This window comes from Mesorhizobium sp. LSHC412B00 (assembly GCF_000503035.1).
Taxonomy (GTDB): Bacteria; Pseudomonadota; Alphaproteobacteria; order Rhizobiales; family Rhizobiaceae; genus Mesorhizobium.
Genome location: NZ_AYWB01000007.1, coordinates 118954 through 174177, shown reverse-complemented (window position 1 = coordinate 174177; position 55224 = coordinate 118954). Strand labels below are relative to the sequence as shown.

At 63.5% G+C, this 55224-nt stretch carries 59 protein-coding genes and 1 pseudogene (2 of these 60 cut by a window edge); 30 read left to right on the top strand and 30 right to left on the bottom strand.

The window, feature by feature from the left end; translation table 11 throughout:
- On the bottom strand, positions 1 to 85 hold the start of the coding sequence (locus X757_RS01000000164855; RefSeq protein WP_245275069.1) for a class I SAM-dependent methyltransferase. 650 nt of this gene lie to the left of the window's left edge; 85 of the gene's 735 nt are visible here — the first part of the coding sequence; it begins with the start codon at positions 83 to 85; the stop codon falls past the left edge of the window.
- A gap of 115 nt (positions 86 to 200) precedes the next feature.
- On the opposite strand from X757_RS01000000164855, the gene X757_RS149400 reads away from it, so the two are divergent.
- From X757_RS149400 to X757_RS149425, 6 genes are all read left to right on the top strand, one after another.
- Entirely contained in the window at positions 201 to 1106 is a 906-nt protein-coding gene (locus X757_RS149400; protein ID WP_031192912.1) for a methylated-DNA--[protein]-cysteine S-methyltransferase, read from the top strand.
- A gap of 141 nt (positions 1107 to 1247) precedes the next feature.
- Complete coding sequence (locus tag X757_RS149405) at positions 1248 to 2156, top strand: ribokinase (RefSeq protein WP_023726465.1); 909 nt, start codon at positions 1248 to 1250, stop codon at positions 2154 to 2156.
- The gene (locus X757_RS149410) at positions 2153 to 3613 is read left to right on the top strand and encodes an amidase (protein ID WP_031251330.1); all 1461 of its coding nucleotides are present in this window, start codon (positions 2153 to 2155) and stop codon (positions 3611 to 3613) included. The genes X757_RS149405 and X757_RS149410 overlap by 4 nt, the downstream gene beginning before the upstream one ends.
- Before the next feature lie 96 nt (positions 3614 to 3709).
- Positions 3710 to 4324 (top strand): LysE family translocator, encoded by a 615-nt coding sequence (locus X757_RS149415; protein ID WP_023683073.1) that lies wholly within the window; start codon positions 3710 to 3712, stop codon positions 4322 to 4324.
- Between the two features lie 142 nt (positions 4325 to 4466).
- On the top strand, positions 4467 to 4739 hold the full coding sequence (locus tag X757_RS149420; protein ID WP_245260100.1) for a hypothetical protein: 273 nt from the start codon (positions 4467 to 4469) through the stop codon (positions 4737 to 4739).
- Positions 4736 to 5113: a hypothetical protein gene (locus X757_RS149425; protein WP_031251329.1), complete on the top strand. Its 378-nt coding sequence runs from the start codon at positions 4736 to 4738 to the stop codon at positions 5111 to 5113. The genes X757_RS149420 and X757_RS149425 overlap by 4 nt, the downstream gene beginning before the upstream one ends.
- A gap of 59 nt (positions 5114 to 5172) precedes the next feature.
- On the opposite strand, the gene X757_RS149430 is transcribed toward X757_RS149425, so the two are convergent.
- Positions 5173 to 6114, bottom strand: a complete 942-nt coding sequence (locus tag X757_RS149430; protein ID WP_023726462.1) for a nucleoside hydrolase — start codon at positions 6112 to 6114, stop codon at positions 5173 to 5175.
- A gap of 144 nt (positions 6115 to 6258) precedes the next feature.
- Between X757_RS149430 and X757_RS149435 the strand changes: the two genes are divergently transcribed.
- Both X757_RS149435 and X757_RS149440 read left to right on the top strand, forming a co-directional pair.
- Positions 6259 to 6684: an Hsp20 family protein gene (locus tag X757_RS149435; RefSeq protein WP_023669741.1), complete on the top strand. Its 426-nt coding sequence runs from the start codon at positions 6259 to 6261 to the stop codon at positions 6682 to 6684.
- A 65-nt stretch (positions 6685 to 6749) separates the two neighbouring features.
- Entirely contained in the window at positions 6750 to 7007 is a 258-nt protein-coding gene (locus tag X757_RS149440; protein ID WP_023683072.1) for a DUF1150 family protein, read from the top strand.
- Between the two features lie 71 nt (positions 7008 to 7078).
- Here X757_RS149440 and ptsN read toward each other — a convergent pair whose 3' ends face one another.
- The 6 genes from ptsN to lptC all read right to left on the bottom strand — a co-directional run bounded on the left by ptsN (position 7079) and on the right by lptC (position 12473).
- The gene (gene ptsN, locus X757_RS149445; protein WP_023669743.1) at positions 7079 to 7543 is read right to left on the bottom strand and encodes a PTS IIA-like nitrogen regulatory protein PtsN; all 465 of its coding nucleotides are present in this window, start codon (positions 7541 to 7543) and stop codon (positions 7079 to 7081) included.
- A 108-nt stretch (positions 7544 to 7651) separates the two neighbouring features.
- Positions 7652 to 8236, bottom strand: coding sequence for a ribosome hibernation-promoting factor, HPF/YfiA family (gene hpf / locus X757_RS149450; RefSeq protein ID WP_023683071.1), 585 nt, complete (start codon positions 8234 to 8236; stop codon positions 7652 to 7654).
- Positions 8237 to 8632: 396 nt separating this feature from the next.
- Complete coding sequence (gene rpoN, locus X757_RS149455; RefSeq protein WP_023726461.1) at positions 8633 to 10159, bottom strand: RNA polymerase factor sigma-54; 1527 nt, start codon at positions 10157 to 10159, stop codon at positions 8633 to 8635.
- Between the two features lie 214 nt (positions 10160 to 10373).
- Complete coding sequence (gene lptB / locus X757_RS149460) at positions 10374 to 11192, bottom strand: LPS export ABC transporter ATP-binding protein (RefSeq protein WP_023669746.1); 819 nt, start codon at positions 11190 to 11192, stop codon at positions 10374 to 10376.
- Positions 11189 to 11773, bottom strand: coding sequence for an LptA/OstA family protein (locus X757_RS149465; RefSeq protein WP_023683069.1), 585 nt, complete (start codon positions 11771 to 11773; stop codon positions 11189 to 11191). Before X757_RS149465 ends, lptB begins: the two co-directional genes overlap by 4 nt.
- The gene (lptC, locus tag X757_RS149470) at positions 11760 to 12473 is read right to left on the bottom strand and encodes an LPS export ABC transporter periplasmic protein LptC (RefSeq protein ID WP_023669748.1); all 714 of its coding nucleotides are present in this window, start codon (positions 12471 to 12473) and stop codon (positions 11760 to 11762) included. Before lptC ends, X757_RS149465 begins: the two co-directional genes overlap by 14 nt.
- A 295-nt stretch (positions 12474 to 12768) precedes the next feature.
- On the opposite strand from lptC, the gene sppA reads away from it, so the two are divergent.
- From sppA to X757_RS149490, 4 genes are all read left to right on the top strand, one after another.
- Complete coding sequence (sppA, locus tag X757_RS149475) at positions 12769 to 13725, top strand: signal peptide peptidase SppA (RefSeq protein WP_023686570.1); 957 nt, start codon at positions 12769 to 12771, stop codon at positions 13723 to 13725.
- Between the two features lie 80 nt (positions 13726 to 13805).
- Complete coding sequence (locus tag X757_RS149480; RefSeq protein ID WP_023700102.1) at positions 13806 to 14090, top strand: integration host factor subunit beta; 285 nt, start codon at positions 13806 to 13808, stop codon at positions 14088 to 14090.
- A 53-nt stretch (positions 14091 to 14143) separates the two neighbouring features.
- Positions 14144 to 14488, top strand: a complete 345-nt coding sequence (locus tag X757_RS149485; RefSeq protein WP_023698203.1) for a lipopolysaccharide assembly protein LapA domain-containing protein — start codon at positions 14144 to 14146, stop codon at positions 14486 to 14488.
- A 31-nt stretch (positions 14489 to 14519) separates the two neighbouring features.
- Positions 14520 to 15485, top strand: a complete 966-nt coding sequence (locus tag X757_RS149490) for an ornithine cyclodeaminase family protein (RefSeq protein WP_023683067.1) — start codon at positions 14520 to 14522, stop codon at positions 15483 to 15485.
- Here the strand turns inward: X757_RS149490 and X757_RS149495 are convergent.
- The 4 genes and pseudogenes from X757_RS149495 to X757_RS01000000164850 all read right to left on the bottom strand — a co-directional run bounded on the left by X757_RS149495 (position 15475) and on the right by X757_RS01000000164850 (position 17646).
- Entirely contained in the window at positions 15475 to 15897 is a 423-nt protein-coding gene (locus X757_RS149495) for a VOC family protein (RefSeq protein WP_023683066.1), read from the bottom strand. The two genes, X757_RS149490 and X757_RS149495, sit on opposite strands and share 11 nt — an antisense overlap.
- Positions 15898 to 16030: 133 nt before the next feature.
- On the bottom strand, positions 16031 to 16450 hold the full coding sequence (locus X757_RS149500) for an EVE domain-containing protein (protein WP_023683065.1): 420 nt from the start codon (positions 16448 to 16450) through the stop codon (positions 16031 to 16033).
- A complete protein-coding gene (locus tag X757_RS149505) occupies positions 16447 to 16857 on the bottom strand; it encodes a VOC family protein (RefSeq protein WP_023683064.1) in 411 nt (136 codons plus the stop codon). Before X757_RS149505 ends, X757_RS149500 begins: the two co-directional genes overlap by 4 nt.
- Positions 16858 to 16948: 91 nt before the next feature.
- Positions 16949 to 17646: pseudogene (locus tag X757_RS01000000164850) on the bottom strand (helix-turn-helix transcriptional regulator).
- A 127-nt stretch (positions 17647 to 17773) separates the two neighbouring features.
- Here X757_RS01000000164850 and X757_RS149510 point away from each other — a divergent pair.
- The 6 genes from X757_RS149510 (at position 17774) to X757_RS149535 (ending at position 24809) form a co-directional block, all read left to right on the top strand.
- Complete coding sequence (locus tag X757_RS149510) at positions 17774 to 18856, top strand: class I SAM-dependent rRNA methyltransferase (RefSeq protein WP_023726460.1); 1083 nt, start codon at positions 17774 to 17776, stop codon at positions 18854 to 18856.
- A 34-nt stretch (positions 18857 to 18890) separates the two neighbouring features.
- On the top strand, positions 18891 to 19748 hold the full coding sequence (locus X757_RS149515) for an RNA methyltransferase (RefSeq protein WP_023698197.1): 858 nt from the start codon (positions 18891 to 18893) through the stop codon (positions 19746 to 19748).
- Complete coding sequence (gene lspA, locus X757_RS149520; RefSeq protein ID WP_023683060.1) at positions 19745 to 20233, top strand: signal peptidase II; 489 nt, start codon at positions 19745 to 19747, stop codon at positions 20231 to 20233. Before X757_RS149515 ends, lspA begins: the two co-directional genes overlap by 4 nt.
- Before the next feature lie 105 nt (positions 20234 to 20338).
- Positions 20339 to 21328: an MDR family oxidoreductase gene (locus tag X757_RS149525; RefSeq protein WP_023704210.1), complete on the top strand. Its 990-nt coding sequence runs from the start codon at positions 20339 to 20341 to the stop codon at positions 21326 to 21328.
- Positions 21329 to 21470: 142 nt separating this feature from the next.
- Positions 21471 to 23759, top strand: a complete 2289-nt coding sequence (locus X757_RS149530; protein WP_023726459.1) for a response regulator — start codon at positions 21471 to 21473, stop codon at positions 23757 to 23759.
- A gap of 174 nt (positions 23760 to 23933) precedes the next feature.
- Entirely contained in the window at positions 23934 to 24809 is an 876-nt protein-coding gene (locus X757_RS149535; RefSeq protein ID WP_023683057.1) for a GNAT family N-acetyltransferase, read from the top strand.
- An 86-nt stretch (positions 24810 to 24895) separates the two neighbouring features.
- Here the strand turns inward: X757_RS149535 and X757_RS149540 are convergent, their stop codons facing one another.
- Positions 24896 to 25528 carry a trimeric intracellular cation channel family protein gene (locus tag X757_RS149540; protein ID WP_023683056.1) on the bottom strand — a complete coding sequence of 211 codons (633 nt, stop codon included), beginning with the start codon at positions 25526 to 25528 and terminating at the stop codon, positions 24896 to 24898.
- A 117-nt stretch (positions 25529 to 25645) separates the two neighbouring features.
- Positions 25646 to 26275 carry a nucleotide exchange factor GrpE gene (gene grpE, locus X757_RS149545; protein WP_023691975.1) on the bottom strand — a complete coding sequence of 210 codons (630 nt, stop codon included), beginning with the start codon at positions 26273 to 26275 and terminating at the stop codon, positions 25646 to 25648.
- A 259-nt stretch (positions 26276 to 26534) separates the two neighbouring features.
- On the opposite strand from grpE, the gene X757_RS149550 reads away from it, so the two are divergent.
- Positions 26535 to 26735, top strand: a complete 201-nt coding sequence (locus X757_RS149550; RefSeq protein WP_023726458.1) for a hypothetical protein — start codon at positions 26535 to 26537, stop codon at positions 26733 to 26735.
- A gap of 84 nt (positions 26736 to 26819) precedes the next feature.
- Complete coding sequence (locus X757_RS149555) at positions 26820 to 27842, top strand: fatty acid desaturase (RefSeq protein ID WP_023691976.1); 1023 nt, start codon at positions 26820 to 26822, stop codon at positions 27840 to 27842.
- A 152-nt stretch (positions 27843 to 27994) separates the two neighbouring features.
- Here X757_RS149555 and X757_RS1000000169410 read toward each other — a convergent pair whose 3' ends face one another.
- The 6 genes from X757_RS1000000169410 to cysG all read right to left on the bottom strand — a co-directional run bounded on the left by X757_RS1000000169410 (position 27995) and on the right by cysG (position 33001).
- Complete coding sequence (locus X757_RS1000000169410; protein ID WP_023726457.1) at positions 27995 to 28117, bottom strand: hypothetical protein; 123 nt, start codon at positions 28115 to 28117, stop codon at positions 27995 to 27997.
- A gap of 42 nt (positions 28118 to 28159) precedes the next feature.
- The gene (locus tag X757_RS149560) at positions 28160 to 28693 is read right to left on the bottom strand and encodes a DUF934 domain-containing protein (protein WP_023726456.1); all 534 of its coding nucleotides are present in this window, start codon (positions 28691 to 28693) and stop codon (positions 28160 to 28162) included.
- Between the two features lie 121 nt (positions 28694 to 28814).
- Positions 28815 to 29579, bottom strand: coding sequence for a phosphoadenylyl-sulfate reductase (locus tag X757_RS149565; protein ID WP_023700114.1), 765 nt, complete (start codon positions 29577 to 29579; stop codon positions 28815 to 28817).
- The gene (locus tag X757_RS149570; protein ID WP_023726455.1) at positions 29554 to 31224 is read right to left on the bottom strand and encodes a nitrite/sulfite reductase; all 1671 of its coding nucleotides are present in this window, start codon (positions 31222 to 31224) and stop codon (positions 29554 to 29556) included. Before X757_RS149570 ends, X757_RS149565 begins: the two co-directional genes overlap by 26 nt.
- Before the next feature lie 35 nt (positions 31225 to 31259).
- Entirely contained in the window at positions 31260 to 31553 is a 294-nt protein-coding gene (locus X757_RS149575; RefSeq protein WP_023691980.1) for a DUF2849 domain-containing protein, read from the bottom strand.
- A complete protein-coding gene (gene cysG / locus X757_RS149580) occupies positions 31550 to 33001 on the bottom strand; it encodes a siroheme synthase CysG (protein ID WP_023726454.1) in 1452 nt (483 codons plus the stop codon). Before cysG ends, X757_RS149575 begins: the two co-directional genes overlap by 4 nt.
- Here cysG and X757_RS1000000167970 point away from each other — a divergent pair.
- From X757_RS1000000167970 to ybaL, 3 genes are all read left to right on the top strand, one after another.
- Positions 33000 to 33254, top strand: a complete 255-nt coding sequence (locus tag X757_RS1000000167970; protein WP_156933432.1) for a hypothetical protein — start codon at positions 33000 to 33002, stop codon at positions 33252 to 33254. The genes cysG and X757_RS1000000167970 overlap by 2 nt on opposite strands.
- A gap of 165 nt (positions 33255 to 33419) precedes the next feature.
- Complete coding sequence (locus tag X757_RS149585; RefSeq protein WP_023726453.1) at positions 33420 to 33869, top strand: host attachment protein; 450 nt, start codon at positions 33420 to 33422, stop codon at positions 33867 to 33869.
- A gap of 187 nt (positions 33870 to 34056) precedes the next feature.
- Positions 34057 to 35847, top strand: coding sequence for a YbaL family putative K(+) efflux transporter (gene ybaL / locus X757_RS149590; protein ID WP_023726452.1), 1791 nt, complete (start codon positions 34057 to 34059; stop codon positions 35845 to 35847).
- 20 nt (positions 35848 to 35867) lie between these two features.
- On the opposite strand, the gene X757_RS149595 is transcribed toward ybaL, so the two are convergent.
- Complete coding sequence (locus tag X757_RS149595) at positions 35868 to 36677, bottom strand: helix-turn-helix domain-containing protein (protein ID WP_023726451.1); 810 nt, start codon at positions 36675 to 36677, stop codon at positions 35868 to 35870.
- A 111-nt stretch (positions 36678 to 36788) separates the two neighbouring features.
- On the opposite strand from X757_RS149595, the gene X757_RS149600 reads away from it, so the two are divergent.
- Positions 36789 to 37709, top strand: coding sequence for a zinc-binding dehydrogenase (locus X757_RS149600; RefSeq protein WP_023726450.1), 921 nt, complete (start codon positions 36789 to 36791; stop codon positions 37707 to 37709).
- A 15-nt stretch (positions 37710 to 37724) separates the two neighbouring features.
- Here the strand turns inward: X757_RS149600 and X757_RS149605 are convergent, their stop codons facing one another.
- The 8 genes from X757_RS149605 to X757_RS149640 all read right to left on the bottom strand — a co-directional run bounded on the left by X757_RS149605 (position 37725) and on the right by X757_RS149640 (position 44722).
- Entirely contained in the window at positions 37725 to 38477 is a 753-nt protein-coding gene (locus X757_RS149605) for an SDR family NAD(P)-dependent oxidoreductase (protein ID WP_023686590.1), read from the bottom strand.
- A gap of 130 nt (positions 38478 to 38607) precedes the next feature.
- Entirely contained in the window at positions 38608 to 40884 is a 2277-nt protein-coding gene (locus X757_RS149610) for a transglycosylase domain-containing protein (RefSeq protein ID WP_023726449.1), read from the bottom strand.
- A gap of 183 nt (positions 40885 to 41067) precedes the next feature.
- Entirely contained in the window at positions 41068 to 41478 is a 411-nt protein-coding gene (locus X757_RS149615; protein ID WP_023669779.1) for a type II toxin-antitoxin system HicB family antitoxin, read from the bottom strand.
- Between the two features lie 341 nt (positions 41479 to 41819).
- A complete protein-coding gene (locus tag X757_RS1000000166595) occupies positions 41820 to 41966 on the bottom strand; it encodes a hypothetical protein (protein WP_023683048.1) in 147 nt (48 codons plus the stop codon).
- Positions 41967 to 41991: 25 nt separating this feature from the next.
- Positions 41992 to 42246, bottom strand: a complete 255-nt coding sequence (locus tag X757_RS149625) for a GlsB/YeaQ/YmgE family stress response membrane protein (protein WP_023683047.1) — start codon at positions 42244 to 42246, stop codon at positions 41992 to 41994.
- A 105-nt stretch (positions 42247 to 42351) separates the two neighbouring features.
- The gene (locus X757_RS149630; RefSeq protein WP_023683046.1) at positions 42352 to 42558 is read right to left on the bottom strand and encodes a hypothetical protein; all 207 of its coding nucleotides are present in this window, start codon (positions 42556 to 42558) and stop codon (positions 42352 to 42354) included.
- An 80-nt stretch (positions 42559 to 42638) separates the two neighbouring features.
- Positions 42639 to 43259 carry a ribonuclease D gene (locus X757_RS149635; RefSeq protein ID WP_023698188.1) on the bottom strand — a complete coding sequence of 207 codons (621 nt, stop codon included), beginning with the start codon at positions 43257 to 43259 and terminating at the stop codon, positions 42639 to 42641.
- Between the two features lie 77 nt (positions 43260 to 43336).
- Positions 43337 to 44722: a M20/M25/M40 family metallo-hydrolase gene (locus tag X757_RS149640; protein WP_023686593.1), complete on the bottom strand. Its 1386-nt coding sequence runs from the start codon at positions 44720 to 44722 to the stop codon at positions 43337 to 43339.
- Between the two features lie 444 nt (positions 44723 to 45166).
- Here X757_RS149640 and polA point away from each other — a divergent pair, with 444 nt between their 5' ends.
- Both polA and X757_RS149650 read left to right on the top strand, forming a co-directional pair.
- A complete protein-coding gene (polA, locus tag X757_RS149645) occupies positions 45167 to 48094 on the top strand; it encodes a DNA polymerase I (RefSeq protein WP_023726448.1) in 2928 nt (975 codons plus the stop codon).
- 7 nt (positions 48095 to 48101) lie between these two features.
- Entirely contained in the window at positions 48102 to 48590 is a 489-nt protein-coding gene (locus X757_RS149650) for a macro domain-containing protein (RefSeq protein ID WP_023691986.1), read from the top strand.
- A gap of 8 nt (positions 48591 to 48598) precedes the next feature.
- On the opposite strand, the gene X757_RS149655 is transcribed toward X757_RS149650, so the two are convergent.
- Positions 48599 to 49003, bottom strand: coding sequence for a Fur family transcriptional regulator (locus X757_RS149655; protein WP_023686595.1), 405 nt, complete (start codon positions 49001 to 49003; stop codon positions 48599 to 48601).
- A gap of 295 nt (positions 49004 to 49298) precedes the next feature.
- On the opposite strand from X757_RS149655, the gene X757_RS149660 reads away from it, so the two are divergent.
- The 4 genes from X757_RS149660 to X757_RS149675 all read left to right on the top strand — a co-directional run.
- Entirely contained in the window at positions 49299 to 51518 is a 2220-nt protein-coding gene (locus X757_RS149660; RefSeq protein ID WP_023704223.1) for a caspase family protein, read from the top strand.
- A gap of 101 nt (positions 51519 to 51619) precedes the next feature.
- On the top strand, positions 51620 to 52000 hold the full coding sequence (locus X757_RS149665; RefSeq protein WP_245260181.1) for a hypothetical protein: 381 nt from the start codon (positions 51620 to 51622) through the stop codon (positions 51998 to 52000).
- Positions 51997 to 52710, top strand: a complete 714-nt coding sequence (locus tag X757_RS149670) for a hypothetical protein (protein ID WP_023726447.1) — start codon at positions 51997 to 51999, stop codon at positions 52708 to 52710. The genes X757_RS149665 and X757_RS149670 overlap by 4 nt, the downstream gene beginning before the upstream one ends.
- A gap of 33 nt (positions 52711 to 52743) precedes the next feature.
- Positions 52744 to 55224: the 5' portion of a caspase family protein gene (locus X757_RS149675; protein ID WP_023726446.1), read on the top strand. The gene runs 522 nt beyond the window's last position; only the first 2481 of its 3003 coding nucleotides appear in the window; its start codon is at positions 52744 to 52746; its stop codon lies off the right edge, out of view.

The window sequence follows — 55224 nt, the reverse complement described above, 5'->3', positions numbered from 1 at the left end:
GCAGCCGGCTTTCCAGTGCCTTGCCATAAAGCGTCATCAGCAAGGTCTCCCTTGCTCCGCTCAGATTCACCCTTTCGCCGGCCATTGGCATCTCCCGGGGCGCAATCCAGTATTTATCTGGGAACAGGCGGCAACAAGGCAAGTTTCGGGTGGTTGCAAGGGGCGGAAAGACCGATATTCGCGGTCAAGGAGATATTGCCATGAACGCCCAGATGACCATGAATACGCAGATGAAACCGACAGCGATCCTGCAGCACGACATCACCCCCAACGGCAGCGACTACGAGGTCGTGCGCCGCGCCATCGAGAAGATCAGCCTCGACTATCGCGACCAGCCCTCGCTGGAAGCCTTGGCCGCTGATGTCGGCGAGACACCCACGGGCCTGCAAAAGCTGTTCACCCGCTGGGCCGGCCTGTCGCCAAAAGCCTTCCTGCAGGCGGTCACCCTCGACCATGCCCGCAAACTGCTCGATTCCGGCATGCCGCTCCTCGAAACATCGTTCGAACTCGGCATGTCCGGCCCCGGCCGGCTGCACGATTTGTTCGTCACCCACGAGGCGATGTCGCCGGGCGACTACAAGACGCGCGGCGCTGGCCTGACCATCCGCTACGGCTACCACATCTCGCCCTTCGGCATCGCCCTGATCATGGTCACCGACCGTGGCCTTGCGGGGCTCGCCTTCAACGATCCGGGCGGCGAGCGGGCGGCTTTCGCCGACATGTCGGGCCGCTGGCCGAACGCCACCTATGTCGAGGACATGAGCGCCACCCAGCCCTATGCGGCGCGCATCTTCGATCCGACATTGTGGCGCGCCGACCAGCCGCTGCGCGTGGTGATGATCGGCTCCGACTTCCAGCTGCGCGTCTGGGACGCGCTGCTCAGGATCCCGATGGGCAAGGCCTGCACTTATTCCTCGATCGCCTCCAGGATCGGCGCGCCAAACGCCAGCCGGGCGGTGGGGGCGGCGGTCGGTGCCAACCCATTGTCATTCGTCGTCCCTTGCCATCGGGCGCTGGGCAAGTCCGGCGCACTCACCGGCTACCACTGGGGCCTGACCCGCAAACGCGCCATCCTCGGTTGGGAAGCGGGCCAGACCGCGTCCTGAAGCTGCCCGCATCAAACAACACCGGCGAAATCCCCTCGCCGGTGTTGTTCTTTTTGCGAGCTCCCGGCGCAAAACATCCGCACGCTCTGGCAAGCCGCCGGCTTACAGGTTAGCTTCCCGCGCATTCCGCAGGAGGCTTTCTTGATCATCGTTGTCGGCTCGATCAACCTCGACCTTATCGCCAATGTCGACCGCCTGCCTTCGCCGGGCGAGACGGTCCGCGGCTCCGGCTTCGCCACCGCGCCCGGCGGCAAGGGCGCCAACCAAGCGCTGGCTGCGGCGCGCGCCGGCGCCAAGGTGCGCATGGTCGGCGCCGTCGGCAAGGACAATTTCGCAACCGAAGCCCTGGCTTTGCTCGTGGCCGGCAAGGTCGATCTCTCCGGCGTCGGCCAGAGCTTCGCCTCCACCGGCACGGCGCTGATCCTCGTCGGCGCCGATGGCGAGAATGTCATCGCCGTCGTGCCGGGCGCCAATGATTCGGTGCTGCCCGGCGATCTCGCCAAGGCTTTCCTTGCGAAGGGCGACGTCGTCCTGCTGCAGCACGAGATCCCGCTGCAGACCGTCGATGCAGCGCTTGACGCCGCACGCGCCGCCGGCGCCGTCACCGTGCTCAACACCGCGCCGTTCCGTAGCGAGGCGGCAGCGTTGCTCGGCAAGGCCGATTACGCCGTCGCCAACGAAACCGAATTCGACCTTTACGGCGAGGCGCTGTCGCTGAAAGGCCGCGACCGCCCGGCGCGCATGCGCGACTTCGCCGGCAAAACCGGCCGCACCATCGTCGTCACGCTCGGCGGCGACGGCGTGCTGGCGGCGACCCCGGAGGATTTCCTGACCGTGCCGGCGCTGAAAATCACGCCGGTCGACACGGTCGGGGCCGGCGATACTTTTTGCGGTTATCTCGCTGCCGGGCTGGCGTCCAACCTGCCGCTGGAGCAGGCTCTCACCCGCGCCGCAGCCGCCGGCTCACTCGCCTGCCTGAAGCCCGGCGCCCAGCCGGCCATCCCGCTGGCCGCGGATGTGGACACCGCCCTGCGCAACAACGCCGGATGACTGCCCTGCGCCCTACAACGAAGCACGCCGTGCCCCCCGCCGGCGACATCTGCCGGATGTCCGCTGTCGACCTGGCCGAGGCGATCCGGCTGCGCCGCCTGTCCGTGCGCGAGTTGGTCGCCGCATTCCTCGACCGCATCGACGCGGTAAACCCGCTGGTCAACGCCATCGTCTCGTTGCGCGAGCGCTCCGACATCCTGCGCGAGGCCGACGCGGCGGACGCGCATCTAGCGCAAGGCGGGCCGGCCGGCTCGCTGTTCGGCCTGCCGATGGCGATAAAAGACCTCGCCATGACGAGCGGCTTGAGGACCAGTTTCGGCTCGCCGATCTTCGCCGATTTCGTGCCGCAGGAGGATGATTTCTTCGTCGAGCGCATCCGCAAGGCCGGCGCCATCATCATCGGCAAGACCAATGTTCCCGAATTCGGGCTGGGATCCAACACCTACAACAACGTGTTCGGCCCGACGCTGAACGCCTTCGATCCGGCGCTCACCGCAGGCGGGTCGAGCGGCGGCGCTGCGGTCGCCCTTGCACTCGACATGGTTCCGGTCGCCGACGGCAGCGATTTCGGCGGCTCGCTGCGCAATCCGGCGGCGTGGAACAATGTCTATGGCTTCCGCCCGTCGCAGGGCCTTGTCCCCGGAGGGCCGGACCTGGAAGTCTTTCATGCTCAGATGGGCATAGACGGGCCGATGGGCCGCAGCATCAGCGACATGGCGCTGCTGCTCGATGTGCAGGCGGGCTACCATCCGCATGCGCCCTTGTCCTGGGAAAAGCCTGGTTCATTCCTCGAAGGGCTGGCAACGCCGGCAAGCGGCGGCCGCGTCGGCTGGCTCGGTGATCTCGGCGGTCACCTGCCGGTGGAGCCTGGCATCCTCGATCTGTGCGAGGCCGCACTCGGCCGCTTCGCGGAGGCATCCTTCCTGACCGAGCCCTTGCTGCCGGATTTCGATTTCGAGGCACTGTGGCAAGCCTTCGTGACGCTGCGGCAGGCGAGCAGCGGCTCGGCGCTGAAAGTCCATTATGACGACCCGCACAAGCGCGCCCTGCTGAAGCCGGAAGCCGTCTGGGAGGTGGAGAACGCCATGCGGCTGACGGCGCCGCAGATCCGCGCGGCCTCGGTCATCCGCACCTCCTGGCACCGGACGCTGCTGTCGCTGTTCGAGCACTTCGATCTCATCGCGCTGCCGACGGCGCAGGTCTTTCCTTTCGAAGTCGGCACGCATTGGCCAAGTGAGGTCGCCGGACGGACGATGGACAGCTACCATCGCTGGATGCAGGTTTCGGCCTTCGCCACGCTCGGCGGCTGTCCGGCGCTCAACGTGCCCGTCGGCTTCGACGACAAAGGCCGCCCCTTGGGCATGCAACTGATCGGCCGGCCGCGCGGCGACCTCGCCGTGCTCAGGGCCGGAGCGGCCTATGAGGCGACCTTGCCTTGGCAGGCTGGGGCGTCCTGACGCGAGGGGCGGCCGGTCTGCGACCGGCTTGCACCAGCCCCGCCGCCATGCATTGATTGCAGCCAGCCGCCTAAGCGCATCCTCGAGGAAATCCCCATGTCGCTGGAACTCTACGCCGCCTATGTCCTTGCCTGCATCGTCATCATCCTGGTGCCCGGTCCGACTGTGACGCTGATCATCGCCAACAGCATCCGCCATGGCTACCGCGCCGGGCTTGCCAATGTCGCCGGCACGCAGGCCGGGCTTGCCATCATGATCGCCATCGTCGGCATCGGCCTCAACACGCTGATCGCGGGCATGGGCCACTGGTTCGAATGGGTGCGTCTGATCGGCGCCGCCTATCTGATCTGGATGGGCGTGCAGATGTTCCGCGCCAAGGGCACGCTGAACGGCGACGGCACGGCGAGAAAGCCGCGTGGCGGCTTCTTCCTGCAGGGTCTGCTGGTGGCGCTCAGCAACCCCAAGACCCTGGTGTTCTTCGGCGCCTTCTTCCCGCAATTTATCGCCCCGCAGGGCAATTACACGCTACAGATCGTCGTCATGGGCCTCACCGCGATGATCTTTGCCGCCGTCTCGGATTCCACCTATGCGCTCGCCGCCAGCCGCGCCGGACGCCTGCTCTCGGCCAGCCGCATCAAGCTGATGTCCAGGATCAGCGGCAGCTTTCTGGTCGGCGGCGGCCTGTGGCTGGCGTTTTCCAAGGCGAAGTGACGACCGCCAACGGTCGTTCCCAACGGAGCCGGTACGTGAAGCCTGATTGAAAGTCAGCTTTCGCGCCACCACATGAATCCGCGTTAGGGGATTCACGTCGATGTCATGGACTTACGCTGGCATAAAAAGGAACGCGCCCGGCGTGATTCTGACCGCCGCCCTGTTCGCGGTGATGGTTCCTTCGGCTCTCTACAAATGGACGAATGATGCGAGCGCTATCCGGTCAGTCGAGCCAATCGACGCAACAGTCAAAAGCGCCCATTCGGACCACGACCGCACCCTTTATCTGGTTGCTCTCGAAACCGGTTCGTCCATTCTTGTCGATGACGATCGTCCGCATCTGATCGGTGCGCCGGCAAAGTTGGAGCGCGTCACGCGTGATAATGGCTTCGTCTTCTACCGGTTTCCAGAATGACCCGCCTTGCACAAGCACGCTTGGCTCTCGCCTTGCCAATTCTGCGAGAAAACGTCTGGGGCATCGCTTTTGCTGCCGTGCTGCTTGGCGCGTGCATTTTTGCAATCATGAGGCCTGCCGCCGGACACAGCAGCCCGATCATCAGCCTGGGACGGGCGACAGGCACGGTTGTCAGTGTTCTCGATGCCTCGCCGAACCCAAAGGGCTGGATCAACGGTGGGTTTCGTTACCTGTATGGTATCCGTCTCAGCGAAAACGACCTGATTTTCGTATACGGCGATGCGGAAACACCACGAGCCATGGGTTCGCAAGTTCCGGTCGAGCAACAGCATAGGCAGGATGGCAGCGAAACCTATCGGCTGCTCGACGAGTAAGCAGCCGATATCGCCCAGAGGCGCTAGGCCCTGGGCGAACGATCTGCGTCAAGGCAGGCTTAAAGCCGCCCCAGCCTCTCCACCAGCAGCGCAAAAAAGGCGTCATGGTCGATGTCGCGCATCACCATGGCGTTCTTCGGCCGCTTGGTCACGCCCCACCAGTCGATGACGGTCATGCCCATGGTGAGCTCGGAGGTGGTTTCCACGGTGACGTTGCAGTTGCGGCCCTTGAACAGCTCCGGCTTCAACAGATAGGCGATGACGCACGGGTCGTGCAGCGGGCCGCCATCGGTGCCGTATTTCTCCTCGTCGAAGCGCTCGAAGAACTCCAGCATCTCGGCCGTCGCGGTGCCGACCCGGGTGCCGAGCTGGCGGATGGCCTGCGTGCGCTTGGCCGTGGTCAGCGCCTTGTGGGTGACGTCGAGCGGCATCATGACGATCGGAATGCCGGATTTGAACACCAGGTCGGCCGCTTGCGGATCGACATAGATGTTGAACTCGGCGGTCGGCGTGACATTGCCGCCTTCGAAGAAACCGCCGCCCATCAGCACGATTTCCTTGATGCGCGGCGCGATCTTCGGCTCGCGGATCAGCGCCAGCGCGACATTGGTGAGCGGGCCGAGCGCGCACAGCGTGATCGTGCCGGCCTCTTCCTTCATCAGCGTCTCGACGAGGAAATCGACGGCATACTGGCCCTGCAGCTTCATCTTCGGATCGGGCAGTTGCGGGCCGTTGAGGCCGGTCTTGCCATGCACTTCTTCGGCGGTGACCAGTTCGCGCGCCAGCGGGCGGATGGCGCCGGCATAGACCTTGATGTCGGGCCGGCCGGCCAGTTCGCAGATCTTCCTGGCGTTCTTCTCGGTCAATTTCAGCGGCACGTTGCCGGCAACAGCGGAGATGCCGACGATTTCCAGCTCGGCGCTGCCGAGCGCCAGCAATATGGCAACGGCATCGTCCTGGCCGGGATCCGTGTCGATGATGATCTTGCGGGTCTGGGGCATTTCATTTCCTTATGCGGGGGAGTCTTTTTGGCGGGGGCGTTCGGCGGCTTGAACTTGGCCGCGGCGCGGACCATATCAAGACCATCGGGAAAAATGCCATCCGGGTTTTTCCAGTTTATGTCGCTCCAAAGAGGACAGTGTAACATGAGCCGAATGACGCCCTTCTCCAGCCCGCTTCTCCTTGGTTTCGATGCCATGGAAAAGACCCTGGAACGACTGGCGAAATCCGGTGACAGTTATCCTCCCTACAACATCGAGCGCCTCAGCGGTGCTGACGGCAAGGCCGAAAGGCTGCGCATTACGCTGGCTGTCGCGGGTTTCGCCGAAAGCGATCTCGATGTCACCACGGAGGAAAACCAGTTGGTCGTGCGCGGCCGTCAAACCGACGACACCGAGCGCGAATTCCTCCACCGCGGCATCGCCGCGCGCCAGTTCCAGCGCTGTTTCGTGCTGGCCGACGGCATGCGGGTGATCGCAGCGGAACTGAAGAACGGCCTTTTGTCGATCGATCTCGATCGGCCGGATACCGAACGGCTGGTACGGAAAATAAATATATCGGTGAAAGACTGATTCTCACCGATGGCTCTCATGCGGGATGGCCTTGAGCGGCGTCCTCGCGCCAAGGAGGCTTTGAAATGACCAGAACTGACGAAACCATCACCATGACCAGCGGCGAATTCGCCCATCTCGGCGAAGGCTCGGTCGCTTACCTCCGCAAGGTCTCGAGCGACGAACTGCTCGGCCGCTTCCCCAATCTCGGCGAAATCGCGCCTGGAATGGTGCTGTGGGCCCTGTTTGCCGCCAACGGCCAGCCGATCCTGCTTTCGGATGCGAAAGACCGGGCTTTGGCCGGCGCCATGGAAAACGACCTGACCACTGTCGCCATTCACTAAGGCGACTGCTGGCGGTTGAAATGGAGAGGGCCGCCTTCGGCGGCCCCTGGAAGACTTAAATCCGAAGAACTTCAGGCGGCGTGCGAGGCCTGCGTGTCCGACAGCAGCGCGTGGATGGCGACCGCGTCGCGCGTGCCCCTGATCTTGGCCACCGTATCGGCGTCGCGCAACACCCTGGCGATGCGCGACAGTGCCTTGAGATGATCGGCGCCGGCGCCTTCCGGGGCCAGCAGCAAAAACACCAGATCGACCGGCTGGTCATCCAGCGCCTCGAAATCGACCGGCGTCTCCAGCCGGGCAAAGACGCCGGCGATGCGCTTCACCCCGGCGAGCTTGCCGTGCGGAATGGCAATGCCGTTGCCGACGCCGGTGGAGCCCAGCCGTTCGCGCTGCAGGATGGTGTCGAACACTTCGCGCTCCGGAATGCCGGAAATCGCCGCCGCTCTCTCGGACAGCAACTGCAAAAGCTGCTTTTTGGAGTTCGCCTTCAACGCCGGCAAGATCGCCGGAACGTTGAGAAGATCGCTCAGATCCATATTTGAAATCCCTTATTCGCCTGCCGTCGCCAGTCCTCGCCCCTCGCGCGGCTGGCTATTATCCCTGTGCGACCATTGTCGTCACCTGTGCGACCATTGTCGTTGTCGTCACGCCTGTGCGACTTTGGTCGTCGACGGGTCGATCCAGCCGATATTTCCGTCCGGCCGCCGATAGACGATGTTGAGGTGGTCGTTTCCGGCGTTGCGGAATACGAAAACCGGGCTGTCCTTGGTGTCGAGTTCGATAACCGCCGACGCCACCGACATGGTCTGCAGCGTCATGGTTGATTCGGCGACGATGGCCGGGGCGTAGTCCTCCGGAATGTCCTCATCGTCATCGGTCAGCGGCGCCATCACCGTATAGGCGATGTCGGTGATTTCACCATTTCCAGTGCCTGAATTGTGCGATTTCAGACGGCGTTTGTAGCGCCGCAGCCTGGTTTCGAGGCGGTCCGCGGCCGCCTCGAAGGCAAGTGTCGGATCCTGGGAATCGCCGGTTGCCTGCAGCGAAGCGCCGGAATCCAGCCTGATCATGCAATCGGCCGAGTAACGCGACCCCGATTTGATGACCGTGACGTGCCCTGAAAAACCGCGATCGAAATATTTTCCAATCGCCTCGCCGACACGATCGGTAATGCGCGTACGCAACGCATCGCCGATATCCATGTGTTTACCCGATATGCGCAATTTCATCTGAAAACTGACCTTCCTTGCTCAGGCTTCAAACTGGCCAGAGTTTATACTCGTGATCCGTGCGCACAAGCTTTGCGGCGTCAACTCGCGCCGATTTTAGATCCGAACTTTCCGGTTGATCACAATCCGCCTTCTTGGCCGTCCCGTGGCCTTCATCGTGACGGACCATCCGCATGCGGGCCGCGAGCCCGTCTCATGCGGGCGGGCTTCTAGACACTTCATTGCAGCTTGTCAATTAATGCATGTCGCCCAGAAGTGCGCTGCGGTTCTGGGACAACGACATGCATCAAAACAAGACTTAAAGCGCGTCGCATGAATCCGTTTCAGCGCGACGCGCTTTAAGGTCGAAAGTTGTGGAAATCCAACCATAGCAAAAGCCTTGCCGGGCAAGCAGAGCTAGCGCCCCGCGCTTGCCAGAGCGCGCTTTTCACGCCGCCGCTGCACCGAGGAGGGAATATTCATACCCTCCCGGTACTTGGCCACCGTGCGCCGGGCAATATCGACGCCGCTTTCCTTCAACATATCGACGATTGCGTCATCGGACAGCACATCGGCGGGCTTTTCCTCGTCGATCAGCTGCTTGATGCGGTCGCGCACCGCTTCCGAGGAATGCGCATCACCGCCGCCCGACGCCGCGATCGAAGCCGTGAAGAAATAACGCAGCTCGAACACGCCACGCGGAGTCAGCATGTATTTGTTGGCCGTCACCCGGCTGACGGTCGATTCATGCATGCCGATGGCATCGGCCACCGTGCGCAGGTTGAGCGGCCTGAGCTGGCGCACACCATGGACGAGAAAAGCGTCCTGCTGGCGCACGATTTCCGACGCCACTTTCAGGATCGTCTTTGCCCGCTGGTCGAGACTGCGCGTCAGCCAGTTGGCATTCTGCAGGCATTCGGCCAGGAAATCCTTCTCCGCCTGATTCTTCGCATGCGGCGAGACCTGGGCGAAATAGATGTGATCGACAAGCACGCGCGGCAGCGTCTCGGCATTGAGCTCGACCGTCCAGCTACCGTCATTGGCGGCGCGGACTTCGACATCGGCGACGATGGCGTCGCTGGCGCCTCCTGAAAATGCCGTGCCCGGACGCGGATCGAGCGCGCGGATTTCGGCCAACATGTCGAGGAGATCCTCCTCGTCGACCCCGCAAAGCCGCTTCAGCGTCTGGAAATCGCGCCGCGCCAACAGTTCGAGGTTGCCGACCAGCATCTTCATCGCCGGATCGAGACGATCACGCATGGCAAGCTGCAGCGACAGGCATTCGGCAAGGTCGCGCGCAAACAGGCCGACCGGCTCGAATGTGTGGCAGGCTGCCAGCACATTGGCTACCATCGCCTGATCGGCGCCGAGCCGTTTGGCGATCTCGGCGGGATCGGCGCGCAGATAGCCGGCCTCGTCCAGGCCGTCGGCCAGTTCGGCTGCGATCAGCCTTGCGGCCGGATCGGCAAAGGCAAGCGCGATCTGCTCGCCGACATGCTGGCGCAGCGTGATCGCCGCGGCGGCCATGTCGCCGACGTCGAAGCCTTCGGAAGAACCGGACGAACCATTGCCGGTGGCCGACTTCCACTGCGCCGTCAGGTCCGGACCGAGCCGCTCGCTTGTGCCGGGATCGTCGGGGAACAGATTTTCCAGCGAGCTGTCGAGCTTGTCGGAGATCGCTTCGGCGCTCCACGCCGTCTCGTTTTCGAACCAGTCGCCATCGGCGGCAGGCTCAGGAGCGGCATCGCCCTTCTGCACCTGGTCGCTTGCGGCGTCATCCTGGGGCTCGGCGCGCTCCAGCAGCGGATTGCGCTCGATCTCGTCGTCGATGAAGTGGTCGAGCTCGACATGGGTGAGCTGCAACAGCCTGATCGACTGCATCAGCTGCGGCGTCATCACCAGCGACTGGGATTGTCGTAGCTGTAGTTTCGCCGCCAACGCCATGGTTCGGTTTCAAACGCCCTTCTGCACCCGGAAGCCTACACATCAGAAGCTGCCGGAAAATGAATTTTTCCGACCTTCCATAGAAACTGGCCCGGCTTTTGCTTGTCAAGGCGAACGATGGCAAAAGGCCCCTACCGAAGCATTATCTCACGCAAAATCGGAGAAAAAAGCCCGGCGGGGCGGCAAAAATCACGTCAGGAAACAAATTTCACGCTCAGAGCGTGAAACCTTCGCCGAGGTAGAGCCGGCGCACATCGGGGTTCGCCACCACCTCGTCGGCACGGCCATGAGTCAGCACCTGGCCGGCATGGATGATGTAGGCGCGGTCGATGAGGCCGAGCGTTTCGCGCACATTGTGGTCGGTAATCAGCACGCCGATGCCGCGCGCCGTTAGATGACGAACCAGCTGCTGGATGTCGGCGACGGCAATCGGGTCGATGCCGGCGAACGGCTCGTCGAGCAGCATGTAGGCCGGGCGCGTCGCCAAAGCTCGGGCGATCTCAAGACGCCGCCGCTCGCCACCCGACAGCGACATGGACGGCGACTTCCGCAGATGGCTGATGTGAAATTCCTCGAGCAGTTCGTCGAGATTGCGCTCGCGCACCTTGCGGTCCTTCTCAACCACTTCGAGCACGGCGCGGATGTTCTGCTCGACATTCAGGCCGCGGAAGATCGAGGCTTCCTGCGGCAAATAGCCGATGCCGAGGCGGGCGCGGCGGTACATCGGCATCGAGGTGACGTCGAAACCGTCGATCTCGATCGTGCCCTCATCGACCGGCACCAAGCCGGTGACCATGTAGAAACAGGTGGTCTTGCCGGCGCCGTTCGGCCCGAGCAGCCCGACAGCCTCGCCGGCGCGCACGCCGATGGTGACACCGCTGACCACCTTGCGGCCCTTGTAGCTCTTGGTCAGACCCTTGGCGATCAGGGTGCCCTTGAACTTCGAGGAATCAACGGTGACTGTGGCCGGTGCTGCAAGTTTACTGGCCGCCCGTCCCGGAAGGCGGGTCAGCAGCGAAGACACGCCAGTCATTCGGGCTTCGGGGCCTCGGATTTCGGTGGCGGCGTCATCGACATGATGACGCGCCCGCCGCAGCCATCGACCTGAGCAAGGCCGCTTTTCATCTGCACGGTGAGCTTGCAGCCCTTGAGGACGTTGGGTCCTTGGGACAAGACGACCTCCTTGCCCGACAGAACAAGCACCTGCGTCTTCATGTCGAACGTGGCGTTGTCGCCGGTGGCGATCTGGTCATTCGACTTGATGTAGACTTTGTTCTTGACCACCAGATGGTCGATATTGGCCGAACCGGTCATCGCCGAAGCGCCGGCGGCAGCACCTTTGGCGGCGTTGGGGTCCTTGACGTAGTAGACCTCCATGCTGCCGGCCTTGAGCAGCGTTGGCCCTTGCGTGACGGTGACGTTGCCGCTGAACAGCGCCATGCTGTCGGCCTGGCGGACCTCAAGTTTGTCGCTCTCGATCTGGATCGGCTGGTCGCCCGACAGTTTGAGCCCGGACTGGCTGCTGGCGCTGGACTGAGCCCAGGACGGCGCCATACCCAGCAACAGCAAGGCCGAAGCTGCGGCGACAAGCCGTGCCGAATTACTGGGACGCATTCGTTTCTCCGCTCTTTGCCTCTGCCGCCTTCATAGTGGCCGGATCGATGTGAACGCTTACCTTGTTCTCGAAAACGATGACCTTGCCATTGTCTTCGACCGACATTGAACCCGCGGTGATCCGCGAGCCGTTACGGCTGACATCGACCGCATCACCTGTCTTCATAGAGCCTTTGCCCATATCGAGGAAGACCGATTTGAAGATGGCAGCGACGCCGTCGGTGGTGGTGACGGTAACGTCGCTGGTCATGTCCATCGTGTTGGCGTTTCTGTTGTAGATCCCGCGCTTGGCGTCGACGGTCGCCACATTGTCGGCCGTCAGCGGCAATTTGGCATGGATGCCTTCGAGTTCGATGATGTCCTGCTTGCCGACATCCTGGATGGCGCGCAAGGCCGTCAGCGAATAGGGCAGCTTGTCCTTGGTGAAGCCGTTGAGCTTCGGATTGGCCATCACCAGCTTGCCATCCGCGAAAGCGGTGCCGTCTGCCTGTATCGAAATGTTGATCGGCGCCGCCAGATAGGAATAGACCGGAAACGCAACCGCGATCCCGGCGGCAAGCACCGGGACGGCAAACTTAAGCACGCGCACGCGGCGCGAGTGGCGCTGGGCGCGGTCGAAGGCGTCGCCGCGCGTGCCCGCTGGCGCCGTGGGCGCCAAGGCCGCATCGGCATTGGTCGGTTCGTTCGATCGCGCAAGCATGACTGACTTCTAATAAACCCTTGTCCGCCAAAACACCTGCTATAGGTGGGTTGCCGGCCCCCGCAAGCAAGCACAAGCGGAGGAAAACCGCAAAAATGTGACGGCCGCTGTTTTACAGACGGAACTCAGGCGACACAATTTCGTCACTTCATAGCAGAAACGAACGCGCCGCGTCATTTTTTCCTGAAATGCCTCCGTCGTGAAGGTCGCTTCGTCGCAGGCTCTTGAGGAAGAGGTAGCCGGGCGCGGACGCTTGCTTTAAAAGCATCGCTTCCCACCGACTGTGAGGCAGACCATGGCACTGAGAGCCGACGACCTGATCGACCGCCGCCGCTTGCGGCGCAAGCTGACCTTCTGGCGCGGCGCCGCCATTGCCATCGTGGCCCTTGGGGTGATTGCGCTTGCAAGCTGGTTCTATGGGGGCGACCTCGGCGGTTCTTCCGTCGACCACATCGCCAAGGTCAGGATCGAAGGCACCATCACCGAGGACGAGGAACTGATCAAGCGGCTGGAAACCATCCGCACATCCCCGCAGGTCAAGGGCGTCATCCTGGCGATCGATTCGCCCGGAGGCACCACGGTCGGCGGCGAATCGATCTACGAGGAGGTGCGCAAGCTTGCCGCCGACAAGCCGGTGGTGGCCGAGGTCGGCACGCTGGCCGCATCGGCCGGCTACATGATCGCCAGTGCCAGCGACCATATCGTTGCCCGCAAGACGTCGATCGTCGGCTCGATCGGTGTGCTCATCCAGTATCCCGATGTCAGCGGTCTGATGGACAAGGTCGGCATCAAGCTCGAGGAAGTGAAATCCTCCCCGCTGAAGGCATCGCCCTCGCCCTTCAAACCGACCAATGAAGACGAGCGAGCCATGGTCCGCAAGCTCATCCTCGATAGCTATGACTGGTTCGTCGGCATCGTCGCCGAGCGCCGCAAAATGACCCGCGATCAGGCACTGGCCCTTGCCGACGGCTCGATCTTCACCGGCCGCCAGGGCCTTGCCAACGGTCTGATCGACGCTGTCGGCGGCGAGAGCGTGGCGATCGACTGGCTGGCGACCAAGGGTGTCGACGCCAAGCTCAAGGTGGTGGAATGGAAGGACACCGAGCGGCGTGGCGGCTTCCTGTTCTCGAAAGCAATAGCGCGCAGCGTCGGCAGCGCGCTCGGCCTGTCGGAGGCCGGCAGCGACGTGCTTCACGAAATTGGCGCGGACCGCTTGTTTCTTGACGGTCTCGTTTCCGTCTGGCACCCTTGATCTGCCGGTTGGGGCGAGTAAAAAAGCAAATAAAATCATCCTGATAATTTGACCGCAGCGCTTTCACGGGGACCTTTCTGATGATCAAATCCGAGCTTGTGCAGATCATTGCCACGCGCAACCCGCATCTTTTCCTGCGCGACGTCGAAAACATCGTGGGAGCGATCTTCGACGAGATCACCGATGCCCTGGCGGAAGGCAATCGGGTCGAGTTGCGTGGCTTCGGCGCTTTTTCGGTGAAAAATCGCCCTGCCCGCACTGGCCGCAACCCGCGCACCGGCGAATCCGTCGACGTCGAGGAGAAGTGGGTGCCGTTCTTCAAGACCGGCAAGGAATTGCGTGAAAGGCTGAATGGCGGCAAGTAGGCGCGGACCAACGCGCCGGCGTTATCAAGGCCTGCCTTCTCCAGGGAATTTCTATGTTGAACCGCTTCATACTTATCGTGGTCTTCGTGCCGCTCGCCGTCATCCTGATCGCGCTGGCCGTCGCCAACCGCGAGCTGGTCGCCTTCACGCTCGACCCGTTCAACCCCGGCAATCCGAAACTGACGCTGACCTTGCCGCTGTTCATCTTCCTGTTCGTGGCGCTCGCCATCGGCATGGTCGTCGGCAGCCTGGCGACCTGGGTCAAGCAGGGCCGCTACCGCAAGCTGGCGCGCCAGCGCGGCGTCGAGGCCGAGAATTTGCGCCAGGCGGTCAGCCGGGTACCCGCCGCACCGCAAGGCTCGGGCCAGGGGCCGGCGCTGCCGAAGCCAACGGCCTGAAGCCGGCGCTTTTATCTTCGCGGAGTTTTGCATGCTGACCATTTCGGCCGACGCTGTCGACCAGGCGCTGACCTTTCCCGGGCTGGTCGAGACATTGCGCGCGGCCTTCCGCGAGGGTGCTGTGCAACCCGTCCGCCATCATCACGGGGTCGAGCGGCCCGACGGTGCCACATCCACGCTGCTTTTGATGCCGGCGTGGACCGACTTCCATGCGGCCGGCACGTCGGTCGGGGGTCATATCGGCGTCAAGATCGTCACCGTATCGCCCGACAACAACGCCATCGGCAAACCGGCGGTAATGGGGCTCTACCTCCTGCTCAACGGCGCCACCGGCGAGCCCGAAGCGCTGATCGACGGCCAACGGCTGACACAGTGGCGCACCGCTTGCGCCTCGGCGGTGGCGGCCTCCTATCTCGCCCGCGAGGACGCATCGCGGCTTCTGGTGGTCGGCGCCGGCGCGCTGTCGCCGTTCCTCGCCAAGGCGCACTCCGCGGTGCGGCCGATCAAGACCATCCGCATCTGGAACCGCACGCCCGCCAATGCCGAAAAGGTCGCGGCTGATTTGCGCGCGGACGGTTTCAACGCCGAGGCCGCAAGCGATCTCGACGCCGAACTCGCCGAGGCCGACATCGTCTCATCGGCGACGATCACGACGACGCCGCTGGTCAAGGGTGCGCTGCTCAAGCCGGGCGCGCATGTCGATCTGGTCGGCGGCTTCACGCCGACCATGCGCGAGAGCGACGACGACGCGATCGCGCGCGCCCGCGTCTATGTCGACACCCGCGCCGGCGCCACCAAGGAAGCCGGCGACATCGTCCAGCCGCTCGCCTCCGGCGTGCTGAAGCCGGAAGCGATCGTCGCCGATCTGCATGAGCTGGCGCGCGGGGAAAAACAGGGCCGGCAGAGCCCCACTGAGGTCACGCTGTTCAAGTCGGTCGGCGCCGCGCTTGAGGACCTTGCCGCCGGCATTGCCGTCTACAACGCGCTCAAGCAGTAGCGTCTGCGCCGGTTCTGCGATCGAACTTCCTGATCGCTTCCGCGCTGACCGGGGTGAAGAAGTTCACCAGATTGCCATCGGGATCGCGCAGCAGCAGCGACCGGTTACCCCATGGCATCGTCGTCGGCGTCTGTACGAAATCGCCGATGATTTTCGCCAGCCTGCTGTGCTCAGCATCAACATCGGCGACGCGAAACTCGATGATCGCTGAGCGATTGGCGGCCGGCTGCGCCACATCAGTTCCGAACAGGGCCAGCGTGCGGGTGCTGCCGATCGCCAGTGTGCAGGACGGCGTTGCCAGTTCGGCGAAATCGTCTGTGAACCAGGTTGCGGTAAGCCCGGTGATCGTCTCGTAGAATGCCACCAAGGGCTTGATCTGGTCGGTAATGATGCGGATCGAGACGAAGTCCATCTTATTCTCCTGGGGCAAGCGCGACGCTATCTGAAGACAATCGCTTGTCGCACAAGGCTGCTGACAACTTGGTGTCAGCAGCCTTGTCACGGTGTGCCTTGCCCATCCGGCGGCTGGATGCTTCAGCCTGCCTTCATGGCCGCGCCATCGCCTCGGCGATCAGCGCGAAATCATGCGCGGTAATTTCGAACAGGCCAAAGCGCAGCTGGTAACCCCAGTTCGATTTGCCCGCGGTGAAGTCGAGCTGCTCGAGCAGCGGCTTGATCGGCGCTTCCTCGGCCTTGGCCCATTCGACATCCCTGCGGAACGGCGTGAAGCCACCGCCCATGTGGCCCTGATAGGGCTCGCCTTCTCGCACGGTGCCGATTGCCGTGAAGGCCTGCAGGCCGTCCTTCTCGCGCAGAATTGTGGTCGGCGAGTAGTAGATGATGCCGTCGCCGGGCTTGATGCGGCGCAAAGGTGCCGCCTTGCCGTGGTTGACCTGCATGAAGCCGGCCTCGCGGCCGCGCCGGACATGTTCGGCGGAAGCGACCGCGATCCAGTGCGCACTCATTTCTGTTCTCCATTGGCCTGTTCCCCATTGGCCTGTTCTCCGTCGTTCAGCCAGTAGACGCGCAGCCGGTGCTTGTCGGGATCGAGCGCAACGAAGGTGCGGCCGAAGTCCATGTCGGTCGGCGTCTGCAGAACGGTCAAGCCGCGTCCTGCCCAGTCCGTGTAGGCGGCGTCCACCGCATCAGGCCGGTCCAACGCGAAGACGAGCTCCGCACCGCCGCCCGCGGCCGCGGCCGACGGCTCCACCGTGTGGCGCGACCACAGGCCGAGCTTGAAGCCATTGTCGAGCACGAACAGCACGAAGGTCGGCGACGTCTCCACCGGCTGGCGTCCCAGCAGCGCACCGTAGAAGGCGCCGCTCCGCTCCGGGCTGTCGACATAAAGGATGACGAAATTGGGGGTGTTCATGTCTGCTCTCCAGGGTTTCGATTGGAGGAGCATAGGTGACCCCACTGTCAGATTCTGGCAGCAGCGTCTTGTGGGCGCGTGGAAAGGAGCATTAAGCGCCAGGCTGGCGCTCCGGTGCGTCCAGCGTCGCGCGCCATTCCTTCAGCAGCGCCTGCCGACGAGCGGATAGCGGATATCTGTGGTGTTGAGCCCCGACATCCGGTCGGCGCGAAAATGTCTGAAATCCTGCCGCGTCTCGCACCAGGCCACCACCACCCGCACCTTGTCGAAAAAGCCGAGCGCGAATGGCCAGATCAAGCGCTCGGAGGCGGCGCCGCCGGCGTCGCGGTAAAGAAAGCCGAGTTTTCTCTCGTTGCGGATCGCCTGGCGCACCAGGCCAAGGTCGATGCTTTCGACAGCATCGCCGTGCGGCCCGACCAAAAGCGCGGTCGCATCGAGGTCCTCACGCAGATCGTCCGGCAGCACAGCGGCAATCTTGGCCAGCGCGTCGGTGGCGGCGGCCGACAGCCGCTTGTCCGGTTGTCTGGCAACCCAACGCGATCCCAGAACGATGGCCTCGATCTCCTCGTCGGTGAACATCAGTGGCGGCAGCATGAAGCCGGGTTTCAGCACATAGCCCAGCCCAGCCTCGCCCTCGATCGGCGCGCCTTGCCCCTGCAGCGTGGCAATGTCGCGGTAGAGCGTTCGGATCGAAACGTCCATCTCGCCGGCAAGCGTGCGACCGCTCACCGGCCGGCGATGCCGGCGCAGGATCTGGATCAAGTCGAGCAGGCGTTCGGAACGGGACATGATTCCAGATTTGCCTGTTTACTCAGCGAGGTCCACCACCTCAGACATTCGCACGCTGGACCATTTTGTTTGCGCAGCCGGTGACCCTATGCCAAAAGCGGCCTGCCGCCTCCGGAGACGCTCCTGCTTGAAGTCTTTTCGCGACAAACGCCGCGACAACCGTCCGCCCGCAAAAGGCAGGACCGAACATGCGCGGCCGCAGCCGGAGACCGTACCAATCCGACCCGAAGCCAGACAGCAACGCCACGAAACAAAACCGGACGACCGGTCTAATCCGAAGCCCGCCCCCCGTATCCTGGCGCGTCGCGAAGGCGTCCTGCCCACTGAGCGCCTGCCGGTGATCCTCGAAGTGGCGCCCAATCAGGATTATGCACTGCTCGACAGCGGCGCCGGCGAAAAGCTCGAACAATACGGCCCCTACCGCATCGTGCGGCCCGAGGGACAGGCGATCTGGCAAAAGGCCTTGCCCGCCAGGGACTGGGACCGAGCCGACGCCATCTTCACCGGCGATACCGACGAAGAAGGCATCGGCCGCTGGCGTTTTCCGAAGGTGCCGCTGGGCGAGACCTGGCCGATGAGGCATGACGGCATCGACTATCTCGGCCGCTTCACCTCGTTTCGCCATGTCGGCGTCTTCCCCGAGCAGGCTTCGCACTGGGACCATATGGCCAGCCAGATCGTGGCGGCCAAGCGCCCGGTCAAGGTGCTGAACCTGTTCGGCTATACCGGGCTCGCGTCTCTGGTGGCCGCCCGTGCCGGCGCCGAGGTCACCCATGTCGATGCCTCCAAGAAGGCGGTCGGCTGGGCGCGCGAAAACCAGGAAATGGCCGGTCTCGGCAGCAAGCCGATCCGCTGGATCGTCGACGATGCTGTGAAATTCGCCGAGCGCGAAGAGCGCCGCGGCAGCCGCTACGACATCATCCTGTTCGACCCGCCCGCCTATGGCCGCGGCCCCAAGGGCGAGGTCTGGCAATTGTTCGAGGACCTGCCCGGCCTGACCGATCTTTGCCGCGCGATCCTGACGCCGAAACCGCTCACCGTGGTGCTGACCGCCTATTCCATCCGCGCCTCCTTCTTCGCCATCCATGCCTTGATGCGCGACACCTTTGCCGGCATGGGCGGCACGGTTGAATCAGGCGAACTGATCATCCGCGAGCAGTCCGCCGGGCGGGCGCTGTCGACATCGCTGTTTTCGCGCTGGGTGGCCTGAATGCCCCGGAGACCTGAATGCCCGGGAGTCCCGAATGAATGAGCGGCACATCGGCGCGCCCGGGCAGGTCAAGGAAGTCACCAGCCTTGCCAATCCGCTGATCAAGGACATCAAGGCGCTCGCCCAGAAGAAATTCCGCGACCAGCAGAACGCCTTCATGGCCGAAGGGCTGAAGCTGGTCATCGACGCCCTCGACCTCGGCTGGTCGATCAGGACGCTGGTTTTCGCCAAGGCCGGACGCGGCAATGCGGCGGTCGAAAAGGTGGCGGCGCGCACGGTTGCCGCCGGCGGCACCGTGCTCGAAGTGTCCGAAAAAGTGCTGGTCGCCATCACCCGCCGCGACAATCCGCAAATGGTGGTCGGCGTCTTCCGGCAGAAACTGCTGCCGTTAAGAGACATCCGCACTCACGACGGCGATGTCTGGGTGGCGCTCGACCGGGTGCGCGATCCCGGCAATCTCGGCACCGTCATCCGCACCGTCGATGCCGTCGGCGCCAAGGGCGTCATCCTGGTCGGCGAAACCACCGATCCGTTTTCGGTCGAAACCGTGCGCGCCACCATGGGCTCGATCTTCGCCGTGCCGGTGACCAAGGCGACGCCGGAAGCATTTCTGGCTTGGCGAAACAGCTTCTCGGGCCTGGTGGTCGGCACCCATCTGAAGGGTGCGGTCGACTACCGCTCGGTCGATTTCTCCCGAGGACCGGTGCTCTTGATGATGGGCAATGAGCAGCAGGGCCTGCCCGACAATCTGGCGGAAAGCTGCGACCGGCTGCTGCGGATTCCGCAGGCCGGCCGCGCCGATTCACTCAATTTGGCGGTCGCCACCGGAATCATGCTGTTCGAGATCCGCCGCGGCGCGCTGAAACTTGCCCCCGAGGACGCCACATCGTGAAATCATGGTCTCCCTATGCGCTGCTGGTGATGGTGGCAATCGCGCTCGACCAGTGGATAAAGCATCTGATCGAGACCGGCCTCGTCTTCCAGGAAAAGCTCGACCTGGTGCCATTCCTGGCGCTGTTTCGCACCTACAATACCGGCATCGCCTTCTCGATGTTCTCGTCCTTCGGCGACACCGGCCTGGTCGTCATCGCGGTCGTGGTCGTTGCCTTCGTGCTTTATCTGGCGACGCGCACGCCCTCCGGCCATGTGCTGGCCCGCATCGGCTTTGCCCTGATCATCGGCGGCGCGATCGGCAATCTGATCGACCGCGCCGTCTACGGCCACGTCATCGACTATATATTATTCCACACGCCGGTATGGTCCTTCGCCGTCTTCAACCTTGCCGATGCCTTCATTTCGGTCGGCGCGGCGCTGGTCGTCTTCGACGAGTTCATCGGCTGGCGGCGCGAGGCCAAGCCGCAAGGCCCAGAAGCCTGACGGCCCGACTCTTTTGACCAATTGACCTCGCCGGACGGTCGCCGCACAGTTCGGCCAGAGCCAGCCAATGCCGACCGCCAGCCTTTGCGAAGCCGAGGAGAAGAGATGCCTGAAACCTTCAAAGCCATCCTCGTTTCGCGCGACGCCGAAAAGAAGCAATCGGTCGAGATCGTCGATTTCAGCGAAGCCGATCTGATGGAAGGCGACGTAACTGTCGCGGTCGAGGCGACGACGGTCAACTACAAGGACGGGCTGGCCATCACTGGGAAAGCGCCAGTGATCCGCCGCTGGCCGCTGGTGCCGGGCATCGATTTCGCCGGAACCGTCCTCTCCTCATCGCATGCCGACTGGCGCAAGGGCGACAAGGTCATCCTCAATGGCTGGGGCGTCGGCGAGACGCATTTCGGCGCCTATGCCGGGCGCGCGCGCGTCAACGGCGACTGGCTGGTGCCGTTGCCCGACGGCATCAGCGCGCACGATGCGATGGCGGTCGGCACCGCCGGCTATACGGCCATGCTCAGCGTCATGGCGCTGGAGCGGCACGGCATCCTGCCGGATCGCGGCCCGGTGGTGGTGACGGGTGCAGCCGGCGGCGTTGGGTCGGTCGCGGTCTCGATCCTGTCCAGCCTTGGCTATCACGTCATCGCCTCGACCGGCCGCAACGCCGAAAGCTCCTATCTGATCGACCTCGGTGCCGCCGAAGTGATTTCGCGCGAGGAACTCTCCCAGCCGGCCAAGCCGCTGGCCAAGGAGCGCTGGGCCGGCGGCATCGATGCCGTCGGCAGCCACACGCTGGCCAATGTGCTGTCGATGACCGCCTATGGCGGCGCGGTCGCCGCCTGCGGCCTGGCGAGTGGCATGGATCTGCCGTCGAGCGTCGCCCCGTTCATCCTGCGCGGCGTCTCGCTGCTCGGCATCGATTCAGTGATGGCGCCAAAGGCTGTGCGGCTGGAAGCCTGGCGCCGCATCGGCAGCGATCTTGATCTCAAGAAGCTCGCCGGCCTGTCGACGACCATCGGCTTCGACGGCATCATCACCGCCGCCCATGACATCGTCGAGGGCAAGATCAGGGGCCGCGTGGTTGTCGATATGTGAGGCTCCCGAAGCATGATCCCGAAAGGGAATCAGGTTTCGGAAAAGATCAGGCGATGCGGAAAACCGCCAAAAATGCATGACCGCTAAAATTCGAACGATCCGCCGCGCTTTTCCATAATCTCTATCTGGCAAGGAGTTCCGCATGATCGCGGAGTCCGCCAGGAAAGAGAAGAGCCGCGCCGAAAGCATCGACGGGCCGAACCCGGCGACGCCCAAGCGGCAGCATGTTGCCGCGCCGCCGCTGGCGCCGGATTTGCCGCGCCCCACGTCCGAGGGCCTGCCGTTCCTGACGGTGGTCGCCAGTGTCGTGCTGGCGGGCCTCTCCCACCTCACCGGTGCGCCGATCTTCATCACCCTCGGCCTGCTGGCGACAGGCGTTGCCGGCGTCGCCATGCACCTGCGCAACCGCCGCACCGTCCACCGCGCGACGGCCTTGCTCGACGAAACCGCCGCGCGCAGCCGCGCCGAGATCGAGACGCTGGCCGACCGCATGTGGGAGATGCAGGAGAGCGAGGAGCGTTTTCGCGGGCTGATCGATGCGCTCGGCGATCTCGTCGTCCACCGCGACCGCGACGGCCACATCGTCTATGCCAACATGGTTTTCGCCGGCCTCGTCGGAACCGATCAGCGCGACCTTGCCGGCAGGACTCTGGCCGACCTCGGCATCGATGTCGGTATCGTTCCCGACGCCGCCTTTTCGGATCACGAATGCCTGAGTTCCACCGACGTCTCCATCCGCACGCCGAACGGTCCGCGCTGGTTCTCGTGGATCGAACTGTCGGTGCGCGACAAGGATAGCGGCGCCGTCTCGCACCGGGCGATTGCCCGTGACATCACCGCCCGCAAGCGCGCCGAATCCTCGTTGATCACCGCGCGCGAGCGCGCCGAATATGCCAGCCAGGCCAAGTCGCGCTTCCTCGCCACCGTCAGCCATGAGATCCGCACGCCGATGAACGGCATCATGGGCATGGCCAAGCTACTGGCCGACACCAATCTGTCGCCCGAGCAGCGCACCTATGTCGGCGCCGTCTCGACCTCGGCCAGCGCGCTTTTGGCGCTCATCGAAGACCTGCTCGACTATTCCAAGATCGAGGCCGGCCGCTTCGACCCGGAACCGCAGCCGACATCGTTGCGTGAAATTGCCGACAACATCATCGAACTGATGGCGGCGAAAGCCTTCGCCAAGAACATCGGCCTCGGCTGTCATGTCGAGCCCGACGTGCCACAGATGATCATGGCCGATCCGGGAAGAGTCAGGCAGGTGCTGCTCAACCTGATCGGCAATGCGATCAAGTTCACCGACACCGGCGGCGTGCTGGTTTCGGTTGCACGGGCCCGCACCGAGACCAGCGACCGCATCTGCTTCACCGTCGCCGACACCGGCCCTGGCCTGCGCGAAGAGGATATGGAGCGCATCTTCGAGGAGTTCGAACAGTCCGACGGCACCTCGACCCGCACCCATGGCGGCGCCGGCCTCGGTCTGGCCATATCGAGGCGCCTGGTCGCCGCCATGGGCGGTGCCATTTCGGTGTCGAGCCGGCTTGGCGAGGGATCGGAATTCGTCTTCGAGATCCCGGCCGCAGGAGCAACCGAAGCACCGCAGAACCGGCAGAACATCCTGGCCGGCCGGCGCGCCGTGATCGTGTCGAAGAACGCCGTCGAGGCGGACGCCATCGCCCGCACCATCCGCGCCCATGGCGGCGCCGTCGACGTCGCCGCAACCGCTTCCCAGGCGACGCCCTTCGCCGAACATTGCGATGTGCTGTTGATCGACGCGGCCCTGGAGGACGGCGACGGCGGACTGCTCAAGCGCCTGCGCCAGAGTGGCTTTGCCGATTGCGAGGCGATCACGCTGATCGCGCCGACCGACCGCGGCATGCTTGGCGAATTCCGCACCAGCGGCTACGCCACCTTCCTGGCGAGGCCGGTGCGCGGCGAAACCCTGCTGCGCGTGCTGCTGACCAGTCATGCCCCTGCCTTGCCGCCGCCAAAGCCGGAAAAGACCGGCGCGTCCTCGCTTCGTGCCCATGGCGGGCGCCAGCAAGGTTTGTCGGTGCTGATCGCCGAAGACAACGACATCAACGCCATGCTTGCCCGCGCCACGCTTTTGAAGGCGGGACATCGCGTGAAAGTGGTCGGCAATGGCAAGGCCGCGGTCGAGGCGGTGACCGAAGCCGGGCTGAAAAATCGCTTCGATGTGGTGCTGATGGATTTGCACATGCCGGTGATGGACGGGCTGGACGCGATCGCCGCCATCCGCCGCCACGAAGAGGAAATGGCTGTGCCGCCGGTGCCAATCATGGTGCTTTCGGCCGACAGCCAGGAAAAGACCCGCCACGCCGTGCTCGCCCATGGCGCCAGCGGCTTCGTCACCAAGCCGCTCGATCCCGACGCGCTGGTCCATGCCGTCGAGGGCCAGGTGGCCGCCTGAAGCGACGCTGGAGAAATCCTCGCGTCACGTAGGTAGCCGAATGAGGGTTTTCGCCAGCCGACGAAGTATTGCCCGTCGCGCCGTATCACGGTACTGTCACAATCCTGTTGCACCTACACCGTATCCCCGTGCCAAGAGGGATGGCTCGAAGGAGAATCACTCGTGCATACAGTTATGCCGGAATGTGACACTCGGCCCAGCGCAGGCGGCGCTTTGCTCGCCGCGCGGAACGCCGATGCCGTCGCAACAGGCGCACCGCTGGGCCGTATCGGCAATCTCGAAGTGCGGCTTGCCCGCAATGAGGCCGAGATCGCCGCCGCGCAGGAAGTGCGCTACCGGGTGTTTTATGACGAGCTTGGCGCCAGGAAGGACCTGTTCCAGGCGCAGGACCGGCGCGACGCCGACCGCTTCGACCCGCTGTGCGACCATCTCCTCGTGCTGGACACTTCGATCTCCGGCCCCGAGCATCGCCGCATCGTCGGCACTTACCGCCTGCTGCGGCAAGAGATTGCGGCGACCGCCGGCGGCTTCTATTCCGAAGGCGAGTTCGAACTGACCAAGCTGATCGCCCGCCATCCCGGCCAGCGCTTCCTTGAGCTCGGCCGCTCCTGCGTGCTGCCGGAATACCGCTCGAAGCGCACCATCGAGGCGCTGTGGCAAGGCATCTGGGCCTACATCAACCACTATGAGATCGGCGTGATGACCGGTTGTGCCTCGTTCCCTGGCACGGTGCCGGCTGCGCATGCCGAGGCGCTCACCTACCTTGCCCATCACTGCCGGACCAACTCCGCCTGGGATGTGCGGGCGGTCTCCGGGCGCTATTGCTCGATGGACCTGATGCCGATCGAGGCGGTCAACGCCAAGGCGGCGATTGCGGCCATGCCGCCGTTGGTCAAGGGCTATCTGCGCGTCGGCGCCCGCATCGGCGACGGCTGCGTCATCGACCGTGAGTTCTCCACCGTCGATGTGTTCGTGGTGATGCCGGTCAAGGAAATCGGCGCCCGCTACGTCAACTATTATGGCGGGGAAGCGCAGCGCTTTGCGGCGTGAGGCAGTAGGCAGTAGGCAGTAGTGAAGGCTGCCGCGAATTGCTGACTATTCCCTATTCCCTATTCCCTATTCCCTATTCCCTCTCCCTACGGAATATCCTCCGGTCGCCGTCCCGGGCGGCTCTTGTAGGACGGAAAGGTCCAGCCGAATTTCAGCGCGCCGCCGCGCACCAGGAAAGCCGCGACGAAGCCGGCAATATCCGAGGCGAGCGGCGGCAGGCCGGCAAGATCGCCAAGTGTGTAGAGGCCGGCGCCCGCGAGTGCGGCGGTGACGTAGATTTCGGGCCTGAGCAGCACCGATGGCTCGCCGGCCAGCAGATCGCGCAGGATGCCGCCAAATGTGGCGGTCAACACGCCCATAACAACGGAGACGACCGGCGAGCCGGTGATGGCCAGCCCCTTGGCCGCGCCCATTACGGAAAAGGCCGCCAATCCGATGGCGTCGAGCCAGAGCAGCCATTTCCAGCGGGATTCGACGCGGTGGGCGATGAAGAAGACCAGCACCGCAACCGCCGCGCAAACCAGCACATAGCCGGAGTTGGCGACCCAAAAGACGGGCAGGTTGAGGATGACGTCGCGAAGCGTGCCGCCGCCAATGCCGGTGACGCTGGCCAGAAACAGGAAGCCGATAATGTCGAGCTGCTTGCGCGAAGCCGCCAACGCCCCGGTCGCGGCAAAGACGGCGACGCCGGCATAGTCGAGGAGGTCGATGGGTGTCAGGGACATGAGGTAGTAGGGATTGGGAATTAGGGAAAGTATGAATAACACGAAGCCGCGCGATTGATACGCCTGCCTATTCCCTATTCCCTATTCCCTATTCCCTACTGCCTACCCTACTCACGCATCCTTCTCGGCCTGCTCGTTCACCGGCCCCGGCTCGACCGGCGCTTCGGTGGCCGCGATCTTGGGGCCGCCCTTGGCGACCCCGACCATGGCCGGCCGCAGCACGCGCTCGCCGATCGAATAGCCCGGCTGCACGACCTGGACGACGGTGTTGGCCGGCACATCGGGATTGGGCACTTCGAACATCGCCTGGTGGAAATTCGGGTCGAACTTCTCACCTTCCGGTTCGAGCTTCTTCACCCCATGCCGTTCCAGCGTCGACAGCATGGCGCGCTCGGTGATCTCGACGCCGTCGATCAGCGCCTTGAAGCCGGCATCTCCGGCCGCTTTCGCCTCGGCGGGGATAGCATCGAGCGCGCGGCGCAGATTGTCCGACACCGACAGCATGTCGCGGGCGAAATTGGCCACCGCATAGGCGCGCGCATCATGCACGTCGCGGGCGGTGCGGCGGCGCAGATTCTCCATCTCGGCTGCGACGCGCAGCGCGCGGTCCTTCAGCTCCTCGTTTTCCTTCAGCAACCGCACCAGCGCTTCATAGTCGCCGTCGATGCCGCCTTGCGTGCGCTCGGCCTCGGCCGTTTCGATATCCTCGGGCGCGCGTTCGTCTTTTGTCTGGTCGCTCATCGCCATTTCCCGTCATTCGAATGGTTTGGATTTGCGCCCGATATCGAGGTTTGGCGGCCAAAAATCAAGGGGCAAGCCCAGGAGGACGCCCCACAGCAGGCAATGTTGCGGGCAGCCCGTCGGACTTGGTGCGGGGCGCAAGGACGTTCAAAATTAATTCAAACTTTACCGTAACGGCAGCCTTTGCTTGCCAATACCCCGCTATGGGGAACCATTCAAAGCTTGGAGGAGTTTTGAAACCGACACAGGATTTGAGACAATGGACCGCAATACTGGCAACAGAAGCGAAGAGCTCGCCGCCGACATCAGGCGCCAGTTCGGCACCGAGGCGACGACGCGCTTCTTGCGCACCTTGCCGGCCTTCCGCACCGAGGCCGACATTCCCGCCCGTTTCCGGGACCTGCTCGACCGGCTGGACGGCATAGAAGCCAGCATGGCCGGCGGCAAACGCCGTCAATAGCGATGCTATCGCGCGACAATTACGCGCAGTAATTTTGCGTGAGCTTTTCCTTGCGGCAGCGGGACGCCCCGCCTATGCTTCCTGATGAACATGATTTCCCCCGAGACGGCCGCCAACAGCAAGCGCGCCTGGTTGAAGATCCTGGCGCGCTACAAGAAGCCCGACCGGCGACGCAGCACTCTTGAACTCGCCATCACCCTTATTCCTTTCGTTACGCTGTGGGCGCTGTCTTCGGCAGCCTATTCCTATGGCCACTGGTGGGGCTTGATCCTGATCCTTCCCGCCGCCGGTTTTCTGGTGCGGATCTTCATGATCCAGCACGATTGCGGCCACGGCTCCTTCTTCGCCAACCGCACTGCCGACGACTGGATCGGCCGCGCGCTCGGCGTGCTGACGCTGACCCCTTACGATTGCTGGCGGCGCGCGCACGCCACCCATCACGCCAGCGCCGGCAATCTTGACGAGCGCGGCATGGGCGATATCAGGACGTTGACGGTTGCTGAATACCGGCAGCTGTCTTGGCGGGGACGCCTTGCCTATCGTCTCTACCGCCATCCCCTGGTGATGTTCGGCCTTGGCCCGATCTGGCTGTTCATCTTCGAGCAGAGGCTGCCGGTCGGCATGATGCGCGGCGGCCTGACGCCCTGGGTGTCGTCGATGACCACCAATCTCGGCATCGCGGTCGCGGCAGCGCTGCTTATCTGGCTGGTCGGCCCCGGCGCTTTCCTGATCGTCCATTTGCCGATCGTGATCCTGGCCGGATCGGCCGGAATCTGGCTGTTCTACGTCCAGCACCAGTTCGAGGAGACGGAATGGGCGAAGGACGAAGAGTGGGAATTCCAGCGTGCCGCCCTGCACGGCTCGTCCTATTATGATTTGCCGCCGGTGCTGAACTGGTTCACCGGCAATATCGGCGTCCATCACGTGCACCATCTCTCGGCCAAGGTGCCGGGCTACCGGCTGCAGGAAGTGCTGCGCGACTATCCCGAACTGCGCGGCATCGGCCGCGTCACGCTTCTCGACAGCCTGCGCTGCGTCAAGCTGGCGTTGTGGGACGAGAACCGCCGCAAGCTGATCTCGTTTCGCGAAGCGCGGGCCTTGGCCTGAAAGCATTCCAGCAAAGTGTGATGCGGTTTTCCCGGGAAAAGCGCGCAGCGCTTTCCCTCGGGATCGCATAAAACAAGAAATAAACCGCCGCACCAAAGGCGCGGCTGCATCTCCCAGAAGATCTGCTCAGGTGGCCTTGCGCTCCTCGCGCATCAGGACCTTGCAGCCCTGATCACGTCAGCCGCCTTTTCGGCGATCATGATGGTCGCTGCATTGGTGTTGCCGCCGATCAGCGCGCCTTCCTCCCTGGCGGATACTTCCGTCCGGACAGCCAAGAGATCATAGTCTTTGTAAAGACAGGCGAAATTACCGCTGCGTCAGCTGTTGCGAACGCGCCGCCAGGAGTATTTCGGCCCCTTCGGCTCCGACGCTTCGGTCGGCTGATAGTAAAGGCCCAGCCCGCCTGTGCGGCCTTCTTCGAGGCGCTTCAGCAGAACCGGGTTGGAGATTTCGAACTCGTCGAAGCCGAGGCGCAGCATATGCGGCAGCTGGTCGACGAGCACCTGGCCAGTGGCGCGGACCGCGCCCTCGAAATGGTAGCGGCTGCGCAGCAATTCGCCCTTGGAAAACGAGCGGCCATCGCTGAAGGCCGGGAAGGCCAGCGCCACCAGCGACAGCTGGTCGAGCAGATCCACAATCTTTTCCAGCTGGTCGCCGGGCTGCAGCGCGACGCCAAGCCGCTCCTTGGCCGAGCGCCGCACTTCGGCATCGAGGCCGAGAAATGCCTGCAACGGCAGGATGAAGCGGCCATTGCCCGTCAGCGCGTCTGCGCTTTCGGCATGGCTCCACTCGTCTTCGCGAAAACCCGTCGGGGTCCAGAGGCGGGTCTCCGCTGTGGTCTGTTCAGTCATCGAAAATTCCTAAAGCCCCAAAAAATCGAAAGTCCGCGAAAGCCGGTCCACACGAAACCGGCGGCCTCCGGGTGGAAGCCGCCGTTTGCACAGGCCGTTCTCACCTGAATATCAGTATATCCTATAGCGATGCGTCGGTCAGCGACACTTCCAGTCCCGACAGATGGATGCCGCACTCGGTCTTGGCATGACCGGCCCAGCGGCCGCTGCGCGCATCCTCTCCCGGCTGCACCGGCTGCGTGCACGGGAAACAGCCGATCGACAGATAGCCGTACGCAACCAGCGGATTTTCGCGCAGCGCATGCGCGCGCATGTAGTCGGCCTGGTCGGATGTCGTCCAGTGCGCCAGCGGATTGATGCGTACGCGCGGGCCGACCGCCTCGAACACCGGCAGCGCGGCTCGCGTCGCCGCCTGGAAGCGCTTCCGGCCGGTCAGCCAGGCCCGGAAGGGGGCGACGCCGCGCGCCAGCGGCTCGACCTTGCGCACGTCGCAGCAGGCATCGGTATTGCTCTGGTGCAGATTGCCGGTCGGATCGACCCGCTCGAGCGCCGCGTCTTCGGGCTTGATCACCCTGATGTTGGTCAGCCCGAAATCGGCGACCAGCGCATCGCGATAGCCCAGCGTCTCTTCGAAATGCTTGCCGGTGTCCAGGAAGATGACCGGCAGCGTGCGGTCGACCTTGGCGATCATATGCAGCAGGACGGCGGAATCCGCGCCGAAGGACGACACGGCGGCGATCTCGTCATGAAACAATTCGCTCGCCGCGCGTTCGATGATGTCGAGCGGGCTCAGATGTCCATACAGCGCGTCGAAGCCCGCCGCTTTGGCGGCGATGCTGTCGTCGACGTCGACGATGCGGTCAAGCGGCCTTGGTTTCGCCAGCATAGAGCGCCTCCTTGAACGGCGCGGGACCGACACGGCGGTAGGCGTCGATAAAACGTTCACTGGGACCGAGCCGAAGGCCGAGATAGGTGTCGACGATCTGCTCGATGGCGTCCGTGATCTCTTCCGAAGAGAAGCCGCGGCCGATGATTTCGCCAACCGAGGTGTTCTCGTCGGCCGATCCGCCAAGCGTCACCTGGTACAGTTCGGAGCCTTTCTTCTCGACGCCGAGGATACCGATATGGCCGACATGGTGATGGCCGCAGGCATTGATGCAGCCGGAAATCTTGAGCTTCAATTCGCCGATCTCGCGCTGCCGCTCGAGCGAGGCGAAGCGAAGCGAAATCTCCTGCGCGATCGGGATCGAGCGCGCCGTCGCCAGCGCGCAATAGTCGAGGCCAGGGCACGCGATAATATCGCTGATCAGGTTGGAATTGGCCGTCGCGAGGCCAATGTCGACCAAAGCGTCGTAGACCGCTTTCAAATCGGCGCGCGCCACATGCGGCAGGATCAGGTTCTGCTCATGGCTGACGCGCAATTCGTCGAAAGCGTATTTCTCGGCGATGTCGGCGACCGCTTCCATCTGGCTGTCGGTGGCATCGCCCGGCACTTCGCCGATACCTTTCAGCGAAATCGTCACCGCGGCATAGTCGGGATGGCGATGCGTCACGACATTCTGGTCGAGCCAATCCGAGAAGCTTTTGGAATCGAGCCGCGCCAGCTTGATCGCCGCGTCGCCTTCCGGCCGGGCGGTCAGTGCCGGCGGCGCGAAATAGGCGTCGATGGCACGGATGTCGGCTTCCGGCAGCTTCAGCTCGGCGTCCTTCAGCTCCTGCCATTCGGCCTCGACCTGGCGGGTGATTTCCTCGACGCCGGTCTCGTGGACGAGGATCTTGATGCGCGCCTTGTACTTGTTGTCGCGGCGGCCATAGAGGTTGTACACGCGCAGGATCGCGGTGCAGTAGGACAGCAGGTCGGCTTCCGGCAGGAAGTCGCGGATCTTGCGCGCCACCATCGGCGTGCGGCCCTGGCCGCCACCGACATAGACGGCAAAGCCGAGCTCGCCGGCGGCGTCCTTCTTCAGATGCAGACCGATATCATGCGTCTGGATGGCGGCGCGGTCGCGCTCGGCCCCGGTCACCGCGATCTTGAACTTGCGCGGCAGGAACGAGAATTCCGGATGCACAGACGACCATTGCCGCAGGATCTCGGCATAGGGGCGCGGATCAGCGACCTCGTCGGCGGCGGCGCCGGCAAAATGATCGGCGGTGACGTTGCGGATGCAATTGCCGCTGGTCTGGATGGCATGCATCTCGACGCTGGCGAGATCGGCCAGGATCGCCGGAATGTCGGACAGCGCCGGCCAGTTGAACTGGATGTTCTGGCGCGTGGTGAAGTGGCCGTAGCCCTTGTCGTATTTGCGCGCGATGTGGCCGAGCATGCGCAGTTGCGCGCTGTTCAGCGTGCCATAGGGCACCGCGATGCGCAGCATGTAGGCGTGCAGCTGCAGGTAGACGCCGTTCATCAGCCGCAGCGGCCGGAACTGATCCTCGGTGATCTCGCCGGACAGCCGGCGTTCGACCTGGTCGCTGAACTCGGCGACGCGGGCCTGGACAAAATCGTGGTCGAACTCATCGTAGCGGTACATGTTTCGTCTTTCAGGGCGCGTCCGCCCGTATTTTGTTACGCTGCCCGCGCAGCCTGCTTGCCCAGATCTTCCCGGATGGTCGGGCCGGCGGCGCGGATCTTTTCGCGCAGCCGCACCGGCACGACGATGCCATTGACGACTTCAGCGTCGATCAGATTGACGTCGACAACCTGATTGTTGGCGTTGGCCTTGGCGCCGATTGCTTCCAGCCTGTCCTCTGCCGCTTGGTCATGGGCAAGGTCGGCATGGTCGACCGTCTCGGCCCAGCCGCCGTCGGCGTACCAGACGGCGATGCCGTCGGAGAGGCGGTTTGCGGTCAGTATCTTCATGGCTCGACCTCTGCGCCGGCCGCGTTGGCGGCGCCCTCATAGTTATGTGCCGCGAGCGGCTCGGAACGTTCAAAGTTGGCGCCGGCAACCGCGTCGCCGATGATGGTCATCACCGGACCGGCCAGATCGGCGCGCGCTTCCAGCGACGGCAAATCGGCCAGCGTGCCGTGGAAACGGCGGCGGTTCTGCAAGCTGGCATTCTCGACCACGGCAACCGCCGTGTCCGGCGACAGGCCGGCCTCGATCAGCCGCCCGGCGACTTCGGCGGCGACCGAGCGGCCCATATAGACGGCGACGGTGGCGCCGGAAATGGCGAGCTTGGCCCAATCCGGCAGCGAATTGCCCTTCAGATCATGGCCGGTGGTGAACACCATCGACGAGGAGACGCCGCGCAGCGTCAGCGGCAGCTCGAAGTCGGCGGCGGCGGCAAAGGCGGCGGTGACGCCGGGGACGACATCATAGGCGATGCCGGCATCGCGCAGTGCGGCCATCTCCTCGCCGGCGCGGCCGAACACCAGCGGGTCGCCCGACTTCAGCCGCACGACGCGCTTGCCCTGCCTGCCAAGCTCGACCAGCAGCGCATTGATCTCGGCCTGGCTCTTGGTGTGGCATCCCTTGCGTTTTCCGACCGGCAGCCGCTCGGCGTCGCGGCGGCCCATGGCGACGATCGCCTCCGGCACCAACGCGTCATAGACGATGACGTCGGCTTCCATCAAAAGCCGATGCGCGCGCAGCGTCAGAAGATCCTCAGCACCTGGCCCGGCGCCGACCAGGGCGATATGGCCCGAAGCCGGAGCCTTCGACAGCAACAGATCGGCGGCGGCGTCATGCGCCTGCGAAAGCTCGCCGGCTTCGACGGCGCGCGCCGGTGCACCCTGGAAAAAACTGCTCCAGAACTGGCGGCGGGCGTTGCCTTTCGGCAGCAGCTTTTCGGCGGCACCCCGGAACGAGGCGGCAAGCGCTGCCAGCGGCCCGAGCGACGGCGACAGCATGCGGTCGATGCGGCTGCGCAGCATCTGCGCCAGCACCGGACCCGCGCCTTCCGTGCCGATGGCGATGGCGACCGGGGCGCGGTTGACCAGCGCCGGGGTGAAGAAATCGCACAGCTCCGGCCGGTCGACGGCATTGACCGGAATGCCAAGGCGGCGCGCATCGTCGGCGACGCGGCGGTCGAGCCTCTCGTCGCCGCTGGCGGCAAACACCAAGACCGAGCCTTCGAGATGCGCGGCGTCGTAGGGGGCGTCGATACGGATGGCGCCGGTCGCGGCGATGAAGCTCAGCAATTCGGCATCGGCAACATCGGCGATGATGCGAAGCACAGCACTTGACTGATCGAGCAGCCGCGCCTTGGCCAATGCTTCGCCTCCGCCGCCGACGATGGCCACGGCTTCGCCTTCGACCCGCATGAAGACCGGGAACGCGGTGAGCTTGGGATTGGTGTGCGGCATGACGAACAGATTCCGGAACAATTCGGCAGTTTTAGGCGCGGACGCGAAAAAGCTGAAGGAACCCACTCGCGCATCCCCTGACGGGAGGCAATCGGTTTTCCGCAAGCCAAAGGGCCAAGAGAAAAATATTCCACATCCGCATATCAGGCGGATTCAAGCTGCTGCCGCAGGCTTTGTTCTGCGGCTCTTTTATCCGGGAGCCGGCCAAGCTGCAAAATTATTTTTTCTAAATTCTACCAATCTAGTAGATTAAAGCCGTCACCTCGGACATTGCTCCGATAGACGATAGATCGGGCTTGATATGGCTGCGTGCGATCTCGGCGAACGAAGTGGAACGTTCCCGCTTCGCCACGCGTTCTGCCCCTGCCGTAACAGACAATCGTCGGCTGGATTTGAACCTTCAAACAGGAGCCCGCAAATGAGCAAGATCAACCTGAAACATGGCCTTTTGGTCATGGTGGCCGATGGCGAAAAAGCGCTGTTCCTGAAGAACGAGGGCGACAATCTCTATCCGAACCTGCAGCTCTTCCAGGAGATGAAACAGGACAATCCGGCGACGCGCGAGCAAGGCAGCGACAGTCCCGGCCGCTACAATGACGGCCCCTCCGTGCATCGCAGCGCGGTTGAGGAAACCGACTGGCACCGGCAGGGCAAGGAACGCTTTGCCGAAGAGATCGCAGACCGGCTCTACAAGCTCGCCCATCACGGCATCTTCGACGACATCGTGCTGGTCGCGCCACCGCTGGTGCTCGGCACCATGCGCAAGAAACTGCACAAGGAAGTCACCGACAAGGTGCAGGCGGAGATCCCAAAGACACTGACCAACCGCCCGCTGATCGACATCGAGGCCATGCTGCACGCGGCGTGACGCTCATCGATCATTCGGTATTGGCGCGCGCAGCGGTTTTGCTGCGCGTGCCTTTCGTTTTCGGTGCCTCTGGCCACCAATTTACGTCTTGCGGGTTGCGTCGCCCGCACCCCCTCCACCATATTGAAAAAGGAGGCGGCTTCGGGCGGCGCACACCCGACATTTCCCGAAAGGCGCTCCATAGACAATGCCGCATGACACGCCCCTTATCGCCACCATCGTCGCCGGTCTGGGGCTGGCATTCATCTTCGGGGCGCTCGCCAACCGTTTTCGCATCCCGCCGCTGGTCGGCTACCTCGTCGCCGGCGTGCTGGTCGGACCGAACACGCCGGGTTTCGTCGCCGATGCCAGTCTTGCCAATGAGTTGGCCGAAATCGGCGTCATCCTGCTCATGTTCGGCGTCGGCCTGCATTTCTCCCTGAAGGATCTTCTCTCCGTCCGCGCCATCGCCGTACCCGGCGCCATCTTCCAGATCGGCTTTGCCACCGCGCTGGGCGCCGGCCTTGCCTGGATGCTCGGCTGGTCGATGGGCGCAGGCCTCGTCTTCGGCCTAGCGCTTTCCGTCGCGTCCACAGTGGTGCTGTTGCGCGCGTTGCAGGAGCGACGGCTGATCGAGACCGAGCGCGGCCGCATCGCCGTCGGCTGGCTGATCGTCGAGGACCTCGCCATGGTGCTGGCGCTGGTGCTTTTGCCGGCGTTGGCCGGCGTGCTCGGCGGCCAGCCGCAGGTCGATGACCATGCGAGCCTTTTGTCGCTGCCGGCCAGCTTCGGCATCTGGGGCGTCGTCGGCCTCACGCTGGCCAAGGTCGTCGCCTTCGTCATCGTCATGCTGGTGGTTGGCCGCCGCGTCATTCCGTGGATCCTGCATTACGTCGCCCATACCGGCTCGCGCGAACTGTTCCGGCTGGCGGTGCTGGCGATCGCGCTCGGCGTCGCCTTCGGCGCCGCCAAACTGTTCGGCGTCTCGCTGGCGCTCGGTGCCTTCTTCGCCGGCATGATCATGAGCGAATCCGAGCTCAGCCACCGCGCGGCGGAGGAATCACTGCCGCTGCGCGACGCCTTCTCGGTGCTGTTCTTCGTCTCGGTCGGCATGCTGTTCGATCCGTTCAGCCTGATGAGCAATGGCTGGCCGATCCTGGCGACGCTGGCCATCATCGTCATCGGCAAGTCGCTGGCCGCCTTCGTCATCGTCATCGCCTTCCGCTATCCGCTGGGAACCGCCTTGATGATCTCGGCCAGCCTCGCGCAGATCGGGGAGTTTTCGTTCATCCTGGCCGAGCTCGGCGTCGGGCTGAAACTGTTGCCCGAACAGGGACGCGACCTGATCCTGGCAGGCGCCATCCTGTCGATCCTGGTCAATCCGCTGATGTTCCTTGCCCTCGACTGGATGAAGCCGTGGCTGGACGCGCGCGCCGCCAAGGCAGCACCACCGGAAGAGGCCAAGCCGGTCGGCCCGGCGACGCAGCCCGGACAAGTGGCCTCGGTGGCCGCCGCGGCAAAAGAGAATGGCCCACCGCCACGCACAACGCTTTCGGGCCACACCATCCTGATCGGCTACGGCCGCGTCGGCAGCCTGGTAGGTGCGGCGCTGAAACAGGCATCGCTGCCCTTCCTGGTCATCGAGGACGCCGACAAGACGCTGGCGAGGCTGAGAGACGACGGCGCCGAAATCGTCTCCGGCAACGCGGCCAATGCAGGTGTATTCGCCGCCGCGAATCCGCAGGGCGCCAGGCGATTGATCCTTGCCATACCCAACGCCTTCGAGGCCGGGCAGATCGTACTCAGGGCACGCGCCGCCAACCCCGGCATCAACGTCATCGCGCGAGCCCATTCCGATGCCGAGGTCGAGCACCTGAAGGGGCTCGGCGCCGACACCGTCATCATGGGTGAACGCGAAATCGCCCGCGGCATTGTCGAAGAAGTGCTGGGGCCAAAGCCAATGCCGCGCCACGAAGCCATTGAACCCTCTCCGGCCTGAGGCTTGTACCGCCGATCCCATCACGCCACGAAGGCGGAGCCGCCATTTCGCGCGACGCTGGCGAGATATTTTGCCGGCGGCTTGCCAAGCGCCTTCTTGAACATGGTGATGAAGGCGGTGACGGAGCCGTAACCGAGATCGCCCGAAACCTGCTGGACACTCGCACCGGAGGCCAGCTCCCGTATGGCGACGATCAGGTGGAATTGCTGGCGCCAGCGGCCGAAGCTCAGGCCGGTCTGCTTCACGATGAGACGGGCGAGGCTGCTTTCTGAGAGCGCAACACGGTTGGCCCACTCGGCAAGCGTGCTGCGATCGGCAGGGTTCTGCGCCAACGCTTCGGCGATCCGCCGCAAGCGCGGCTCGGCGGAGATCGGCAGATGCAGCTGCTGGACCGGCATGCGCGGCAGTTCGGAGAGCAGGATCGTGGTCAGCAGCACGTCCCTCGCCTCATCCTCCTCCACGCGATCGGCCAGCTCGATGATCAGTTCGCGCAACAATGGCGAGATCGACAGCGTGCAGCAGCGGTCCGGCAGATCGGCGGCTCCCGGCTCGATATAGACGAAGAAAATCCGCGCATTGGCGGTGGCGATATTGCTGTGTCCCATGCCACCGGGAATCCACACCCCGCAATGCGGCGGCACCATCCACAGACCGCTTTGGACGCGGCAGGTGACGCCACCGCCGAGCGCGAAGACGAGCTGGCCCTTCCGATGCCAATGGGCAGCCACTTCCGCTTTGGTTTCGGTAACGTCGACGCGCACGGCAATCGCAGGTGCCTGCACATCATCGACATCGAAATTGACCCAGGGGTAGCGGAGCGGCTGTCTCATGATTGATGGCTTTTAGCGACTATTCGCCGTGATAGCTAAATTCTTTGATGCGGGGAGTCGATAGACTCTGGTTCGTGGCTGGCATGTCACAAACCGGCAGGAAGGCTTCCCATGCGCGCGCTTGTCATCTCTCCCGAGAGCATCACCCGGATCAGTCTCGCCGAGGTCGAGGACCCTCGGCCCCTTCCCAACGAGGCGCTTGTCTGCGTCCACGCAACCTCGTTGAACCGCGGTGAATTGCGCCTGCTCACCATACGCCCGGAAGGCTGGATACCTGGCCAGGACGTGGTTGGAGTAATCAAGCGGGCGGCAGCCGATGGCTCCGGGCCTGCCGTCGGCGCCCGGGTTGTGGCTTTGGTGGACGAGGCCGGCTGGGCCGAACGGGTCGCCGTTCCGACCGACCGTCTCGCAGTCATCCCGGACGAGGTCAGCTTCGGGTCCGCCGCCACGCTTCCGGTCGCGGGCACGACGGCGCTCAGGGTCTTGCGCCATGGCGGCGACCTCGCGGGACAGCAGGTGTTGATCACCGGCGCCAGCGGCGCGGTCGGCGGTTTCCAGATCCAGATCGCCCGCGAGCAAGGCGCCGCGGTGACTGCAATCGCCGCCGCCCGGCACGCCGAGGATCTCCGCGGTCTTGGTGCTCACGAAGTCGTCGAGTCGATCGAACTGGCCGAAGGGCCATTCTCTCTGATCACCGAGTCGGTCGGCGGCCAAAGCCTCGCCCATGCCATCGAACGCGTCGCCCCCGGCGGCACCATCGTCATGTTCGGTTGGAGCAGCGGCGAACTCACGCCGGTTGGTTTCAGACAATTCGTTCCAGGCCATGAGGGAGCGAGGCTTCAGACTTTCGCCTACTACACATCCGGTCCAGCCATTGGCGCGGACATCGCCTCGCTGCTCGCTCTGGTCGCGGCTGGCCGGCTGGAAACCCGCGTGTCCATGACCGTGCCGTGGACAGACATCGCCCAGGCTCTGGACGCCCTGCGACAGCGCAGCTTCAGCGGCAAGGCTGTTCTCACCATCGCCGAATGAGCAGTCTGTCAGCGCTCAGACGTGCTGGCCGCCATTGATGTGGATTTCCGAGCCCGTCACATAGGACGCCTGCTGCGAGCACAGGAAGAAGATGATGTCGGCGACTTCCGAGGTGGCGCCAAGGCGCCTGAGTGGGATCGTCTCGACGATCTTGTCGGTGCCAGGCGACAGGATCGCGGTGTCGATCTCGCCCGGCGCAATCGCATTGACGCGGATGCCGTGCGGGCCGAAATCATGCGCCATCTCGCGCGTCAGCGAGCCGAGTGCCGCCTTCGAGGTCGCATAGGCGGTGCCGGCGAAAGGATGCACGCGCGTGCCGGCGATCGAGGTGACGTTGACGATCGAACCTTTTGCTGCCGCAAGCTCCTTGAAGAGACCACGCGCGAGCATGATCGGCGCGAAGAAATTTACCTGGAACACATCGCGCCAGACATGCATCGGCGTGTCGATCGAATCCATGCGGCTGTTGCCGTCCTTGAGCTTCGGCGAAATGCCGGCATTGTTGACCAGCGCGTGTAATTGCCCGCCATGCGCTTCCAGCCGGTGACGGATCTCCGAGACGGCGATGCCGACATCCTCCTGGTCGGCGAGATCGACCTTGATGTGGTCCTCCGGGCCGGCCGGCCACGGGCAATCCTCGGCAAAAGCCTGGCGCGAACAGGTGATGACCCGCCAGCCCTCACGCGAAAAGCGCTTGACCGTGGCATGGCCGATGCCGCGGCTGGCTCCGGTCAGCACGATGGTTTTTCTGATGTCGGTCTCAGCCATGTCTGTCACTCCGGCCGGAGATGTAGCCGAATGCCGCGAAGGTGGCGAGAGGCCGAATTGTCACCGCAGCTCTCATATGAGGAACGGATTGCCAGCTCGCATTTGATTCGAAGCTAGAATGACGAGCCGCTCAGCCGCCGCCGAGAATATCCAGGATTGAGGTTTTCCGCTTCTTGGTCGGTCCGCCGACGCTGCCCGGCGGTACCGGATGCTTGATCGAGGCCGTGGTGCCGCCGTCGCCCGGCATGTCGAAACCGTCGGCATCGACGGTTTCGGCCGGACGGCGGACCGGTGCTTGTGCGGGTACAGCAGCAGGTGCCGGCGCGGCAGCAGGCTCAGAACGGCTGACGGCCACGGCAGGCAACGGCGCTGCCTGATTGTTATCGACTGACGGAATATCGTCGGGCACGATGGTATCTGGAGGCGTCGATTTCCAGGTCCCGGGCAGCGGCCTGACCGGCACGCCTTCATGCGCCGCCACCATGAATTCGTGCCAGGCCTGTGCCGGCAACGCGCCACCGGTGACCTTCTTCATCGGCGTGCCGTCATCATTGCCGAACCATACGCCGGTGGTGAGGTTTGCGGTGTAACCGACGAACCAGGCGTCGCGCGAATTCTGGCTGGTTCCGGTCTTGCCGGCAGACGGCCAGGCGAAGGCCGCCTTCTTCGCCGTGCCGATCTCGACCGTGCCAGTCATCATCGAGTTCATCATGCCGACAATGTTCTGCTTGACGACGCGCGGCGCGCTGCCGCCATTGTCGTCATAGAGCACCTTGCCTTCGGTCGTGGTGATGCGGCGGATGAAATGGATGTCGGGCTTGTAGCCGCCATTGGCGAACGGCACATAGGCCGATGTCAGCTCCAGCGGCGTCACCTCCGAAGTGCCGAGCGCGATCGAGGTGTTGGCGATCAGATCGGACTGAATGCCCATACGGTGCGCCGCCTCGACCACGGCGTCGGGCCCGACTTCCATGGTCAGCTGTGCGGCGACGGAATTCAGCGACTTCGCCAAAGCGGTCGCCAACGTCACCTTGCCGAAATACTTGCCGCCGTAATTGTCCGGTGTCCACTTGCCGATCTTGATCGGTGCGTCGTTGCGCACGCTGTCGGGCGTGCGGCCGGCTTCCAGCGCGGCCATATAGACGAACGGCTTGAACGCCGAGCCCGGCTGGCGGCGTGCTTCGGAGGCGCGGTCGAACTGGCTGGTCGAATAGTCGTAGCCGCCGACCATGGCGCGCACGGCGCCGGAATTGTCGATCGAGACCAGCGCGCCTTGGCTGACATTGAGCTTCTTGCCGCTCTCGTCGATCAGCCGGCGGATCGACTGTTCGGCGAGCTTCTGCAGGTTGAGGTCGACGGTGGTGTCGACGACGATGTCGCTGCGCACGTCACCAATCAAATCGGGCAATTCTTCCATGATGGTGTCGGCGACATAGTTTTCCGAGCCGGTCCAATAGGATGGCGCGCGCGTTGCCGGCGCGCTCATCGCCGAGGCCAGTTCCTTGGCGCTGATCTTGCCTTCGTCGCGCATGGCGGCCAGCACCAGCTGCGAACGCTCCTCCGCCGCCTTCGGATCCCGCGCCGGCGACAGTCGCGACGGCGCCTTCAAGAGGCCGGCGAGAAGGGCCGCCTCCGACAGAGTGACATCGCGCGCGCTCTTGCCGAAATAGCGGCGCGAAGCCGCCTCGACGCCATAGGCGCCGGAGCCGAAATAGACCCGGTTGAGGTACATTTCGAGGATCTGGTCCTTGGTATGCTTGTGCTCCAGCCACAGCGCCAGCAGCACTTCCTGCACCTTGCGCTCCAGCGTGCGGTCGGGCTTCAGGAACAGGTTCTTGGCCAGCTGCTGGGTCAGCGTCGAGCCGCCCTGCGAGAAACGCCGGCCCAGAACGTTGGTCACCATGGCGCGCGACAGGCCGATCGGGTCGATGCCGAAATGCGAATAGAAGCGGCGGTCCTCGATGGCGATGACGGCTTCGGGAATATAAGGCGACATTTCGTGCAGGCCGACCGCCTCCCCGCCGCTCATGCCACGGTTGGCAAGCAGTTGCCCGTCGACCGAGACGATCTTGATGTTGGGGGCACGGTCGGGGATGGACCAGGTGGTCGCCGCCGGCATCTTGGCGCCGTAATAGACGACAATGCCGGCCACCGCGATGCCGCCCCAGATGCAGAGCACGAAGCACCAGTAGAACATCCGGGCCATCACGCCGAACAGCCCGCGCCGGGGTTTGCCGCGCTTGCCGCGTGACGATGATTTTGCCTTGGAGGTTTTGCGCGCCGAAGATGATTTGCGATTGGCCGGCACGACCCGATCCTCCTCGTTCACCGAAAAACCGGCCGCGGATTTCGCCTTTGGCGATCCCTCGAAGCTGGGTTCGATGCGACTGTCTCTGCGGTTCGCCATGCGTTGCGCTGTCTTCCCGGTGTCAATGGCGCTCGGGTTGGAGGGTAGATGCGGCGGTTTAAGGGCGCGTTAAAGCAGGGTTTATGCACCCTTCTGAAATTCCTTAAGAATTTCTAAAATCCGCTGCCGCTGGCTAACAGGCGTCGGCAACGCGGTACTTTGGCGGGTGCCCGAGATCACTGTTCAAACAGTTTGACGGATCTTGTCTCGCAACGCGGCGGCGACAAAGGCCGATCGGGTGACCCCCAACCGATTGGCTGTTTCGTCAGCCTCGGCGAGCAAACCGGCATCCAACGAGATATTGGCCCGGGCCGGACGGCCGGCATCTCGGATCAAGGGCACGGACATCAAGATAGCGCCAGCGGCGAGCGCTGCTCGAACCTCAGCATCTTCTAAAAGCGCCTCGACTTTGCGAGGAGTGGGGATTTTACGGCCGTCCGCGATTTCTTCAGCCACCCATTCGGCCAACGCGGCCATAGCGTCCTTTACAGCCTCGTCCCGGCTTTCCGACTGCGCGACGCAGCCAGGAGCATCGGGAAACGAGACGCCGACAAAGCCGTCGGCAGCATCCACGAGTGCGACATAGCGAGACATATCTAACAGCTTTCCTTATTCCGACTTTATGTCCATTAGGCTTCAGAACGCGATGAGGTCGGTTTATTCCCAGCCTGCCGCCTTGGCTATAGACCGAGCTACCAACGGCGTCAGATCGGAAGAGCACACGTCTGNGACGTTCTTCCAGCCTTCCCTCTCGAGCCGGGCCTTGACTTTGGCGGTGTTGGTTTCGTTCATTTCTCGGCTCAAATCTATGTGCAAATTTTTGCACATAGTGGAAACGAAAGTCAATCACGATGTGCAAATATTTGCACAAGGAAACTCCCAATCGCCGTAAAATGCCTGGATGACAAATCAGCGCCACCCGCAGGCGGACATCATCAATTCTGCTGGATCGAAATGCCTTTGTCGTCGATCTTCAGCTCCACGCCCTTTGGCTTGGTCTGCTCGTGATAGACATAGATACCTAGCGCAATGACCACGACCAAGAGCGCGCCGATGAGGAGATAGAGGGTGTTCTGTTTCATGGCGCGCTCCGTTTCGTATCGAGCGTCACGCTCGCTTCAAGACCTTGACCAGCACCAGCAGGATGACAGCGCCGATCGTGGCGTTGATGATGGCAGCCAGAATGCCGCCGCCGATGGCGAAGCCCAGCCTTGGAAACAGCCAGCCGGCGATCAGGGCGCCGATAATGCCGACGACGATGTTGCCGATGAGGCCGAAGCCGAAGCCCGAGACGATGAGGCCGGCGAGCCAGCCGGCAATGGCGCCGATTATGATGAAGATGAGAAGGCTTTCGATGCCCATGACGCGTTCCTCCAGGAAGAGAGGCTGCGGAGCGGAAGGCCCCGAATCGGCCTCGATATCAACGACTTCAGGCTATGCGAAAGCAGTTGCACCCGCCAGCGGCGCTCATTGATCGTCGTCATCGTCGCTGGAGACTGGCCGCCAGCTGGTCGGGTCGACCTTTTTCTGGGTATCGCTGTCGGTGTAGACCCACCAGGCGCCGTCGCGATATTGCCCGACGGATTCGCTGACGACGCCGGCGCCGTCCTTCCACAGAACAGTGACCTTGGATCCATCCGTCGGGGCGGTCGCTATCGGTTTGCGGTCTGCCACGTCATCCCCCTCATTGAGTCGACAGAACGCCACGACGCGTGTCTGGTTGCAAGGCTGCCGGAAGCGTTATCCGAAGGCCATCAGCTGTGGGCAAAAATATCCTCTTCGTCCCAACCCATCAAATCGAGCTTGGCACGCGTCGGCAGGAAGCGGAAGCAGGCGTCGGCTTCCTTGGTGCGCCCGTCCCGCGCCAGGCGTCCAGCCAGCACCTCGCGCAGACGGTGCAGATAGAGAACGTCGGAAGCGGCATATTCGAGCTGTTCGGGCGACAGGGTCTCGGCCGCCCAGTCCGACGATTGCTGCGCCTTCGACAGGCCGACGCCAAGCAGTTCGAAGCAGATGTCCTTCAAGCCGTGCCGGTCGGTATAGGTGCGGGTCAGCCGCGAGGCGATCTTGGTGCAGAACACCGGCTCCGGCATGACGCCGAAGGCATTGTACAGCACGGCGAGGTCGAAACGGCCGTAGTGGAACAGTTTCGATATGCCGCGGTTGCGGAGCAGGCTGACGAGGTTCGGCGCTTTCTTCTGGCCGGGCGCGATCTGGATCACGTCGGCCGAGCCATCGCCGGGCGAGATCTGCACCACGCAAAGCCGGTCGCGGTGCGGGTTCAACCCCAGCGTCTCGGTATCGATGGCCACCGCGTCGACATTGTAGTGGGCGAGGTCGGGCAGATCGTTCTTGTGGAAGCGGATGTCGGGCATAGTTGTCTCCGGATCGCGGCGTAACTCGTCCTCGCCGCGATCCGCTGAAAAATCAACAAGAAAACTTCCCAGCCTCCTCAGCGCGTCAGCGCATCGAGAATGCGCGCCCAGGAGCGCTGGCCCTTGTGGAAGGAGGTCAGCTCGTATTTCTCGTTGGGCGAGTGGATGCGGTCGTCGTCGAGCCCGAACCCGACCAGCAGCGATTCCATGCCGAGATAGGTCTGGAAGTCGCCGACCACCGGTATCGAGCCTCCGCTGCCGGTCGTCACCGCTGGCTTCGGCCATTCATCCGACAGCGCAGTCTTGGCCTTGGCCAGGAATGGCGAGTCGTAGGAAAGCTGAATTGCCGGCCCGCCGCCATGCGGGTGGAATTCGACCGAACAGTCCCTGGGAATGCGCGCCTTGACGAATTCCCGGAACGCGGCGCGGATCTTCTCGGGGTCCTGCTTGTGGACGAGGCGGAAGGAGATTTTCGACGACGCTTCCGCCGCGATCACCGTCTTGAACCCCTTGCCGGTGTAGCCGCCGATGATGCCGTTGAACTCGGCCGTCGGCCGCGCCCAGGTCAGTTCCATCACCGAGCGGCCTTTTTCGCCCGACGGGATCGAGAGGCCGATCGGTCCGAGGAAGGTTTCGGCGGTCTCGCCCAGAGTTTCCCATGATTTCAGGATCTGCGACGGCGTTTCCTCGACCCCGTCATAGAAGCCGGGAATGGTGATGTGGCCGTTCTCGTCATGGATGTCGGCGAGGATTTTCGCCAGGATGCGGATCGGGTTGGCGGCGGCGCCGCCATAGAGGCCCGAATGCAGGTCGCGATCGGCGGCCTTGACGGTGACCTCCTCGCCGACCATTCCGCGCAGCGAAACGCAGATCGACGGCGTTTCGCGGTCCCACATGCCGGTGTCGCAGACCAGAGCGAAATCGGCCTTGAGCTCATCGGCATTGGCCTCGAGGAACGGCTTCAGCGACGGCGAACCGGACTCCTCCTCGCCCTCGAACAGGATGGTGATGCGGCAGGGCAGATTGCCATGCACCTGCTTCCAGGCGCGGCAGGCCTCGACGAAGGTCATCAGCTGCCCCTTGTCGTCGGCCGAGCCACGGCCGGTGATTACCTTGTGACCGGGCTCGATCTCCTTGACCGCCGGCGCAAACGGGTCGTTCTCCCAAAGCTCGATCGGATCGACCGGCTGCACGTCGTAATGGCCATAAAACAGCACATGCGGCGAACCGGCGGGGCCTTCATGGTGCGCAACCACCATCGGGTGTCCCGGCGTGTCGCGCACCGAAGCGTCGAAGCCGATCAGCTTGAGGTCCGCCACCAGCCATTCGGCGGCCTTGCGGCAGTCGGCGGCATAGTCTGAATCGGTGGAGATCGACTTGATGCGGAGCAGGCCGAACAGGCGCTCCAGGCTCTGGTCGAGATTTTTGTCGAGACGATCGAGGACGGAGGAAATGGTGGACATTACTGCGGGCCTTTCTTTTCGGTGCCGGGACCGTAAAGGCAGCGCATCAAAACGAAAAGCCCGCGATCGTTGGACCACGGACCGTAAACACTTGTCAGAAGGCAAAAAAGAACCGCCGTGGTGGAGGGGAACCACGGCGGTCTTTTACTCGAAACGATGCGGCAGCCCGGAGAGGGGGGATAGGCTGCCGCAATTGTCCGGGATAGGCGGGGGACGGGCCTTGCTCCGGACTCGGCGAAAACTGCCGATGACCTTTATTTGTGTCTCGGATCGTGGCGTTTCAAGGGCACAAAAATTACACTTTTGTAACATAGCCGTGAGCGCCGAGGCAAACAGCAGCAGGACCTATCGGCAGGCAGGCTCTGTCAGCATGTCGCCGCAACACCTGTTGGAAGCCCGCCTTTGCCATGGACCGCGCCGTCCTGCCGCGCTATCCCTGCCGGCATGAAAAAAGGCGACCATCTCTTCCTTATCGACGGCTCCGGCTACATCTTTCGCGCCTATCATGCGCTGCCGCCGCTGACCCGCAAATCCGATGGGCTGCCGGTCGGCGCGGTCTCCGGCTTCTGCAACATGTTGTGGAAGCTGATGCAGGACGCCCGCAACACCGATGTAGGCATCGTGCCGACGCATTTAGCGGTCATTTTCGATTATTCGTCGAAAACCTTCCGCAATGATCTTTACCCGGAATACAAGGCCAACCGCAACGCACCGCCCGAAGACCTGATCCCGCAATTCGGTCTGATCCGCCAGGCAACCGTGGCCTTCAACCTGCCTTGCATCGAGATCGAAGGCTACGAGGCCGACGACCTCATCGCCACTTATGCCAGGCTGGCGTGCGAGGCCGGCGGCGACACCACTATCATCTCCTCTGACAAGGATCTGATGCAGCTGGTCGGACCCACGGTCGGCATGTACGACCCGATGAAGGACCGCCAGATCGGCATCCCCGAAGTCATCGAGAAATGGGGCGTGCCGCCGGAAAAGATGATAGACCTGCAGGCGCTGACCGGCGACTCCGTCGACAATGTGCCGGGCGTACCCGGCATCGGGCCGAAAACGGCGGCGCAGCTTCTGGAACAGTTCGGCGACCTTGACGGGCTGCTCGCCCGGGCCAGCGAGATCAAGCAGGACAAGAGGCGCGAATCCATCATCGCCAATGCCGACAAGGCGCGCATATCGCGCCAGCTGGTGACGCTGAAGAACGACGTGCCGGTGACCGACGGGCTCGACGATTTCGTGCTGCATGCGCCGGATGGGCCGAAGCTGATCGGCTTTCTCAAAACCATGGAATTCACCTCGCTGACCCGGCGCGTTGCTGAAGCGACCAGCACCGAAGCCGGCGATGTGCAGGCTGTCGCAGTCACCGTCGAGCGCGCCGACACCGCGCACGGCCCCGATGTCGGCTCCGGCACACCGGTGCCTGCGGCAACACAGGATGAAGCCAAATCCGAAACCGCCAGGGCCGGGGACGCGCCTTCGCTGCTTGCCGCACTTCGCCTAGAAACGGCCGCCGCGGCCAAAATCGATCCTGCCGCCTATGTCGCCATCCGCGACACGGCAACGCTCAAGACCTGGCTGGCCCAAGCCAAGGAGACCGGAACCGTCGCCTTCGACACCGAAACCACGTCTTCCGATCCGATGCTGGCCGACCTCATCGGTTTCTCCCTGGCGATCGGCCCCGGCCGCGCCGCCTATGTGCCGCTCGCCCACAAGAGCGGCGCTGGCGACCTGCTCGGCGGCGGCACGCTGGAGAACCAGATTCCGGTCCGCGAGGCGCTGGCGCTGCTGAAGCAGTTGCTGGAAGACAAATCGGTGCTCAAGATCGCCCAGGACGCCAAATACGACATCGTCGTCATGAGCCGCCACGGCATCGATATCGCACCCTTCGACGACACGATGTTGATTTCCTATGTGCTCGACGCCGGCACCGGCCACCACACTTTGTCCTCGCTTGCCGACAAATGGCTCGGCCATGCCACGACGCCGCTCAAGGATCTCGCCGGTTCCGGCAGAAGCTCGGTCGGCTTCGACCAGGTCGACATCGACCGGGCGACCACCTACGCCGCCGGCCATGCCGACGTGACGCTGCGGCTGTGGCAGGTGCTGAAGCCGCGGCTTGCCGCCAAGGGCCTCGTCTCGGTCTATGAGCGGCTGGAGCGGCCGCTGGTGCCGGTGTTGGCCCGGATGGAACAGCGTGGCATCTCGGTCGACCGCCAGATCCTGTCGCGGCTCTCCGGCGAGCTGGCACAAGGCGCTGCACGGCTGGAGGAGGAGATCTACGGCCTTGTCGGCGAGCGCATCAACATCGGGTCGCCAAAGCAACTCGGCGACATCCTGTTCGGCCGCATGGGCCTGCCCGGCGGCTCCAAGACCAAGACCGGGCAATGGTCGACCTCCGCGCAGCTTCTGGAAGACCTCGCCGCCGAAGGCCACGAACTGCCGCGCAAGATCGTCGACTGGCGTCAGCTGACCAAGCTGAAATCGACCTACACCGACGCGCTGCCCGGCTTCATCCATCCCGACACCAGGCGCGTGCACACATCGTATGCGCTGGCCGCAACGACGACGGGCCGGCTGTCCTCCTCCGATCCCAATCTGCAGAACATCCCGGTGCGCACCGCGGAGGGACGCAAGATCAGGACGGCCTTCATCGCCGACAAGGGCCAGAAACTGGTCTCGGCCGACTACAGCCAGATCGAACTGCGCGTGCTTGCCCACGTCGCCGAGATCCCGCAGTTGAAGCAGGCCTTCGCCGATGGCGCCGACATCCACGCCATCACCGCCTCGGAAATGTTCAACGTGCCGGTCGAAGGCATGCCGTCCGAAGTGCGCCGCCGCGCCAAGGCGATCAATTTCGGCATCATCTACGGCATCTCGGCCTTTGGGCTCGCCAACCAGCTGTCGATCCCGCGCGAGGAGGCCGGCGCCTACATCAAGAAGTACTTCGAGCGTTTCCCCGGCATCCGCGACTATATCGAGGCAACAAAGGCCTATGCGCGCGAACATGGGTTCGTCGAAACCATCTTCGGTCGCCGCATCCACTATCCGGAAATACGGTCCTCGAATCCGTCGATCCGCGCCTTCAACGAACGCGCCTCCATCAACGCCAGGCTGCAAGGCACCGCTGCCGATATCATCCGCCGCGCCATGGTGCATATGGACGAGGCGCTGGAAAAGGCCGGCCTGTCCGCCCGCATGCTCTTGCAGGTGCATGACGAATTGATCTTCGAGACGGTTGAAGCGGAAGTCGAGGCGACGATCCCCGTGGTGCGCAGGGTGATGGAGAACGCGCCGATGCCGGCCATCTCGATGTCGGTGCCGCTGCATGTCGATGCCCGCGCAGCGAACAACTGGGACGAGGCGCATTGAAGGTGCGATGATTGTCTTTGTCACCGGAGACCTGCTGGCCGCCCAGGAAAGCTATATCGCTCAAGGCGTGGCAGAGGGCAATCAAGAGGGCCTTGGCACCGGACTTGCGCTGAAGATTTCGAAAAAGTGGCCGAATGTGCAGGCTGCGTTCAAGAAATATGCTCGGACCGGCAGGTTTATTGGGGGTCATATCTGGACATTGGAGCCAGACGGCAATCAGCCGGGCTTCATTTATCTGGCAACCCAGCCAGATATGTATCACGCCACGCTTCCCTATTTACGGAAAGCAGTTCGCGGGCTTGTGAAATGGGCCGACAAAAACCGGGTAGAATCCATCGCCTTGCCAAAAATCGGGTCTGGGCTTGGCAAATTATCTTGGCTCGACGAGGTGAAACCCCTGCTTATGGAGCAGCTAACACCTGGGCCTACGCGGTACGTCGTCTATGAGACATTCTTGAACGAATTCGAGAATAGCGCACCGCCTCGGCTCAAGTAGGAAGCAAGCTAAGCCGCCTCAGCCAGGCACTTGGCACACGTCCCCCGAAACTCGATGACCGCCTTCTTCGCAGCAAACCCGGTCGAGCGCACCCATTCGTCCAGCCGGTGGCCGACGTCATGGTCGGACATCTCCATCACCTGCCCGCATGTGTCGCAGATAGCGAAGGCTGTCATCGAATGCGTATGGTCGTGCGGTTCGGCGCAGGCGACGAAGGAGTTGAGGCTTTCCAACCGGTGCACGAAGCCTGACTTCACCAGGCTGTCGAGCGCCCTATAGACCTGTAGCGGCGCGCGGAAACCGCGCTCGCGCAGCTGGTCGAGAAGCGTATAGGCGCTGAGCGGTCCGCTGGCGGCCTCAAGCTTTTCGAGCACGCTCAGCTGATTCTTCGTCAGCACATCCCTTGCCGCCATGATCCCGTTTTCCGATCGTTTAGAGCATGATGCCGAAAAGTGTGAAGCGGTTCTCGGACGACATCATGTTCTATCTGTTTGATCCAGCGCCGCTCGCAAATCATTTCTGCCATGCGGCGGTCTCAATTCCCTTGAGATAGCGATGAAGCAGGCTTTTTGCCACTGTTTCCGTTATCGCCATCGACACCATGACCACCACCGCCGATTGACGGCACCGACCACATTCAAAATACTGACAAAATTCGCGACGAAAGGTGCCGCACTTGCAAATTCGATCGGGCTTGGGGAAGCAATTATGATCAAACTGACACGACGGACGCTGCTCGTCGGCACGTCGGCGCTTGTGGCTGCCGGTACGGTTTCGTTCCGCGCTCTCGCCGCCTCGCGCACCTATCACGCGCTGCTGGTTGCCTGCACCGACTATCCGAACCTGCCGCAGAAGAACTGGCTGATCGGGCCGAAGAACGATGCCGGCCTGGTGCGCGACTATCTCCTGAAGAACACGCCCGATCCGGTGAAGTTCTCGGCCGAGAATGTGATCCTGCTCGCCAAGGACGTCGAAGGCGCCAACGGCCCGCCGACGCATGCGGCGATCAAGGCCGCCCTTGCCGACCTCGCCGGCAAGGTGCAACGCGACGATTTCGTCTATCTGCATCTGTCGGGCCACGGCGCCCAGCAGCCGCAAGCCAAGGCCGGTGACGAGACCGACGGCCTCGACGAGATTTTCCTGCCGTCCGATATCGACAAATGGATCAACCGCGAAGAGGGCGTGCCGAACGCGCTGGTCGACAACGAGGTCGGCGCCGCACTCGACGCCATCCGCGACAAGGGCGCCTTTGTCTGGGTGGTGTTCGACTGCTGCCATTCGGGCACCGCGACGCGCGCCGCGGAAGTCGATGACGAACTGGAGCGCAAGGTCGAGTTCGCCGACCTCGTCGGCGGCGACAACGCGGCGAGAGCAGCGGCGGTGAAGGCCTATGACGACATCTCGGCAAGCGCATCGCGCGGTTTCGACGAGAATGGCGGCCGCAAGCCGGCCTTCAACCTGACGCCGACCGGCGCAGAGCCGATCGCCAGGGGCAAGCTGGTCGCCTTCTATGCCGCGCAGACGGTCGAGACGACGCCGGAAATGCCGCTGCCCAAGGGCACGCCCGACGCGCCGCGCTTCGGCCTGTTCACCTTCACCATCCTGTCGAAATTGGCCGAGAACCCCAACGTCACCTATCGCCAGCTCGGCCAGGCCGTGCTGCAGCAATATTCGGCCGACGGCCGCACAAGGCCGACGCCCCTGTTCGAGGGCGAACTGGACGCCCGCGTGTTCGGCACCGACAAGACCGACGCCGTCATGCAATGGCCGATTGCCGTCAAGGACGGCGATGTCGCGATCGGCGCCGGGCTGCTGCAGGGTCTGACCCCCGGCAGCAAGCTCGCCATTTTGCCTTCGGCGCTGTCGAAGCTCTCCGACGCCGTCGGCTATCTCGAAGTGAAATTGGCAAAAAACCTCGAAAGCCAGCTCGCACCGGTCGAATTCGACGGCAAGCCGGCGCTTGCGCCGACGGCGGTGCCCGCCGGCGCCTATGCGCGCGTTGCCGAACTCGCAGTCGACTACAAGCTGCTGGTGGCAAAGCCGGCGCCGACCGCAGGGCTCGATAAAGAAACCGAGCTGGTCAATTCGGTTCTGGACGAATTGGTGGCGAAGCCGAAGTCCGGCTTCCACATCGCGCTGGTCGAGCCCGGCAAGAGCGCCGATCTGCGGCTTGCGGTGCTGCGCGAAAAATCCATGGACGGCGCTGCCGCCAACGCCAGCGACGAACCGGCGCTGTGGTTCCTGCCGGCGTCCGGCGACATCAGCTTGAAGGACGGCAGCAAGCCGCCGCGCATCGTCATCCATCAGGATGGCCGCGACAAGCTTGCGGAAAACACAGCCAAGAACCTGACCACGATCTTCCGCGCCACCGGCCTGTCGCGGCTCGCCGCGGCGTCCGACTACCGGCCGGACGAGGTCAGCGTCCAGTTCCTGATCAAGCGCCAGGACAGCGATGTGCTGGAGCCGATCGAATCCTCGACGGTGCCGCGCGTTTCGCCGGGCGATCAGGTACACATTGCGGCCAAGAACGGGTCCGACGAGTTCGTCGACATCAACGTGCTCTACATCGGCAGCGACTATTCGATCACCCATATCGTCGCCGAGCGGCTGGCGCCGATCAACCAGCAGGCCGATCAGGGCCTGAAGGAAGGGCTGCTCGCCTTCACCGACACCAGCTTCGGCATGGAGCGCATGATTGCCGTGCTGACCGAGGCGCCGCCGCAGAGCGAGAAAGAGGATCTGAGCTTTCTTGCCCAGGAAGGCGTGCGCGCCGTGACGCGTGCCGCATCGGGAACGCCTGGTTTTTCCGACATGCTGGCCGACATCGGCATGGCGCCGGCGACGCGCTCGGTGATGCGGCTTGCCGACAAGAGCGGTCCCAAAGGCGCGGTGATGATCTTCCCGATGGAGACGGTGCCCCGCGCCTGACCTGACATCGCTTCGCCGGCTCTTGCCGGCGTGATATATGAACATTCCCGGCTCGCGACACTTCTATGCGCCGCGGCTGAATGCAACAGATGAGGACATCAGTGACTATCCCCGTGCTCTCCTGGCGTGCAGCGACGGCCGGCCTTGCCGGAAGCCTGTTGCTGGTTGCCAGCGCCTCGGCGGACGAGAATTGCGGCCTGTGCGCCAAGCAGATCGTCACCAACTCCGAGCTCGCCACCTGCTTTCTCGACCAGTACGACCAGATCGCCAAGACCGGCAACACGGCCGTTGTCGTCGATCTCTCCAGCTGCGCCTCGCGCGGCGTGGTCGAGCCCTTGCCGTCACCCAGCAAGGCGGCTGCCGAACCGGACGTGCAGTTCATGATTTCGCGCACGCAGCTCGATTGCCTGAAAAAGAAGCTGGAGACACCCGGCATCGTGCTCGATCCCACCGCCATTATCCAACTGGACAGCTGCGGATGAAAAAGCCGGGGGGCACTGCAACGCAAAAATCGCCAGCCACATCGGCGCCGGCACCGGCCAAGAAGCCGGCGACCTTGCCCGAAACCACCGAAGGCTTTCCGTGGCCGAGCAGTCACGAGATCAAGAAGGAAGCCAACCCGTTCACCGACCGCGACTGGCGCATGCTGATCTATGCCTGGTCGGGTCTCGCCGTGCGCCTGGCGATCGTCTTCACCTTGGGCTTCTCGGTCTTCCAGTTTCTGGCAAACCAGGAACAGAAGCGCGTCGAGCAGACGATGTCGCTGGTCGAGCTTTGGGAAAGCAAGGATTTTCAGCAGGCGCAGCGCGCGCTCAAGGAGCGCCTCTCGTCGCTCAACGCCAAATACGACAATCTGCTCAGCGCCACGCCGTCGCCGACCGAGGAACGGGTCTTCCGGCAACGCATTGGCATTGAGGCGATGACTGCCGGCGGCGGCACCATGCCGATCGCCGATTTCAACGACAATTTTGATCGCATCGTCTATTTCCTCAATCGTCTCTCCATCTGCGTTGAGGGCAAGCTCTGTTCGCGCGATGTCGCCGATGCCTATTTCCGCGACTATGCGGTGTCGTTCTGGAGCTATTTTGCCGGCTACATCGAAAAAGAGCGCAAGGCCGGTTCCGCCAGTTATGCCCAGGCGATCGAGAATTATGTGCGTCACGGGTCGCCGCCGCCCGCCGACTCCAAATAGCGGCGCAACAAGGTGCCGGGCAGCTCCCATCCCTTGCGTGCTATCCGGTGGCTAATCCTGGTCGGTCTTCTGGCGTTAACGTCAACCGCCGGTGCCGAGGACCTCGATTTCCGTCTCGATCTCAACACCGGCGGCCACAGCGCCAGGGTCACCGATCTTGCCTTCACGCCGGACGGCGAGGGACTGGTCTCCGCATCTGACGACAAGACCATCCGCATCTGGGACTGGCAGAGCGGGGTGACGCTCCGCACCATTCGCGGCTATCTTGGCAATGGCAATGACGGCAAGGTCTTTGCGATTGCCGTGTCGCCGGATGGCAAGACGATCGCCGCCGGCGGTTATTTCGGCGCCGGCATCGGCGACAAGCCCCCTTATGGCGATATCAGGCTGTTCGATTTCGCCACCGGCAGGATCAAAACCGTGCTCAAGGCCGCCGACTATGCCATCTATGATGTCGCCTTTTCACCCGACGGAAACACGCTCGCCGCCGGCGGTGGCGATGGTTTCGTCTACCTCTGGCGGGCGGACGACAAATCCGCGTCGGGCTGGACGCTGGCGGAAAAATTCGATGCCGATTCCTGGCGTGTGGAAAAGCTCGCCTTCGCCGCTGCGGGAACCCGGCTGGCAGCGACGACCACCGACAATGGCATCCGGCTCTGGGACGTCGCCAAGTCAGAGGAAATCGCTTTGCCCGCCGAGGCCGAACCGCTGCGCGATGTCGGCGTCGCCGCACTCGCCGTGTCATTGGATGGCAGGCTGTTCGCCACCGGCAGCAAGGACGGCGACGTCCAGCTCTGGCAGGCCAGCACGGGCAAATTCGTCCGCGCCATGCCGAAGCAGGATTTCCAGATCGGCGCTCTGAGCTTCGCGACGGGTTCGCGGCTTGTGGCGTCATGCAGCTATCGCTGCGCCGACAAGCATCGCTCGGTGGTCTGGAATACCGACAGCGGCGAGCAACTGCTCGACTATAACGGCCATGACGGCACGGTCTTTGCTGGCGCCGGCAATGCCGACGGCTCGCTGGTGGCGACAGCCGGCGGCACCCGCAACGCCATCCAGGTCTGGAACCCCATGACCGGCGAGCGCAAGGCGCTGCTGCAAGGGGTCGGCGAACCGGTGACGGCGATCGGGATCGATGCGGCGAGCAGCTCCATCGCTTGGGGCAACACCAACCCCTGCCCTGAACGCGTGTCCTGTCCCGAGCTGCAGGGCACGCTGGACAAGGTGCTGGCACTACCGACGGCCGAGCGGTTCTTCGAAGACCCGAAGGCGTTGGCGGAACAGGGCACCTATACCCGCGCCGCACTGACCGACGGTGAGTGGTCGCTTCGCGCCGTCCCCGGCGGCAAGGACGGCCTGGAGAATGCCGTGCTCGAAATCGCGAGCGGCGGAAAGGTGATGCACAGCATCGAGAATGCCGCCACCAATGGCTTCGTCCATTCGGTTTACACGCTGATCGGCAATGGGCTTGGCCTGATCACCGGCGGCAGCGACGGCACGCTGTTGGAATACAAAACCGCGACCGCCGAGGTATCGGGTGAATTCACCGGCCACACCGGCGAGATCAACGCCATGGTTGCCGCCGAGAAGGAAGGGCTGTTGGTCACCGGCAGCGCTGACCAGACCGTGCGGCTGTGGAATTTGAAGACACACAAACTGATCGTGTCGATGTTCTTCGCCGGCTCCGAATGGATCGCCTGGATGCCGCAGGGCTACTATTATTCCTCCGCCGACGGCGACAAGTTGATAGGCTGGCACGTCAATCAGGGCCGCGGCCACGAAGGGCGTTTCATCAGCGCCGGCCAGCTGAAGAAATATCTCTGGAGCCCGGAAATGGTGCGCCGGGCCATCATCCTGCGCAGCGCCGAACAGGCGGTTCAGGAAATGCGCCCCGGCGTCGACCGCGAGCTGGAAAAGCTGCTCGAGCGCAAACCGCCGGAATTCGGCATCAAGCTTGCCGCCGACCAGAGCAACGTCCGCGAGGGCTATGTCGCCGTCGAGATTTCGGGCGCGCAGGAAGCCGGCGCCGATGTCGCCCGATTTTCGATCCTGTCGAACAGCCGCAATGTCGGCGATGTCACCGCACGGTCAATCGATGGTGGCAAGAGCACCATCGTCGAAGTGCCGGTCGAGAATGGCGAAAATACCATTCGCATCACCGGCACCAACGAGTTCGGCTATCTGACCGAGCGCAGTGTCACAGCACTTGGCAGGAAAACCGAAAAGCCCGCCAACAAGGGCAAGCTCTACGTCGCCGTGATCGGCGTCGACAAATATCCTTTCCTCACCGAGGCATGCGCCGGCCACACCTGCGATCTGCGCTATCCCGTCGACGACGCCACCGAATTCCTCAAGGTGATCTCGCAGAAATCCGCGCCCTTGTTTTCGGCGATGGAGACGCTGGTTCTGGTCAACCGCGAAGCGCTGGATGAGGCGCCCGATTCCGGCAAGGACGTGTTCAAGGTCGCCAGCGCCGACACCATCCTGGAGCCGGATTCCGACACGATCGACGAC

Bases quoted from the DNA above. Each gene is read 5' to 3' on its own strand.
- X757_RS149400 (WP_031192912.1), top strand. From the start codon at position 201: ATGAACGCCCAGATGACCATGAATACGCAGATGAAACCGACAGCGATC.
- X757_RS149410 (WP_031251330.1), top strand. From the start codon at position 2,153: ATGACTGCCCTGCGCCCTACAACGAAGCACGCCGTGCCCCCCGCCGGC.
- X757_RS149415 (WP_023683073.1), top strand. From the start codon at position 3,710: ATGTCGCTGGAACTCTACGCCGCCTATGTCCTTGCCTGCATCGTCATC.
- X757_RS149425 (WP_031251329.1), top strand. From the start codon at position 4,736: ATGACCCGCCTTGCACAAGCACGCTTGGCTCTCGCCTTGCCAATTCTG.
- X757_RS149430 (WP_023726462.1), bottom strand. From the start codon at position 6,114: ATGCCCCAGACCCGCAAGATCATCATCGACACGGATCCCGGCCAGGAC.
- X757_RS149435 (WP_023669741.1), top strand. From the start codon at position 6,259: ATGAGCCGAATGACGCCCTTCTCCAGCCCGCTTCTCCTTGGTTTCGAT.
- X757_RS149440 (WP_023683072.1), top strand. From the start codon at position 6,750: ATGACCAGAACTGACGAAACCATCACCATGACCAGCGGCGAATTCGCC.
- ptsN (WP_023669743.1), bottom strand. From the start codon at position 7,543: ATGGATCTGAGCGATCTTCTCAACGTTCCGGCGATCTTGCCGGCGTTG.
- hpf (WP_023683071.1), bottom strand. From the start codon at position 8,236: ATGAAATTGCGCATATCGGGTAAACACATGGATATCGGCGATGCGTTG.
- rpoN (WP_023726461.1), bottom strand. From the start codon at position 10,159: ATGGCGTTGGCGGCGAAACTACAGCTACGACAATCCCAGTCGCTGGTG.
- lptB (WP_023669746.1), bottom strand. From the start codon at position 11,192: ATGACTGGCGTGTCTTCGCTGCTGACCCGCCTTCCGGGACGGGCGGCC.
- X757_RS149465 (WP_023683069.1), bottom strand. From the start codon at position 11,773: ATGCGTCCCAGTAATTCGGCACGGCTTGTCGCCGCAGCTTCGGCCTTG.
- lptC (WP_023669748.1), bottom strand. From the start codon at position 12,473: ATGCTTGCGCGATCGAACGAACCGACCAATGCCGATGCGGCCTTGGCG.
- sppA (WP_023686570.1), top strand. From the start codon at position 12,769: ATGGCACTGAGAGCCGACGACCTGATCGACCGCCGCCGCTTGCGGCGC.
- X757_RS149480 (WP_023700102.1), top strand. From the start codon at position 13,806: ATGATCAAATCCGAGCTTGTGCAGATCATTGCCACGCGCAACCCGCAT.
- X757_RS149485 (WP_023698203.1), top strand. From the start codon at position 14,144: ATGTTGAACCGCTTCATACTTATCGTGGTCTTCGTGCCGCTCGCCGTC.
- X757_RS149490 (WP_023683067.1), top strand. From the start codon at position 14,520: ATGCTGACCATTTCGGCCGACGCTGTCGACCAGGCGCTGACCTTTCCC.
- X757_RS149495 (WP_023683066.1), bottom strand. From the start codon at position 15,897: ATGGACTTCGTCTCGATCCGCATCATTACCGACCAGATCAAGCCCTTG.
- X757_RS149500 (WP_023683065.1), bottom strand. From the start codon at position 16,450: ATGAGTGCGCACTGGATCGCGGTCGCTTCCGCCGAACATGTCCGGCGC.
- X757_RS149505 (WP_023683064.1), bottom strand. From the start codon at position 16,857: ATGAACACCCCCAATTTCGTCATCCTTTATGTCGACAGCCCGGAGCGG.
- X757_RS149515 (WP_023698197.1), top strand. From the start codon at position 18,891: ATGAATGAGCGGCACATCGGCGCGCCCGGGCAGGTCAAGGAAGTCACC.
- X757_RS149525 (WP_023704210.1), top strand. From the start codon at position 20,339: ATGCCTGAAACCTTCAAAGCCATCCTCGTTTCGCGCGACGCCGAAAAG.
- X757_RS149530 (WP_023726459.1), top strand. From the start codon at position 21,471: ATGATCGCGGAGTCCGCCAGGAAAGAGAAGAGCCGCGCCGAAAGCATC.
- X757_RS149535 (WP_023683057.1), top strand. From the start codon at position 23,934: ATGCCGGAATGTGACACTCGGCCCAGCGCAGGCGGCGCTTTGCTCGCC.
- grpE (WP_023691975.1), bottom strand. From the start codon at position 26,275: ATGAGCGACCAGACAAAAGACGAACGCGCGCCCGAGGATATCGAAACG.
- X757_RS149550 (WP_023726458.1), top strand. From the start codon at position 26,535: ATGGACCGCAATACTGGCAACAGAAGCGAAGAGCTCGCCGCCGACATC.
- X757_RS149555 (WP_023691976.1), top strand. From the start codon at position 26,820: ATGAACATGATTTCCCCCGAGACGGCCGCCAACAGCAAGCGCGCCTGG.
- X757_RS149560 (WP_023726456.1), bottom strand. From the start codon at position 28,693: ATGACTGAACAGACCACAGCGGAGACCCGCCTCTGGACCCCGACGGGT.
- X757_RS149565 (WP_023700114.1), bottom strand. From the start codon at position 29,579: ATGCTGGCGAAACCAAGGCCGCTTGACCGCATCGTCGACGTCGACGAC.
- X757_RS149570 (WP_023726455.1), bottom strand. From the start codon at position 31,224: ATGTACCGCTACGATGAGTTCGACCACGATTTTGTCCAGGCCCGCGTC.
- X757_RS149575 (WP_023691980.1), bottom strand. From the start codon at position 31,553: ATGAAGATACTGACCGCAAACCGCCTCTCCGACGGCATCGCCGTCTGG.
- X757_RS1000000167970 (WP_156933432.1), top strand. From the start codon at position 33,000: ATGACGAACAGATTCCGGAACAATTCGGCAGTTTTAGGCGCGGACGCG.
- cysG (WP_023726454.1), bottom strand. From the start codon at position 33,001: ATGCCGCACACCAATCCCAAGCTCACCGCGTTCCCGGTCTTCATGCGG.
- X757_RS149585 (WP_023726453.1), top strand. From the start codon at position 33,420: ATGAGCAAGATCAACCTGAAACATGGCCTTTTGGTCATGGTGGCCGAT.
- ybaL (WP_023726452.1), top strand. From the start codon at position 34,057: ATGCCGCATGACACGCCCCTTATCGCCACCATCGTCGCCGGTCTGGGG.
- X757_RS149595 (WP_023726451.1), bottom strand. From the start codon at position 36,677: ATGAGACAGCCGCTCCGCTACCCCTGGGTCAATTTCGATGTCGATGAT.
- X757_RS149600 (WP_023726450.1), top strand. From the start codon at position 36,789: ATGCGCGCGCTTGTCATCTCTCCCGAGAGCATCACCCGGATCAGTCTC.
- X757_RS149605 (WP_023686590.1), bottom strand. From the start codon at position 38,477: ATGGCTGAGACCGACATCAGAAAAACCATCGTGCTGACCGGAGCCAGC.
- X757_RS149610 (WP_023726449.1), bottom strand. From the start codon at position 40,884: ATGGCGAACCGCAGAGACAGTCGCATCGAACCCAGCTTCGAGGGATCG.
- X757_RS149615 (WP_023669779.1), bottom strand. From the start codon at position 41,478: ATGTCTCGCTATGTCGCACTCGTGGATGCTGCCGACGGCTTTGTCGGC.
- X757_RS1000000166595 (WP_023683048.1), bottom strand. From the start codon at position 41,966: ATGAAACAGAACACCCTCTATCTCCTCATCGGCGCGCTCTTGGTCGTG.
- X757_RS149625 (WP_023683047.1), bottom strand. From the start codon at position 42,246: ATGGGCATCGAAAGCCTTCTCATCTTCATCATAATCGGCGCCATTGCC.
- X757_RS149635 (WP_023698188.1), bottom strand. From the start codon at position 43,259: ATGCCCGACATCCGCTTCCACAAGAACGATCTGCCCGACCTCGCCCAC.
- X757_RS149640 (WP_023686593.1), bottom strand. From the start codon at position 44,722: ATGTCCACCATTTCCTCCGTCCTCGATCGTCTCGACAAAAATCTCGAC.
- polA (WP_023726448.1), top strand. From the start codon at position 45,167: ATGAAAAAAGGCGACCATCTCTTCCTTATCGACGGCTCCGGCTACATC.
- X757_RS149650 (WP_023691986.1), top strand. From the start codon at position 48,102: ATGATTGTCTTTGTCACCGGAGACCTGCTGGCCGCCCAGGAAAGCTAT.
- X757_RS149655 (WP_023686595.1), bottom strand. From the start codon at position 49,003: ATGGCGGCAAGGGATGTGCTGACGAAGAATCAGCTGAGCGTGCTCGAA.
- X757_RS149660 (WP_023704223.1), top strand. From the start codon at position 49,299: ATGATCAAACTGACACGACGGACGCTGCTCGTCGGCACGTCGGCGCTT.
- X757_RS149670 (WP_023726447.1), top strand. From the start codon at position 51,997: ATGAAAAAGCCGGGGGGCACTGCAACGCAAAAATCGCCAGCCACATCG.